Genomic DNA, 57671 nt, shown 5'->3' on the forward strand with positions numbered 1-57671 from the left:
ATGATCACGTTGTCGGGGCACAGATCCGACGGGCTGAACGCGCGATAGCGACCACCGGTGAACAGGCGGTTGCCGTGCACGATGCGCTCGGCGATCTCGCCGGGCACCTCGATGCCGAACTCGGCCTCGAGCAGTCCCGGCACCTCGGCGATGGCGGCCTGGGCCTGCTGGGCGATCCCGTCGACCCGGTGCGCGGAGTCGACCCGGCGCATCAGGGCGATGAAATCGGGTTCGCGCCCGACCGTCGCGGCGTGCATGCGGCCCAGCGCCTGCGCGAAGGCCATCAGCGCGTTGCGGGTGCCCGGCTCGACGCGCGCCTGCAACACCGAGGTGAGCAGGGCGTTGTCGCCCAGATCCGACAGCACCAGAAGGCGATCGGGAACGCTGGAGGCGATCAGGAACGCCCCGGGGCGCTGCTCGCGGCTCAGCGCGGTGGTGAACTGGTAGGACACCGCCTCGCGCAGGAACGCCGCGTCGACACTGGCGACTCCGGGCGCCATGCCACCGGTGCGGCGGTCCTGAGCGGCACCGCGCACCTGTTTCACGATCAGCGTGCGCGGCAACGAGAATGCGTTCTCCGCGACACGCACACGTAGGACTGTCGTCCTACCACTGCCGCTGAGTTCGATCGGATCGCTCAGCTTTACCGGAGCACCCATTCGCTTTGTGAGCAACTGTTGTGCTGCGGATACGACGTCGGCGGCGCGTTCGGCCAATAGTGCGGTCATCGCCTCTCACGCTACTCGTGCTCGGTCTCTTATAGCGAGCGGTTACACAACCTTTCCGCGTCGCTCGGCGTGTTGGCGCCGAGGTTGCGCGGATGTGCCTGTGCGCTTGACACATCACTCACGCGTCGGGTTTTCTCAACGTGAACTGCTGTGCGCCACACCGCAAACCGGTTGAGTCGAAAGGTCTACCACAGTGACCGACACACCGTACGCCGCATCGAGCGATTCGCCGGGCGGGTCGCCGGTTCCGGGCGGTGGCGGACCATTCTCCGGCCACCCGGGCAGGCACGAGAGCTCCGGGCCACCGCCCCCGGCCGGTCAGGGGCCGGGTCGGCACGGAATGGCCGGTGGCGCAGGTTATCCGCAATTCGAGGGCCCCGGCGCCGCCCAGTACGGGCAGGAGCCCGTCGAACCGCCGCCCCCGATCACCCAGGGCGGCCCGCAGTACGGGCCCGCGGGGACGGGTTCGGATTACGCGGTCCCGCAGACGAAGCCGGAGAACCTACGCCGCTCCACCACCCCCGCGTCCGGCGTGTCCAACGGCGGCGCCGGGCAGACGCCCGGTTACTACCATTCGGGAGCACAAGCCCTCGATGTGGGGCGGTCGCTGAGCTACGGCTGGGAGCGCTTCCGGTCGAACACGGGGCCGTGGCTGGGCGTCACCTCGGTGGGGGTGTTGATCTATCTCGGGTTCGTCGGCGTGGTCCAGCTTTTCAACCCCACCTCGCCGTTCAGCATCCTGCTGCTGTTCCTGGTGGTGATCGTCGCGCTGTGGCTGTTGCAGGCGGCGATGGTGCGCGGCGCCCTCTACGAAACCGACGGATACCCACCGGCTTTCGGGTCGTTCTTCCGATTCGTCAACGCGGGCAATGTCTTGCTGACCTCACTGTTGGCCTTCGCCGCGACCCTGCTGGCGTCGTCGCTGTGCCTGGCGCCGGGGTTGATCGTCGGGTTCCTGTGCATGTTCTCGATGCACTTCGTGATCGATCAGGACTACGGTCCGGTGGAGGCGATCAAGGCGAGCGCGCAGTTGGTGCTCGCCAATCTGTGGGCGGCACTGCTGCTGGCGCTCACCGTCGTCCTCGTCACCCTCGTCGGCGCGGCCCTGTGCGGGCTCGGCCTGTTCGTCGCCGGGCCGGTGTGCGTCATCGCGGTCACCTACGCCTACCGGATGCTCACCGCCGGACCGGTCGCCCGCGTCTGATCAGCGCTCGAGCACGGTCCGCATCCCGATGGCCCGCTTGAACCGACCGAGCGGGCCGGTCTCGTCACCGGATTTGGGTCGCAGCTCGAGCACAAGCACGCCGGCGATCACGATGCCGACCAGGTTCACCGCGAGCTGACCCACCGACTCGAACGCGCGATGCCACTGCCCGATCGTCGCGGCCACCACCGCGTACCCGGCCGCGGGCACGGTCGTGACCGAGATGAACACCCCGATCAGCGCCGCCGATTTCGCGGTGACCAACGACAGCATCCCCGCCGCCCCGGCCAGCAGCGCGACCACCAGCGAGAACGGGCCGACCTCGTAGATGAAGTCGACGCTGTGCGCGTCGATCACGCGCGCGGTGGTGATCCAGCCCAGCCGCTCCCACACGATCGTGGCGCCCAGGGTGATCAGCAGGGCGATCGGGAAGGCCACGGCCAGCGCGATCACCGACCGCCGCGCCAGGCGCCAGTTGCGCCGCACCAGCGCCACCGACAGCGCCGCCAGCGGACCGAACTCCGGCCCCACCACCATCGCCCCGACGATCGTGACCGGCGAATCCGTCGCCACCCCGATGGCGGCGAGCAGGCAGGCGATGGTCAGGAACGCGACGAAGGTGGCGTTGAGCGAGGACTCCTCGCGGGTCTCCTTGAGCAGTTGGTCCCAGACCACCGCGTCGCTGGGATCGCCGGGGGCGTTGCGGACCGCGCGGTCGGCGGCATCGGAGAGCACCGTGGTGACCGGGCCGAGAGTGATCCCGCCGTGCTCGACGACGCCGAGCGCCTTCACATCGGCGAGCACCTTGTTGGCCGCTTCCCTGGCCACGTCGGCCTGCACCAGATCCCCGGCGGGCATGAGCGCGACACCGCGCGCCACCGTGAGATGGGTGACCCCCGGGTCGGTTTCGAGGATCCGCACCAACTCGTCGGTGCGGTCGGGCGGGCTGATCACACGCAGGTGAAGCACCGGTACCTCCTGGTCGGCATCGCGTCAGCGATATGACCAGAAGGTACCGGGCTGTCCCGCGCTGTCGTTACTTCTCGGCCGCGGCGTCCTTCGGCGCGTCGGCGGCGGCCTTGACCTCCGGCTTGGCGTCGATCCCGGCTTCCTTACGCTGCTGCGGGGTGATCGGCGCGGGCGCGTCGGTGAGCGGGTCGACGCCGCCACCGGTCTTCGGGAACGCGATCACCTCGCGGATGGAATCCTCACCGGCCAGCAGCGCGGTGATGCGGTCCCAGCCGAAGGCGATGCCGCCGTGCGGCGGGGCGCCGAAGGCGAAGGCGTCGAGCAGGAAGCCGAACTTGTCCTGGGCCTCGTCGTTGTCGATGCCCATCACCGCGAACACGCGTTCCTGCACGTCACGACGGTGGATACGGATGGAACCGCCGCCGATCTCGTTGCCGTTGCAGACGATGTCGTAGGCGTAGGCCAGCGCCGAACCCGGATCGGTGTCGAAGGTGTCGAGCGACTCGGGCTTGGGCGAGGTGAACGCGTGGTGCACCGCGGTCCAGGCCGAGTGGCCCAGCGCCACGTCGCCGCTGGCGGTCGCCTCGGCGGCGGGCTCGAACATCGGGGCGTCGACGATCCAGACGAAAGCCCAGGCGTTCGGGTCGATGAGGTCGCACTTGCGGGCGATCTCGCCGCGGGCGGCGCCGAGCAGGGCCCGGCTCGACTTCACCGCACCGGCGGCGAAGAACACGCAGTCGCCCGGCTCGGCGCCGACCTGCTTGGCCAGCCCCTCACGCTCGGTGTCGGTCAGGTTCTTGGCGACCGGACCGCCGAGGGTGCCGTCCTCGTTGATCAGGATGTAGGCCAGGCCCTTGGCGCCGCGCTGCTTGGCCCATTCCTGCCAGGCGTCGAGCTGACGACGCGGCTGGCTCGCGCCACCGGGCATCACGACCGCGCCGACGTACTCGGACTGGAACACCCGGAAGGTGGTGTCCTTGAAGTAGTCGGTGAGTTCGGTGATCTCGACACCGAAGCGCAGGTCCGGCTTGTCCGACCCGAAGCGACGCATCGCCTCGGCGTAGGTCATGTGCGGGATCGGGGTGACGATGTCGTGGCCGATCAGCTTCCACAGCGCGGTCAGGATGTCCTCGGCCAGCAGGATCACGTCCTCCTGGCGCACGAAGCTCATCTCGATGTCGAGCTGGGTGAACTCGGGCTGACGGTCGGCGCGGAAGTCCTCGTCGCGGTAGCAGCGCGCGATCTGGAAGTAGCGCTCGATGCCGCCGACCATGAGCAGCTGCTTGAACAGCTGCGGGCTCTGCGGCAGGGCGTAGAAGCTGCCCGGCTGCAGGCGCGCGGGCACCAGGAAGTCGCGGGCGCCCTCGGGGGTGGAGCGGGTGAGCGTGGGGGTCTCGACCTCGACGAAGTCGTGTTCGGCCAGCACCGTGCGCGCGGCCGCGTTGACCTTCGAGCGCAGGCGGATGGCGTTGCCGGGGCCCTCGCGGCGCAGGTCGAGGTAGCGGTACTTGAGGCGGGCCTCGTCGCCGGGGGTCTCGTCGAGCTGGAACGGCAGCGGCGCGCTCTCGTTGAGCACCACCAGTTCCTTCGCGTCGACCTCGATCTGGCCCGTGGCCAGCTCCGGGTTCTCGTTGCCGTCGGGCCGCCGTTCCACCACACCGGTGACCTGCACACAGAATTCCGCGCGCAGCTTGTGGGCCTGCTCGGCCGCCTCGCCCTCGCGGAAGACCACCTGCGAGACGCCCGAGGCGTCGCGCAGATCGATGAAGGTCACGCCACCATGGTCACGACGCCTCGCCACCCAGCCGGTGAGGGTGACGGTCTGACCGGCGTGCTCGCTTCGCAGCGAACCAGCCAAGTGGGTGCGCAGCACGGTATTCCTTTCGACGAGGTTTCACGCCGACGCGAAGAACCGCACGGCACAACCATCGTAGTCACACCCCCACCCCCACCTCGAACCGATATCGACCCGCGCGCACCCCACACCGATCGAGACAATCCTGCGGGCGTGCGCAGGTGCCCGACACCTGCCACCGTTCCCGACCGGGTCGTCCACCGAGACCCGCAGGGACTCCCCACGAGTGACCCGCTCGCCTATTCGCCCCTCCGCCAACCGCTGCCCGACGGTCGACGCCACCTCGACTGCTGTGCCCACCGATGGATCCGACGACGGACCGCGGCAGCGGCGCATTCGGCGTCGGGGACCGGTATCCGCGCGGGGACGCTTCCCGGTGCCGTGAACTCCAACACCAGCACTTCCCGCCTCCTGGTGAAGATCGTCGGCATGGCAACAGACACGGAACGGTCATTTCGGGCAGTCGGATGGGCTGTCGGTGGGGTTCGTCGCGCTGGTGGGAACACGAGCGTGGAACGGAAAACCGGTAGCGCCGTGTGTGTGTCAAGCTGTTCTGCACAGAGCGCCTGCGTGAGCGACGAGACATAGAGAGTGACGGCGATGACCTTCAACGAAGGTATGCAGATCGATCCCAATCGGGCATCGTCGGGTGGTGGGCCCGGGATGGGTGGCAAGTTGGCCATCGGTGGTGGTGCGGGTGGTCTGATCCTGCTGGTGATCAGCCTGCTGCTCGGGGTGGACATCACCGGCGGGGACGGGGGCGGCGGTCAGGTCTCGCAGCCTGCCCAGGCGGGGAACACCGCGCACTGCAAGACCGGCGCCGACGCGAACAAGTATGTGGACTGCCGGGTGATCGCGACGGCGCTGAGCTTGGACTCGGTGTGGTCGGTGCAACTGCCCCAGCAGACGGGCAAGCAGTACGTGAAGCCCGAGGTGATGCTGTTCACCGGGGCGATCAACACCGGCTGCGGTAATGCCACCAGCGATGTCGGCCCGTTCTACTGCCCGGCCGACCAGACCGCCTACTTCGACACCGCCTTCTTCCAGGAGCTGACCGATCGCTTCGGGGCGAGCGGGGGCCCGCTGGCGCAGGAGTACGTGGTCGCGCACGAGATCGGCCACCACATCCAGAACCAGCTCGGCGATATCGGCAAGGCGCAGCGCGACCCGCAGGGCGCGACCTCGGGCGCGGTGCGCACCGAACTGCAGGCCGACTGCTACGCCGGGCTCTGGGCTCACTTCGCCGACAAGCAGCCCTCCCCCGGCGGCGGCGCGCCCTTCCTGAACCCGCTGTCGGACACCGACATCCGCGACGCGCTGTCGGCGGCCAATGCCGTGGGTGACGACCGGATCCAGCGGGCGGCCGGGCGCGGGGTCAACCCCGAGTCCTGGACGCACGGGTCCTCCCAGCAGCGCCAGAAGTGGTTCCTGGTCGGTTACCGCACCGGATCGGTCCAGTCCTGCGACACCTATTCCGCGCGTGACCTCGACAACCCGACCGGGCTACGCTGAGCGCCGAACGCGACACCGACGCATCGTCTTTCGACCGAGGGGAATCCATGCGCCCGACCATCACCGGCCTGCTCGTCTGCGCGCTCACGCTGACCGGCGCGAGCGCGCTGGCCCACGCCGAGCCCGCGCCACTGCCGTTGCTGAGCCTGACCACGATCCCCGACGGCTGGTCGCAGCGCACCGATCTGCGCCCGGTGCTGCAGGTGTTCGCCGACGGCAAGGCGGTGCACATGCCGGACGCGGCGAGCAAGGACCGCAAGCCCGAGAACCCGCCGAAGAAGGTGACCGGCAAGGTCGCCGAGGACGTGATCTCCGCCGCGCGCGACGAGATCAACGCACTGAAGGACATCGACTTCGGGCTGCCCGCGGGCGATAACCGTGGCACCCAGATCATCGACCTGATGCCCGACGATCCCACCGACGACGCCCACCTGGTGGTCTACTCCCCCGATGCCGCCGACGGTCTCAACGCGGAGCAGAAGGACGCGCGCAAGCGCTTCACCGATCTGTACAAGAAGCTGATCGACGCCTTCAAGAGCTGATCCGCTCGAAGCTCAGCTCCGACACCCAGTTCCGGGGCTGAGCTTCACCGGTCGGACCAGAAGCGAATCCGCGCACCCTGGATCGGCTTCGCGACCACCCGGCGACGACCGAGGACCGGGGTTCGACGACCGAGGACCGGGGTTCACCGAGCGCATCGGCGAACCCCGTTCGGTCAGAACCGATCCGCGGACGTTTCCTCGACATCGCGCTCGTCCGGGTGCACCGCGCCGATCACATCGGGCGTGGCCTCGCCCAGCGCACCGGTGAGATCGTCGTTGCCGGTGCGACTCTGGTACGGCTGCACGGTACGACCGTGTTCTTCGTCGTTGTTGCCGCCACGACCGGCGCCGGCACCCGCGCCGCCGCCCATCATCCCGGACGTTCCGCTGGAACCGGCGGCCATCGTATTGCCCATGCCGCCCATCGCCATCGCGCGACCGGCGGGCACTGCCGCTCCCGGCACGGCCGCGGTGACCTTCGGGGTCGCGGCGCTCGGGGTGCCGCCACCACCACCGCCACCGCCACTGCCGCCGCGCGCGGTACCCAGTGCGCCGAGCGCGGCACCGCCACCGCCGCCACCCGATCCGCCGGAGCCGAGGCCCGACGGGGTGGTGGTGCCGGGATTGGCCGTGGCGGCCGGATTCGCGCTGGCTGCGGCAGTATTGTCGCCGCCGCCGGAGATCGCGTCCTGCGCCTGGGTGAGCAGCGGTTCGCCGATGTTCTCCGACACCGCGCTGAGGACCTCGTCGGGCGAGGGCAGCCCGCTCGACCCGACCAGCTGCTGCACCACACCGCTGAGTTCGGCGGTGTGCCCGGCCAATTGGCCGCGGGTGATGTTGACGACGGTGACCGCCTCACCGAGATGCTGGGTGGCCAGTCCGATCAGCGCCGCCTGGGTGGGCGGCAGCATGATCGTGGGCGCCAGCGCGACCGCCTGGGCGGCGAACGTGCTGGCGATCGTGGACAGCTGGGTGTTGCCGGACTGGACGACGGCGGCGGCCTGCTGGGTGAGCGCGGCGATATCGAGTCCGCGCTGGCTGGTCTCGTCGCCCTGGACCTGGGCGGTCTGGCTGGCATTGGTGGCCGCGTCGGCGGCCTGGCCCTCCCACAGCTGCTGCACCGTCTTCACGCCGCCCTGGGCCAGACTCATCGCCTGGTCGATCACGGCGGAGGAGTTGCTCAGCAATGTGGTGGGGTCGAGCGAGCTGAATACGCCGGTGCCGAAGCTGCTCAGCAGTTGCAGCAGCGGCTCGAACAGCGACTCGATGCCGGGCAGCGCAGGGAGTGACAGCCCGTTGAGCAGCGCGGTGACCGGATCTTCGGTCAGCGTCGTCGCGGCGGCGGCCGGATTGGCGGCGGTGGCCGCGCCACCGCCGGAGGTGCCGCTCAGCGCCGACTTGGCCTGGTCGAACGCGGTCTGCGCGGTGAGCAGGGCGGGCGCGGCGGCGTCGGCGATCTGCGCCTGCACGCCGCCCAGCGCCGAGGAGGCGTCCTCGGAGATCCCGGCCAGGATGTCCTGCGGCAGTACCGATCCGTTGCCGAGGCCGCCCAACCCGCCGAGGCCGGCCGGGGCCATCGGGCTGCCGCCGACCTCGTCGGTGATCTTCTGCGCGAGCGTGAAGACCGCTTCCTCGCCGGCCGCCACATCCTCGGGCATCTGCATCAGCGACACGTCGGGGAACGCGGGCGCTTCGACCGGCACCGCACCCAGCGCCGAGGCCGTCGCGGCGTCGGCGGTGGCCATCGGGGACTCGGGGGCGATGACGCCACCGTCGGCGCTCAACGGCTTCATACCGCGCCGCCGATTCCGGCGGCCTGGCGCGCGATGTCGGCGGCATTGTCGATGTCGGTCGTCTCGAAGGTCACCGAGGACTTGAAGGCGGCGTCCGAGAGCGAGCTGAACCGGGCCGAGAGATCGTTGATGTCCTTGGCCTGCAACGCCTGCGCGGCGGCGAACATGGCCAGGTAGTCGGCGCCGATGAGCCCGAACACCGGGGTCATCGCGGCGACATTGCCCGCGGCGTCGGTGATGGCGCCCGAGGCGACCTGACTGGCGACCGCGGCATTCGTCGCGGCGAAGGCCGCGACGCCGTCTGTTTGCACCGAGAGATCGGTCATGCGAATCCCCCCAACTCGTTGTGAAAATGGCTGCCCTGACCCGCGATCGGCGATCGCGAAACTCCCGACGCGACCACCCGATGACGAGTGGGTCCGAATATAGCCGAACACCACGACAGTTTTCGAGTCGTCCCCGATTCCGCGGGCCCGATCCCCTGTCAAAACTAGAACATGTTCTATATCCTCGCCCCATGAAGGTCGCAGTGACCGGCGCAGCCGGCTATCTCGGTACCAATCTGATCCCGCTGCTCGTCGAGCGCGGCCACACCGTCGTGGCCATCGACCGAGCCGCCCCCACCCTCGACGATCCGGCCGTCACCTGGGTCGACGGCGACGTCCTCGACCCCGCGTCGATGCGCGCGGCGTTGGCCGAGACCGAGGTGGTCTACCACCTGGTCGCGCTGATCACCCTCGCCGAGCGCAACGATCTCGCGTGGCGGGTGAACACCGACGGCGTGCGGGTGACCGCCGAGGCCGCCCTGGACGCGGGCGTGCGCCGGTTCGTGCACACCAGCTCCATCCACGCCTTCGACCAGTACCGCGCGGGCGGACACATCGACGAGACCTCCGCGCGGTCCGACGAACCGGGACTGCCGGTGTACGACCGCTCCAAATGGGCCGGTGAGCTGGCCCTGCGACCGGTGATCGAGCGCGGACTCGACGCGGTGATCGTCAATCCCACCGGCGTCTTCGGCCCCGCCGACCACCCGGGACGCCTCTCGCGCCTCAACCGCACCGCCGCCGAGGCGATGCGCGGCCGGATTCCGGTGATGATCGGCGGCGGTTTCGACCTGGTCGACGTGCGCGACGTGGCCCAGGGCCTGATCCTGGCCGGGGAGAAGGGCCGCACGGGCGAGAACTACCTGCTCGGCGGCACGATGACGACCATGATCGACCTGTGCCGCCAGGCCGCGGCCCGCACCGGTGCCGCGGGCCCCCGGTTCGCCATCCCGGCCAAGCTGCTCGGCGCGCTACTGCCGGTGCTCGAGCCGATCGGCAAACGTCTCGGTTCCGACATCGTGTCCAAAGCCGCACTGGGCGCGCTGATCTCGGCGCCGATCGTCGATCACGGCAAGGCCGAACGCGAACTCGGCTACCACCCGCGCCCGACCCCGCAGACGATCGCCGATCTGGTCGACTTCCTGCAAACCGCGCGCCGCGCTTGACACGAACTCGAACACCTGTTCGACTAGGGGGGTGCGGTGGCAAGCCCAGACCCTCGACGCCGACGACGGCGCACTACCCGGCCTGACCAGGGCCGGGTTGGTCCGTTCGGTCCGCACCCCCGAGTTCGACGGCATCACCTTCCACGAGGTGCTGTGCAAGAGCGCGCTGAACAAGATGCCCGAGAGCTCCGCGCTGCCCTTCGCCTGGACGATCAACCCGATGCGCGGTTGCTCGCACGCCTGCCGCTACTGCTTCGCGCGCGGCAGCCACGAGTATCTCGGCCTCGACGCGGGCGAGGATTTCGATTCCGAGATCGTGGTGAAGACCAATATCGCGGCCGTGCTGCGCCGCGAGCTCGGCCGCCGGTCCTGGCAGCGCGAGCCGGTGGCGCTGGGCACCAACACCGACCCCTACCAGCGCGCGGAGGGTCGGTATCGCTTGATGCCCGGCATCATTCGCGCCCTGACCGACGCGGGTACGCCCTTCTCGATTCTCACCAAGGGTCCACTGCTGCGCCGCGATCTGCCGCTGCTGGTGGAGGCCGCCCGCACGGTCGAGGTGAGTGTCGCGGTGTCGATCGCCATCCTCGATCCCGACCTGCACCACAGCCTCGAACCCGGCACGCCCGAACCGCGCGCCCGCCTGGATCTGGTCCGCGCCCTGTCGGACGCGGGTTTCACCGTCCATGTCATGGCCGCCCCGATCATCCCCTGCCTCACCGACAGCCGGGCCCACCTCGAGGCCCTGTTCGCCGCGATCGCCGACGCGGGCGCCACCAGCGCGATGGCCTTCCCCATGCACCTGCGCGGGCCCACCAGGGACTGGTTCCTCACCTGGTTGGCCGCCGAGCACCCGGCCCTGATGCGCCGCTACCGCCAGCTCTATCCGCGCGGCGGCAATGTCACCACCCTGTACCGGGACTGGTTACGCGAACGCGTGAACCCACTGCTGACCCACCACGGCCTACGCCAGACCCAGGGCCCCACCACCCCCACGCCACCCCGACCCGCCCCGATCGACCCACAACTGGCCCTGTTCGCTTGAAGTCCACGCACCGCCCCCATCGACCCACAGCTCGAACCGACACGGCCAGCGTTGCCGGTGGTGGCGGCGATCCCACGCGCCCTTCGGACCGGTGTGGCACAGACGGACCGGTTCGATCACGGCAGACGCCGGGGACCTGCCGCCGATCGTCGCGGACCGAAGGGACGACGCGTCACCAGGGAGAACCCGGTCGACGCGGCGGCAGCACCCGGTCACCCCGCACGTCAGGAGCATCTCAGGACAGCGCGGCGACTTCGGAATCCGTCAGCGCGACCGGCGCCACCCCCGGTGTGGTCGGCGCCGACTGGACCGCGCGATACAGCGGACGTTCCCCGAGCGCGGCATCGCGGGCCTCGGCGCGCAGTTGCTGGACCAGCACCTCCGAGATCGCGATCGCGGCGACCAGTTCGCTGGCGGCGAGCGCGTCGGCGAGCTTGCGCAGCCCGAGCAGGTGCAGTTCGCGACCGCTGCCCGCGTCGGTGTACATGGCCAGCGGCACCAGCTGGGTGTCGGTGTCGGTGCTGAGCTTCAACACGATGCGCCGCAGCCGTCCCGGGTAGACCAGCAGTTGGACGCCGGTGGCGGTGGCGATGTCGAAGGTGCGCTCGCCGAGCAGCCGGTGCGCGCGGATCACCGTGCCGCTCAACCACATCCGTCGCCGCGCGAACGCGAAGACGTAGGCGATGGTCGGCACCGCGACGGCGAGACCGATCAGGATCGCGACCGGCCAGCTCAGCCACACCGCCGCCAGCAGGGTGGCGCCGACCCCGACGCCGAATGCGGCCAGCGCGAGCCTGCGCAACATCGGCGCGAACACCTCGGGTGCGACCAGGTCGATTCCGACCGGTTGGTTGGCCGCCGACTGCCCGTCCACGATGTCCCTCTCCACCTCCGCCGGCCCACCCGGCGTGCGGCGCGGTCAGATTACCGCGCCGCACCCGGCGGGGCAGCCGAGTGGCTAGCGCCCGAGCGCTTCGCCGAGCACGCCGACGACCTCGTCTAGCGCCACCGGCCGCTGCTCACCGCTGGCCATCTCCTTGACCACGACGGTGTTCTCGGCCAGGTCGCGATCGCCGAGCACGAGGGTGTACTTCGCCCCCGACCGGTCGGCGCCCTTCATCGCGCCCTTCATCCCACGGTCGCCGTAGGCCAGGTCGACACTGATGTCGGCGGCGCGCAACTGCCCCGCCAACGCCACCATCCGCGCCTTGGCCGCGTCGCCGAGCGCCACCCCGAAGACCTGGCAGCGCGCCGGATCGGCCGCGGACTTGCCCTCGGCCGCGAGTGCGAGCACTGTGCGGTCGACCCCGAGCCCGAAGCCGATGCCCGAGAGCGGTTGGCCGCCGAGTTCGGACATCAGCCCGTCGTAGCGTCCGCCGCCGCCGATGCCCGACTGGGCGCCGAGCTTGTCGTGCACGAATTCGAACGTGGTCTTGGTGTAGTAGTCCAGGCCGCGCACCATCCGCGGATTCACCACGTACGCCACGCCGAGCGCGTCGAGGTGGGCCAGGACCTGGTCGAAGTGGGCCTTGGCCGATTCGGACAGGTGGTCGATCATCAGCGGCGCGTTCGCGGTCAGCTCGCGCACCTCGGGTCGCTTGTCGTCGAGCACGCGCAGCGGGTTGATCCGCGCGCGACGGCGGGTCTCCTCGTCCAGCGGCAGGCCGAGCAGGAATTCCTGGAGCAGTTCGCGGTACTGCGGGCGGCAGGTCTCGTCACCGAGGGAGGTGATCTCGAGGCGGAAACCGTCCAGGCCCAGCGACCGGAAGCCGGCGTCGGCGATGGCGATGACCTCGGCGTCGAGCGCGGGATCGTCGACCCCGATGGCCTCGATGCCGACCTGCTGCAACTGGCGGTAGCGACCGGCCTGCGGGCGCTCGTATCGGAAGAACGGGCCCGCGTACACCAGTTTGACCGGCAGCTGGCCGCTCTTGTCCAGACCGTGCTGGATCACCGCGCGCATCACGCCCGCGGTGCCCTCGGGGCGCAGGGTGAAGCTCTCGCCGTTGCGGTCGGCGAAGGTCCACATCTCCTTGCTGACCACGTCGGTCGACTCGCCGACGCCGCGGGCGAACAGGGCGGTCTGCTCGAATACCGGCAGCTCGACGTGCCCGTACCCGGCGAGGCGGGCGGCGTGGATCAAGCCGTCGCGAACGGCGACGAACTCGGCCGAACCGGGCGGCAGGTAATCCGGGACCCCCTTCGGGGCGGTGAAGCTGCTGGTCTTGGTCACGATGGTCCAGTTTTCCCCACGGGCGCCCCTCGCGTCCAACCGGTTACCCTCTAACCGAACCTGACGAACACGGGAGGAACGCGGTAGTGCCGAGTAACGAACAGCGACGGGCGGCGGCCAAGCGCAAGCTGGAACGCCAGCTGGCACGACGAGCCGAGCAGGAGAAGAAGCGCAAGCGCTTGACGATCGCGGGCTCGGTACTGGGTGTGATCGTCGTCGCGGCCGCGGTGACCGGGGTGTATTTCCTCACCAAGGGCGGCGACGAGGCCGACACGAACGCCGAATCGTCCTCGGCGGTGCCGACGACCCAGTTCGTCAACACGCCCCTCGACATCCCCGGCCCGCCGCCGCCCGCGGCCAAGCCCGCCACGGTCGACTGCGGCTACCCGGCCGATCAGGAGCCCTCGGCCAAGCCGGTCACCGCGCCGACCACGACCTCGGTCGCCACCGACGGCCCCGAGGTGAAGGTGTCGATCGACTCCACCCAGGGCCCGATCGGCCTGTCGCTCAACAGCGCCGCGGCTCCCTGCACGGTCAACTCGCTGGTGAGCCTGGCGAGCCAGGGCTACTTCGACAAGACCAGCTGCCACCGCATCGTGGCCACCCCCGGCTTCGGCATCCTGCAGTGCGGTGACCCGACGGCCACCGGCAAGGGCGGTCCCGGCTACAGCTTCGACAACGAGTACCCGACCGACCTGTACCCGCTCAACGATCCGGCCCTGCAGCAGCCGGTGAACTACCAGCGCGGCGTGATCGCGATGGCCAACGCCGGGATCTCGCCGGAGGGCAAGGGCACCAACGGAAGCCAGTTCTTCCTGGTCTTCGGTGACACCCAGCTGCCGCCGAACTACACCATCTTCGGCACCATCGACGACGCCGGTCTGGCCACCCTGGACAAGGTCGCGGGCGGCGGCGTGAAGGGCGGCGCCCAGGACGGCGGCCCCGCCATTCCGATCTCGTTCAACTCCGTCAAGGTGGGCTGACACCGCTTTCTCGGCAAGGAAACGGCCCGGACACGCTCGTGTGTCCGGGCCGTTTTCCGCTTTTGGGCCCCCGACATGCGAAGAAGATCATCATCAGGCTAGGCAACCCTACGATTCGTCCGAATCCGACGCCGTCCGCCGAACGTTCTCCCCCACCGACGCGCCGCGCCCGACATCGCACCGTATCCTTCGCGCGGTAGGCTCAGATGTCCACTTCCACAGCAGCATCGGGGAGCAGTCATGGCGGAACTCGACGACATCGGCAGCGAAACGGCGTCCATGATGCGCACGATGCTGCAGATGGCCACCCTGGTCGCCCTCAAGTCGCGCGAACACGGCCAGAAAGAGGCCGAGTCCCGCGCGAAGGCGATCGAGGCCAAGATGAAGGAAGCGCGCGAGTTGCAGATTCGCGAGGCGCGCGATCTCAAGGCCAAGGATCCGCGCAATCTCGAACTCAAGGAGATGATGTCGCTGAGTCCGCGGACGATCGAGTCGCGCGGTCTCGAAGCGCGAGGGGTGGAAACGCGCGGAATCAGCCTCCACAAGGACGTCGGGTCCCCGTTCGCGACGAGCGGCGTCGCGCAGGCGGCGAACTACGACTCCACCGAGCGGCGTTCCGCGATCGCGGCCCATCTGCAGCGCGCGGGCGTCGCCCCGGAACTGAGCCAGGTGCGCATGCTGGTCGAAATGGGCCACGGCATCTCACCGGACGACGCGATCCGCCTGCGTGACGCGGCGGTGCGCACTCCCCAGGTGCGCGCGCGCGGCCCGGAGCTCGGGATCGAGCTGGGCATCGAGCGCGGGATCGACCCCCGGCGCTGAGCTCGGCGGCACGAGTCCGATACCGCCGAGCTCTCGGACGCACCGCTAGGCGGTGAACCGTCCACTCTTGTCCCAGAGTCCGTTCTCCGGTTCGTTCCACTGCTCGAGGTCCGGCGTCTTCAACGGCAACGAGGACAGCATCTCCTTGTGGCCGTTGCGCACACTGCAGTACTTGAACGGCCCGCGCGGGTCGAACAGCTTGCTCATGTGTGGGTCGGCGTGTTCGAGGAACCACACGCTGATTCCGGGACCGCCCTTCATCCGGTAGTACTCCCAGGCCTGCCACAGCGCGTCCAAACGCACGGCGGCCTCCGGGTGGCGCCACCACTCGGGGCACCACACGGTGTCGCTGATGTCGGTGACCTGCCGCTGGTACAGCTGGCTCAGGTACTCACCCACGAACTCGGTCACGCCGGTATAGACCGCCGACGGCCGGTCCGTACTCGAAATATCGTCGCTCACAGTGGCTTGACCTCCTCGATTTCACCGATCTCATCCGGCGGGGTGGATTTCACTAGGGCAGGCGACCCGAACAGATCATCGATCCGCGTCTTGCGGGTCGGATCGTTGTCCTCGATGGACGCCTTGACAACGGCTTCGTACTCGGACTCCCACCAGGGCACTGTGCGCACGAGCACCGCGGGCTGACCGGAGGTGAACACGACCGCGCGACCGCGCGGCAACGTGGCCAAGCCCTGCGGCGTGAACGTCACCGAGGAGCTCAACGAGCGCGAGTAGCTCTTGCTGTTGCCCGACTGCGACATCGACGACGAGATCGAGTCGTACTCACCGATCGCCTCGGAGCGGTCACGCAGGAAAGCCATGTCGTCGACACCGCTGCCGAGCACCTTGATGTTGGCGGCGGACCACAGGGCGTTCATCCCGTCCTCACCCCAGCAGCGCGCGCCCTGGGCCCATGACTGCAACACCGTCATCACCACGATGCCGCGCGAGCCGAAGTGGCTGTACTGCTTCGGCAGGTCCTTCCAGCGAACGACGTTCGCGGCTTCGTCCAGCACCGCGAGCAGCGGGATCGGCAAGCGACCGCCCGAGGATCGCGACGCTTTGCGCATGGCCACATCAATGACCGCTTCGGTCAGCGCGCTGACCAGCGGGGCCGCCGATCCGCGCCCTTCCAGTGACAGTGAGTACAGGGTGCCGTTCTTCTCGAGGAACTCGAGTTCGTCGAACTGACGGCGGGAGTCGCTGCCCGGCGTGATCCAGGCATGGATGTTCGACAGCTGCAGGCAGCGAATCATCTTCTTGGCGTAGGAGAAAGTGCCGCCCTTGGTGCGCGGTTCGGCGTTGTACTGCATGGCCAAACCGGAGGCGAGGTAGTGGTGGCCGACATCGCGCAGGATCTGGATCGCCTCGTTGTTCTGCGGGCTCGTCACCCATTCCCACACCTGCGTGATCGGCTTGCCCGCGACGGCGGCCGCGAGAAACAGTGCCGCCAGCAGATCCTCGGCTTCGGGTCCGAAGAAGCTGTCGCCGTCGTCGGTACCGCCGCCGATCTCCGCGTCGGCGAAGTGGCCCGCCAACCGTACGGCCCGCATTTCGCAGCCTTCGGCACGCGGGTTGACCCAGGCCAGCGGATCCCAGAACCAGGTCGCGCGTTCACCGGCGACGCCCTGTGGGTCGAAGACGAATGTGGGGCTGCCCTTGGCTTCTCGAACGTTACGGGTTGCGTCGACCACATCACGTTTGTTCGACGTCGCCAGCACCGGCCCGATCGCCGACAGGATCGCCGGGATCACCCGCGAGCTGGATTTGCCCTGCCGGGGTCCCCAGATATCGAGGTGCAGGTCCTCATAGGAACCGTAGAGCGGGGTTCCGTCAGCCACAGCGACCCCGATCGGCACACCGGGCGCGTCGTCGGCCAGCAGTTCGACACCGAGAATTCTCGCCTTCTCCCGCACCCCCGCCTCGGTGATCGAGGCGATCGCGCTCCCGCTGCCCATGTAATCGGCCTTGTCGTCGATCGCTAGACGGCCGATGACCGCGCGTTTGCGCAACTGCTTGCGCAGCACCACGTAGGCGATCACCGAGCCGACGACGAGCAGCACGATCACCGTGGACGACCGCGGCCAGACGAGCTTGCCCCTGGCCAGGTCGGCGATCACCGCGATCGGGTTGAGCGGGATGTCCTGGCGCACAACGGCCAGCGCGTTGCCCAGGTGTAGGGCCACCGCCAGGGTGGCCACCACCGCGAAGCCGAACACGATCATGATCAGTGTCGTGTCGGGTCCGACCGCGGCCGGGTCCGTCACTTTCTTCTTCGCCACGGCGTGCCTCCTTGGGACGTGGTGAGTGGGTGGTCAGCGGAAGGCGTCGAGGCGCCAGCCGAGCGGGGTCCGCACGACCGTGGCGATCACGGTGCTCGGTGGTAGTTCTTCGGTGCGGCCGTCGGGGTAGACGACCGTTTGTTCGATGCCGATCTTGTATTGCGCGACAGCGGGATCCGCGCTGGGCGGGGCGGGTTCCCCGGAGGCGAAGGCGAAGGCGCGCACCTGCGCTTTCGCCCGCGCCCAGTCGGCCCACCGCAGTGACGGTTTCGGGGTGTCGGTGGTGCCGACGGAACTGTCGAGCATACGTATCATGGTGGGCCCCAGCCATTCTCGCGCGCGTTGCACCGATGATCCCGGTTGTTCGGTGGTGGGGTTCCAGGTGTAGATCTCCCGCAGGGCCACCACCGCGACACCCTCGGGGGTGGCCGGGTCGACCGCGGCCTCGACCAGGCGGGTGGTGGTCGGGGCGGCCGGGGGGTTCGGCTCGGTGACCTCCCCGCCGCAGGCGGGTACCGCGAGCAGGACGGTCACTGCCATCACCGCCGGTGTCGTGCGGATTCGTGTTCTGTCCCACCAGGTTATCGCTGCTCGCGCGCTCACAACACCCTCCTCGCCCGTGCGTCGCCGGGCATGGGAGTCTCGGCGACCCCGCTGCCGCCGCGGGTGCTCGTCGGCGCCAGTGCGGTGATCACCTGTCCGTTGCCCGCGTAGATGCCGACCTGGGTGGGTCCCTTCGGCCCGAAGCCGCTGAACACCAGATCGCCGGCGGCCACCCTCGCGATCGGGACCTCCCGACCGGCCTCCCACTGCTGTTCGGCGGTGCGCGGCAGACTCACCGCGCCCGAGGACGCCGCGAACACCGCCGCCGAGGTCAGCCCCGGCCCGTCGAAACCGCCGCCGCTCGGCCCCTGCGGTCCGCCGCCGCCCCACACGTACGGGGTGCCGAGCCAGTCGTGGGCGGCTTCGACGATCTGTTCGCCGTCGCTGCCCTCGCCCGGGGTGAACCGGCCCTGCGCGCCGGGCGCCCGGTACTGCGGTTCCATCGACAAGATGTTGGTGACGTAGGGCCGGGTCTCGGAGAAGTGCGCCGCGTACTGGTTCGGCATGCCGCCCGAGGCCAGCACCGCGCCCTCACCGGCGTTGTACCCGGCCAGGGTGAGCGCGGCCAGGTCGCCCGAAACCCGCCCGGCGGCCAGCCAACCCGCGATCTTGTGGGCGATCGCGCACATGTACCTGGCCTGGCCGATGATCGCGTCGCCGTCGTCCCACACGCTCGCCTGGCCGTTGCCGTCGGCGTCGAGGACGTACGGTTTGCCGTCATCGGGATTGATGCTCACCGCCGTCCCCGGCAGGAACTGGGCCAGGCCCTGCGCGCCCGCGGGCGAGGTGAGCCCGCGCCGGAATCCGGACTCCTGCTTGGCCTGCGCGGCCAGCAGCGACGAGGAGATCTCCGGGCACACCGTGCCGGCGCGGCGGTACCAGATCTCGAGCTCGGCGGGCACTTTCCCGTCGGCCAGCATCCCGCCCGCACTGCCGAAGCCGCGCACACAGTTCGGGTCGCTCGAGAAGGCCCGCGCCCCACCGACATCCGGGGTGGGCGCGCCGTCGAGCCACGGCATCGGGTCGATCTGGCGGCCGCCGGTGAACCGGCCGCCGGGCACGATCTCGAAATGCAGGTGGGGGCCGCTGGATTCGCCCGCCGAACCGACCATCCCGATCGGCTGACCGGCGGTCACGGTCTGGCCCGTGCGCACTTTCACGCCGGAGTCCCACATGTGCCCGTACACCGCGGAGTAGGCGCGCCCGTTGGTGTCGACGGAATCGACGACGATCCAGTTGCCGAACCCCGAGGCGGCGCCGGCGGCCACGACCCGACCGTCGGACACCGAGTAGATCGTGGTGCCGTCGGTGGCGGCCATGTCGATGCCCTTGTGGTCGCCGCCGCGCGAACCGAACACATCGGAGATGGTGAAGGTGCCGACCTCGAGCGGCAGCGTGCGCCGCAGCGGGCCGACCCCGGCGGCCAGCGACGGCGTGCCGGTGACGGCCGGATTCGACGAGGGCGCCACGGATTCGGTGGCGTCGGCGCGATGGTCGGCGCCGAGTTCGGGCAGGGTCGGCACCGAGGAACCGACCAGCACGTCGCCGGTCTCGCAGGACTCGTCGGAGGAGGGCAGCACGATCACCAGCACCAGTGCCACCAGCCCGATCACCGCCCCCATCACCGTCAGCACGAGCGAGCGGACGTTCATCGCCGGTCTCCCCGCGTTCCGCGCCGGGCTCGACCGTCGCCGGACGCGGCGGGGGTCATGTGCGGCGCCGGGACTCGTTGAGCGTGTCGGCGAGCGTGCGGTTCATCTCCGCGGCGGCGGCCAGCTGTTGTTGCAGCAGGGCCACTTTGCGCCGCAGCGCGGTGACGTCGAGCCGGTCCAGGCTCGGGTCCTGGGTCGCGCGGACCCAGTTGCGCACCGAGTTGGCGTGCACGCCAATCTGCTCGGCGACCAGCCGACACGCCTGCGATTCGCTGCGCATCGTGTCGGTCAGCGCGCGGACCTGGGCGACGGCGGCCTTGCGGACCTCGGGCGAGACCCGGCGGTAGGACCGGTGCGGCATCATCGCTGCCCCCTCGGGTTGTCTCCGAATTCGCTGAACCGCTGATTCGTGTCGTGGATTCCGCTCTCCCGCTCCGACACCGTGAACTCCATGTGGAAGGGGATGCCGGGGCGACGATCCTCGCCGACCTTGAGCAGGAACTTGCCGGTGCCGGGCGGTGAGGGCCGCTGCTGGCCGGGCTTGAGCGCCTCGCCGGTGAGCGCTTGCGGCGCCGACCAGCCGGTCACCATCTCCTGTTCGGCGGAGGTGAACGGCACGGTGGAGTCGAGTCGGCTGATCTCCTCGGCGGGCAGCGCGCCGAAGATCTTGGCGCGTGCGCGTTCCAGGAAGCCGATGGCCTTGGCGATCGCGGCGTCGGAACCCAGCGCCTGCAGGTCCTTGATGGTGTGGCTGATCATGATCAGCGCGGTGGCCAGGCCGCGCTGCAGGCGGGTCAGTTCGTCGACCCGGTCGACCATGAAGTCACCGAGGCCGAGCACCTGCCACAGCTCGTCCATCACGACCTGGAAGTAGCGTTGCGGGCCCAGATCGGCGTCGGCCAGCACGTGCGCGGCCTCGACGGAGGCGAAACCGTCGGCCCAGCAGGCCAGCATGACCGCGGCCTTGAGTTTCTTGTCGCCGGTGGGGATGTGGGACACGTCGATGCACACCGCGACGGCGCTGGTGTCGATGGGCACGGTGGTCTGGCCGTTGAAGATCGCGCCGAACGGGCCCTGGGTGAGCGCGCGCAGCGAGCGCCGCAGGCCCTTGATGGCGTTCTGGTATTCGTCGGGGTTGTCCGCGCCCGCGTCGAGCATGAGTTCGGCGCCGCCGCCGACGATCACCTCGAGGAGGTTCTCCATGATCGGCGGTTTGTCGGGGGCGAAACCGCCGGGCTGGTAGAGGATTCGCAGCGCGGTCGCGATGAGCGTTTCCTCGAAGTCGGCCACGCGCGCGCCGCGCACCAGTTCCACCAGGCCGGCGATCAAGGTCACCTGGCGGGCGCGCAGATCCTGTAGCACCTGGCGTTGCAGGGCGGGCTTGTCCTCGAGCAGCGGCACGACCGAGCCGAGCACGCCTGCGGCGAGGGGGTTGAGTTTGCCGTGCCCGTAGCCCAGGTCGATGACCTGGCCGCCGACGAGTTCGACCATCTTGCGGTAGTCGGGTTTCACGTCGGCCAGGATCAGCGGGGTGATGCCCTGGGCGATACCGCCGAGCACGATCCGACGCACCAGCGAGGACTTGCCGAAACCGTTGAGTCCCAGCACGAACAGGCTGGGCGCGGTGATGAAACTGCCGCGCATGAACCAGTTCATCGGGTCGAAGCAGACCGGGGCGCCGGTGTGCAGGTGCGAGCCGAGCGGGGTGCCGATCAGCGGCGCGCCCGCGCCGACCGACCACGGCCACAGGCCCGCGACCTGGGCGGTGGTGGCCCGGTACTCGACCGGACGCCCCACCACGTTCATCTTGCCGCCGCCCGCGCCCGAGTACCCGCGGTCGGTCAATTCGGCGGTGGTGCGGTCGAATCCGTCCTTGACGACGGCTTCGTTGCGGGCCTGGGCGTTGTTGCGACGCAGGTCGTCGGTGTGGATGCGGAAGGTCGCCCAGGCCGCGCGCAGGCCCGACTGCTCGCGCGCGATCATCTCGTAGCGGGCGCGGGTGGCGTCGTCGAGCAGACGCGGTCCCGACTGCGCGCGCCGGTCGGGCTTGGACGATTTCGCCGAGCGCCCCGAGCCCATCGCCCGATCGGCGGCCTCGTCGGGTCGCAGCGCCTTGGTCGGCCGCGGCTTCTTCTTGGTCAGTCTCGGTTCGACCGGGCGCTGCCGCCGACGCGGATCACCCTGTCCCCGTTCGTCTTCGAGCCGAGGCCCGTGGTCCTGCGCACGCAGTCCCCGCTGTCGGGCCCCACGCTTGGGCGGCGCACCACGCTGACGTCCCTCCTCGCGGCGCACCTCACCCCGCCGCGAATCCGCACGCCGAGGATCCTCGCGCCGAGGCCGAACCGGCCCGACCTCGGCCGCCCGCGCCTCCTCGGCCCACGCCTCGTCCGCCCGTCGCCGCGCCTCCTCGACCCGCCGCTGTTCGGCCCGCGACCGACGCGGATCCGCGCCCCGCGAGCCCCGCCCGTCATCCTCGCGAGCCCGGCGCGACTCCTCGTCCGCCCGCGCCCGACGATCCTCGTCACCGCGTGACCGACGCTGCTCCTCGCCGCGCGGTGCCCGCCCCTGATCCGCGGGGACCCGCCCGCGCGGACCCGGCGGTCGACCCCGATCAGCGCGCAACTCCTCGCGCGAACGCTCACCGTCCGCGTGCTCCTCGGCCGTGCGTGCGTCCCGCGCCGCGTTCTCGCGCGCGTCGCGTTCGGTGCGCTCGTCGAGGCCGAGCACGTCCTCGCTCACGCGCGGCGCGCTCCCCGCGGGCCGTGGCTCGCGTTCGCCGCGGATGCGCGGCGGGCGGTGGACCGGGCGCAGCGCGATGTCGTCGCGGTCGCGCACCGGAGGTTCGTAGTCGCGTGCCATGGTCGCCTCACCCCGCCAATGCCTTCGGAATGGTCGCGTGTTCGGGCAGGATCACGCCGCATCCGAGCGAAGCCGCGAACGCCGCGGACTGGTAGCGGTAGCAGCGCCGGATCTTGAGCCGGGCCTGCGTGGACAGATCGCGGGTGATCGCCTCGATGCGGGGCAGGTCCCCGCGCAACGGTTCGGTGATGGTGACCAGCGCGCCGAAGCGGGTCACGCCGTGCCCGCGCGCCTGTTCCTCGCGCGCCTGCTGGGTGGCGCCCACACGCAGCGTCGCCGCCGCCGAGACCACACCGCGCTCACTCTGCTGGGCGACCAACGCGTTCTTGAAGTCGTCGTCGACGATCTCGGCGGCGTCGGCGGCCGAGTGCGGCCGGTAGACGATCGCGATGCGCTTGCGCGGCACCTCGGGATTGGGCGCGAGCAGTCGCTGCAGCACCCGCTCGTCCACCGCGCCCTCGGGGGCGGCGTCCATCTCCCAGGTCACCGAGCGCCCACCGTCGTGGATCAGGTGGTCCCACTTCTCGTCGTAGGACACCGGACCCGCGTCGTCCCAACCCAGCCCGTGCCCACCGGGATCGGCCGCGGCCACCTCGAGATCGGCCTGCGAGGCCGGGTCGTAGCTGCGCCGGATGAAGGAGATGACCTCCTCGGCCGACATCGGCTGGGCGCGCACCCCCGCCTCGGCCAGCGCCGCGCAGATCCCGGGCAGCCTGCGCCCGATCTCCACGGCCTCCTCGGCCGGGTTCTTGCGTCGTTCGGCGGTGGTGGCCTTGAACGTGATCGCCACCCGGGGCAGCAATTGCACCCGCTCCTGCGGCAATTCGGTGGCCAGCTCGTACATCACCTGCTGGGCCAGCTCCGGCGCCTCGGGCCGGGTGATGGTGGAAACCTCGTTGAGCAACCGGTTCCCGGTCTCGGGCACGGTGTCGATCACCGGCACCACCGCCACGATGTCGCTGGTCTGGCCGACCGAGGCGAGGAAGGTGCCCCAGGCCGCGACCCAGCGGTCGATCACCGGCTGGTCGACGGCCTCGTGGCCCTGCGGCCAGGCCCGCAACACCACCGTGTACTGCGCGAACGCGGGCAGATGGATCATCCCGAAGTGGTAGCCGCCCGCGTCGATGCCCTCGTAGAGCTTCGACGGCGCCAGCAGGCCGGGCAGTTTCGTGACGCCGCCGGGGATCCGGGAGAACCGGCCACCGCGGTACACGTGCTCGCCGTTGTTGCGCGAGCGCCTCCAGTTGAACATCATCAGTCCCGTCTCATAGCCCGAACGGCCCCCCGTCCGCCACACCAGCGGCAGCATCACCAGCACGCCGAGCCCGCCGACGATGAAGCCCCACTTGAATCCACCGACCATCGCACAGATCAGTGCCGTGATCACCACGACGAAACCGATCACGGTCTCTTCCCAGCGCAGCCCGAAAAGGCCCGCGCTGCGCGGTTTCTGCCACAGCCCGTACGAGCGGCGCTCGTAGGTGTCCGTCGGTGAGGTCGTCATCGCGGAATCGTGCTCCTGCCCAGGTCGGGTGAACGGTTGGACCAGCGGTCACCGGCGACATCGCCCATCGATTGATCCGAACGGGTGGCGCCGCCTGCCGCGGTGCGCGCGGCGACCACATTGCGCGCGCCCGCCGGTACCGAACTCGCGCTGCTCGCCGGGGGCGCCGCACCACCACCTCGCGGCGGCGGGGTCGGGCGCGGCCCGCCGCCACCGCCGCCGCCACTGCCACCGGCCGCCGAACCGCCACCGGCGAAGTATCCGGCCGAGCCGGGCGCGGCGACCGGACGCGAGGCCACGGCCTTGGTACCGATCGCGCCCAGCGCCATCGCGCCGAGCCCGACACCACCGGCCACCACCAGACCCGAACCACCCTGACCGACCGTGGCCACCGCGGGCGCGACCAGGCGCATCAGCGCCGGCAGCACGAACGCCACGCTGCACAGCAGCACCAGCGCGACCAGCATCCGCTGCGCGTCCTCACCGCTGGGCAGCCCGCCGGACTCGGTGGTCTCGTCGACGTGGCCCGCGGTGGTGAACGCGATCATGTACACGATCGCGGCCACGGGTTTGAACAGCATGAACGCGATGATCCAGCCGACCAGCTTCTGATACGACTGCTTGCCGGTCCCGGTCGCCGAGGCCGCCGCGGCCAACGGCAGCACGCCCGCCGCGACCACCAGCAGACCCTGGCGCACGATCGCCAACACGATCTGGGCCAGCGCCCCGAGCAGGCCGACGATCGCGATGATCAACACCAGACCGGGCGAGAACGCCTGCAGTTTCGAGGTTTTCACCATCAGCTCGGCCATGTTCTTGGCATTGCCGCCGGTGGCGTCCTGAATGATCCACTCGGAGAACTTGTCCGAGGCGCGCGTGCCCGCCACGACCACCGCGCCCAACATCCACGAACTGAACACCACCCGGGCGAACAGGCGGAACGACTCGGCCGCCTCGCTCACCGCGGCGCCGCGTCTGGCCTCGGCCAATCGCCCGCCGGTGATGATCACCGAGGCGATCAACAACAAGATCTGTATCTGATAGGTGTAATCGTTGATCTTGGTGAACAGTTCGCCCGAGTTGCTCACCGCCTCGTTGGGCACCTTCATCCAGAAGGTCAGGGCCAGGATCAGCGCCTCACCGAGACCCTTCATCAGCGAGTCGACCACCTTGCCGAAGGTGGACTCCCACGCCTTGTCCTTGACCGCGGTGGCGGCCTGGCCGGGATGCGACGCCGCGTTGCCCGCCTTGCAGACCGCCGAGGCCGCGTCACCGAGGGAGACGCCGGGAATCGCGACACTGTCGAGGGTGTCGTGCAGTTCGTTGCATGCCTCGTCGAAGCCGTAGGTCTGGCCGTAGGCCACCGTCGGCGTCGCGATCATCACGGTGAACATCACCGCGAGAATGGTGACGATCCGCCTCAGCATTGTTGGCACCCCTCGATGGTCCGCGCGGAATCGATCCGGGCTGTGCTTGTCCTCGATCGTCACCATGTCGTCCACCCCGCCAGCGATTCCACGTATTCGGTCTGGGTATTGGCTGTTGTCGACGGCTTGAGTCGCCAGTCACCGTCGTCCCACACCACGATCATCCGCATGGCGGCATAGAGCTGCTTGCCATCGATGACCGGGCCGCGGGAGGCCAGCCGCACGATCGCCAGATCGTCGGCGTAGTCGTCGATCTTGAACGCGTCGGAGGCCACGAAGTAGCGCGTGACCTTCTCCGGCTGCTGCTTCGGTAGTCGGTCCCCCGACAGCGCCGAGTCGTAGGCGGCCAATTGCGCGGTGCTGACCCGCAACTGGGTCACGTACAGGTCGCGGTCGGCCGGGCGCGCGTTGAGCCGGTAGGTGATCTGGGCGGCGGCCAGCGCGGCGCCCTGGGGGGTGCGCGCGTAGCCGACGGCCAGCCCGTCCTCGATCCGCGATGGCCCGTCGGAGGTGGAGAACGGCACCGACGCGCCGTAGACCCGCTGCCAGCCGTGCGGTTTCGTCGTGCCCGCGGGCGCGGCGGTGAGCCAGTCGGGGTCGCTCGCGCGCCGCTGGGTCCCCGGTTCCTGGGCCAGCGGTTGTCCGGCCGGATTGTTCGGGATGTCCACGCGGCGCCCGAGCAGATCGACCTCGGGCTGGGCGAAACCCGTTCCGCCCGCGGCCTGGGCGGGCGGTGGCCCACTGTCGATCTCGTCGGCGCCGCCGCGGCTGAAGTACACGACCGCGCCCGCGACCAGGATCAGGGCCAGCAGGGCACCGGAGGCGATCATGCCGAAGGTAGCGCGGTCGCGCGTGCCCGGCTCCTTCTCGCTCACTGCGGTGCCTCCGATATCACGATGTCGTGCCGACGATATTCGTTAATTTTGTAACCCAACAATCTCGACGCGGACCGCACCGCCCACCGACCATCCGGTGTCACCGATAACCGGAGGGGGTGGGGCCGTGCGGAGTTCATGCCGGCAGGAAGGCCAACGCGGTCGCCGACGCGGTACTGGCCACCGAGGCGCCGATCAGGCTCATCAGCACACCGTGTGAGGCGTCGTTGACCGCGAGGTCGCTGCGGAACGCGATCCACAGCCGACCCGCCGAGAGGATCATCCAGGCCAGGCACGACAGCAGCACGAACCACAGCAACCAGTTGAGCAACTGCATCAGCGGCGCGAGCACATCGGCCGGGATCTGTTTGTAGGCGAGCACGGTGATCACTAACCGATGACCGCGCTCATGATCGTGCCGGCGCTGGTGGCGACGACGCCGCCGATCATGGCGCCCGCCACCATCTTCGGCGATTCCAGCCCGCCGCCGGTCCAGCGCTCCCACGCGAACTTGCCGCCCGCGTAGGTGATGCCGCAGATGCCCGACAGCAGCACGAACCAGGTGAGGTATCGCACCAGCTGCAGGATCTTCTCCGAGCCGGGGGGAGCTTCCGGAGTCGGATTACCGACCTGGGCCAGCACGGTGCCGTACGTGTCCTGCACGGCGAGGAGGAGCATGCTCATCGGGTGCCTTTCTCCCACAGTAAAGGTGTTGTGCCACAAACACTTCGACGCCGACACACGTTTGTACACCACCGACCGTGGATACGCTCGGTGTTCATGGTCGATCCTGTGCGGACGCGGGCGGGCCGAGGCTCGCCCTGATCGCGGCCACCACATCGGTGCCCAGATCGCCGATCTCGACCGGTACTTCGTCGAGCGGGTCGGGGCGGCGTTTGCGCGCCGCCGCCTCGTCGCCCGGCGACCACACCGGCAGCACGTCGGACTCCACCAGGGTCCATTCCTCGAACCACGGCACCTGCCACATGTGCCCGGCCAGTGAGCCGACCACCTCGCGGTAGCGCCGGATCTCCGGCGCCATCCGACCCGGTCGCGCCGCGACCGTGATCAGGCCCAGCACCAGCGACGGACCGGCGAGCCCGGCGTGGTGCTGGCGCAGCAGGTCGTGGGCGCGGGTGAGCCCGGAGATGGTCTCCCTGGCCACCAGCACGACATAGGGGGATTCGCGATCGAACACCCCCGGCCAGCGCCCGCGCGCGTCCGCGGCGGGGGCGAGCACATGGGCCAGGGTGGTGGTGCCCGAGCCGCCGTGCGCGCCGAGCAGCCACACCAGCGGCGCCCGGCCCACCCCCGGCACGGGTCGCTCCCAGATCTTGGCGCGCAGCGATTCGGGCGGCGCGACTACACCGGCGGGGGCGTCCGGTTCTCGACGACGACGAAGATTCATAGCTGCCGTCATGATGCCACCCCCGCGAGCAAGCTCCCATATGCCGACCGCGTGGTCTGCGCCAGCTCGGCGTGGCGCACGAGTTCCCCGCGCGCCAGATGCGGATCGTAGGGAATCTCGACGACCTCGCGCACCCACCCGGACAGGTGTTCGCGCAAATGCTCGGCTACGCGCGAGTCGTCGTGCGAATACTGGTGCGAGACAACGATGGTGGTATCGGCCACCACGCCCGCGCCGTCGTCACCGTAGTGGTCGTCGAGCCATTCCAGGGTCACCCGCAGCCGGTTGGCGGCGTCGACGCGCGCGGGAATGGTGAGTACCAGCGCGATGTCGGAGTCGTCGAGCAGCGGCCGCAGTTGCCGTCCGGCAATCGGATTGCCGCCGTCGTATACCGCGGTGTACCCGCCGGTGTCGAGCGCACGCGCGACAGTGAGATATGTCGCGCGCCGACGCAGCGGGGTCGCGTCGCGCCAGAGCAGGCCGAAGCCGGAGGTGGAGCGCGACAGGCACTCTTCCAGCGGTGCCGGTTCGTCGTCGCCGCGGCCGTAGACCCACGACTGCAGGTTCACCGGGTGCAGGTGTTTGTCGGCCCCGCGCAAGGCGATATCGCTGCCCGCGGCGGTCGCGTCGACCGCCACCGTGGTCGCGCCGAGGGCGGCCAGTTCCGCGGCGAGGCCGAGCGCGGTCGTCGTGGTGCCCGCGCCGCCGCAGCCGCCGACCACCAGGATCGGCCTGCGGGTGCCGTCGCCGCGGGTGGTGTCGCGGCGCCGTAACCGCACCACGGGGGCCGGATCTCGGGTCGGGTCGTCCCCGTCGGGTGCCTCGTCGAGCCACCGGCTCCAGTCGTCTGTCATCGCCTCTCCTTACCCTGCCGCGATGCCCGTGATGAGCGTGCGATCGCCGACCAGCGCGGTCCGCACCGATTGCTTGGTGTAGGTGGCCGGTGCGCCCGCGGGCCGGAACTCGGTGACCTCCACGGTGAACCGCCCCGGGGCGACCGTGGTGATCCGCACGCAGTGGGTGGTCCCCACCGGGATGGAGTCGATACCGCGCTGGATCACGGCGGCCGGCGAGACGGTGGCGTCGGGAGCGACCACGGCGCGCGCCAGCTCCCCCGATCGGGTCACGTAGTAGGCGTGTTGGAAGGCGAGCACGGCGTCGGGCCCGGACTGGGTGCCGCCGGGTTCGGCGCTGCGCACCACGGTGGCGGTGCGCTCGGTGGGGCACGCGCCGGTGGTGTCGGCCATGACGTTGCCGACCGCGAAACGCAGTGCGGCGTCGTCGGGCTCGACGGTGTCACCGCCGCGCCCGAACAGCAGGAACAGCACCCCGGTGGCGACGAGCGCGAGCACCAGCACCGCGACCCCGAGCACCACCCACACCCGCTGCCCGGTCCGGGCGGGACGCAGACTCCCGGAGGGGGCCAGCACGTGCGCGTCGTCGTAGTCGTCGTCGACGGCCTCGGGCCAAGGGAATTGGACGAGCTCGGCGTCGTAGTCGTCATCGGGACCCGGCGCCGGCTCCGCGACCCAGTCCGACCACCCACCGGTGTAGTCACTGCGCCGACGTGCGGCCAGTTCTGCCGGAGGTGCGAGGGGAGGTTCGGGCTCGATGGGCGACGGGCGCTTGCTGTCGGTCGAGTGCGCGACGTCCGGTTCGGGCTCGACGGACGACGGGCGCTTGCCGTCGGTGGGGTGGGCGAAGGCCGGTTCGGGCTCGATGGGCGACGGCCGCTTGTCGTATTCGGTGGGGACCGCGTCCGGGCGTTCAGCCGTGAGTTCCTGCCCGACTGCGGGGAGTTCGATGCCTCGGCCGCGCGGGTCGGTGGTGGGGATCGGCTCGTAGTCGAGGGCGAGGCTGAACGGGTCGACCTTCTCCTCCGGTGCGGTGGGCTCACCCGCGCGCTCGGCGACTTCTCGGTCCGCCCACGGGATCACCGTCTCGGTCTGCCCGCCGTGCGACCCGGACGGCTCGACCACCTGCGCGGTCGATGCGACTACCTCACCGTCACCGTGCCCGGATACCGCGAATGCCTCGCTCGCGGGATCGGTTGCCGTGTCCGGCGGGGACTGCGACGAGTCGTCTGACGCGGTGTGCGCTGTGGAGGGTTCCTCGTCGCTCGCACCCTGCTCGGCGGTGTCGCGGCGCGCGGGGACGTCGGTGGTCTCGGGCTCCAGCGCCGAGTACCAGCGCGACAATTCGTTGTACGACTTCAACATTCCCCCCTTTCCACGGCGCCGGGCACAGTACGCATCGAAAACCTCTCGGTGATCAGTTCACAGAGAACGGACGGGTGGTGGGTGCGGTGGTTCGGGTGTCGCGGCAGGCGGAGTCGTCGCGCCGCCGGATGAGGCGCCATCGGCTCCTGTCCCGAACGGAAATTGTCCCCCACCCGAGGGTCCGGGTGTCGTAGACGCGCCGGTCGGGCTCGTGAATATTCCCGAACCACGCGAATCGGACCCATCAACGGCGCCGTTGCCGTCTTCCGTCACCCGCGCCGCGTCACGGCCCGCCGGGGCGAACCGCGCCCCCACGTACCGGGCCGGACTCGCCGCGTCGGCGCCGACTCCCCTGCGGGAGTGGGGATCACGCTGCGCGGTGTACCCGTAGCGTACCCACGCGCCGACACCGAGGAGTTCGACCTCGTCGATGACGGTCGTGCGCACCGCGCCGACCGGTCGCGTGGATGACACGAGTTCGGTCGGTTTCGACCGGCTCATGAGTCCGACGACAGTTCGGACAGTCGGCGCACCGAACACGAAATCTGGTGCGGCACAAGGACTTTGGACACAAACGCCCAGTGTACCGAAGCCGGGTGCGCCGGGCGCGGATTCGCCGGTTCCCCGAGTTCCGCACGCGGACAGTACCGGACACGCCGAGATCGGTACGTGCGCCGACGGCGCGGGGGGTGTAGCGTCTGGCGCGCCGGGTACCCCTGCCACAGGCGAGGGTGCAGCGACGGTGAACGCGCGAGGCGCCACCGTGAGCCGTGTCGTGCACCGAGCAGTATCGTTCCGCATCACAGTCCGTTTCCGCTGACCAGTGGAGCGTTGAAACGCACTAAACCGTAACAGATTCCGGCTATCCCAACCGCTGCCCTTGTCGGCCCTTTCACTGCCACCGGCAAATCCGCTGCGCGCGGCAAACTTTCGGCGACCCCGCGAACATACGTCGGCCCGGGGCACTCGCGCAAGGCGAGCGGCCCCGGGCCGAGTGTGGGTCAGGCGGCGGAGGTGACCCGGTACACGTCGTACACGCCTTCGACGTTGCGCACCACGTTGAGCAGGTGGCCCAGGTGCTTGGGGTCGCCCATCTCGAAGGTGAACTTGCTGATCGCGACCCGGTCGCCGTGGGTGGCCACCGAGGCGGACAGGATATTGACCTTCTCGTCGGCGAGCACCTTGGTGACGTCGGAGAGCAGGCGGGTGCGGTCCAGTGCCTCGATCTGGATGGCGACCAGGAACACCGAGGACGGCGAGGGTGCCCACTCGACCTCGATGATCCGTTCGGACTGTTCCTGCAACGACCCAGCGTTCGTGCAGTCGGTGCGGTGCACGCTCACCGCGCCGCCGCGGGTCACGAAGCCCATGATCTCGTCGCCGGGCACCGGGGTGCAGCACTTGGCCAGCTTCGCGACCGTGCCGGGGGCGCCGGGGATGAGCACGCCCGCGTCGCCGGTGACGCGCTGTCGGGCCGGCGTGGTCGACGGGGTGGACCGTTCGGCCAGCTCGTTCTCGACGTCGCCGATCCCGCCGAGCTGGGCCATGAGCCGCTGCACCACGTGGTGCGCCGAGACCTGGTGTTCGCCGACGGCGGTGTAGAGCGTGGTGATGTCGCTGTAGTGCAGTTCGTGCGCGACGGCGGTCATCGCCTCGACGCTCATCAACCGTTGCAGCGGCAGCCCGACCCGCTTGACCTCCTTGGAGATCTGCTCCTTGCCGCTCTCGAGGGCTTCCTCGCGGCGTTCCTTGGCGAACCACTGGCGGATCTTGGCCTTGGCGCGCGGGGACACCACGAACTTCTGCCAGTCGCGACTGGGGCCGGCGTTCTGGGCCTTGGAGGTGAATACCTCCACGACCTCGCCGTTCTCGAGCTGGCGTTCCAGCGCGACCAGGCGACCGTTGACCCTGGCCCCGATGCACTTGTGCCCGACCTCGGTGTGCACCGCGTAGGCGAAGTCGACCGGGGTGGATTTCTGCGGCAGCGTGATCACATCGCCCTTGGGCGTGAACACGAAGATCTCCGGCGACTTCAGGTCGAAGCGCAGCGATTCCAGGAACTCCGCCGGGTCGGCGGCTTCGCGCTGCCAGTCGAGCAGCTGCCGCATCCACGCCATGTCGTCGACCTCGGCGGCGTCACCGGAGTGCTTGCCCTTGGTCTCCTTGTAGCGCCAGTGCGCGGCGATGCCGAACTCGGCGGTGCGGTGCATGTCCTGGGTGCGGATCTGCACCTCGAGGGGCTTGCCGTCGGGCCCGACGACGGTGGTGTGCAGCGACTGGTAGACCCCGTAGCGGGGTTGGGCGATGTAGTCCTTGAACCGGCCCGCCATCGGCTGCCACAGCGAGTGCACCACGCCCACGGCCGCGTAGCAGTCGCGCACCTCCTCGCAGAGGATGCGCATGCCGACCAGGTCGTGGATGTCGTCGAAGTCCTTGCCCTTGACGATCATCTTCTGGTAGATCGACCAGTAGTGCTTGGGCCTGCCCTCGACCACCGCGTTGATCCGCGAGGCGGCCAGGGTGTTGGTGATCTCGGCGCGCACCTTCGCCAGGTAGGTGTCGCGCGAGGGAGCGCGGTCGGCGACCAGGCGCACGATCTCGTCGTACTTCTTGGGGTGCAGGATCGCGAAGGCGAGGTCCTCGAGCTCCCATTTGACCGTGGCCATGCCGAGGCGGTGCGCCAGCGGCGCGATCACCTCGAGGGTCTCCTTGGCCTTCTTGGCCTGCTTCTCCGGCGGCAGGAACCGCATGGTGCGCATGTTGTGCAGGCGGTCGGCGACCTTGATCACCAGCACGCGGGGATCGCGCGCCATGGCGATGATCATCTTGCGGATGGTCTCGGCCTCGGCGGCCGCGCCCAGGTTGACCTTGTCGAGCTTGGTGACGCCGTCGACGAGGTGGGCGACCTCGACCCCGAACTCGGCCTCTAGCTGTTGCAGCGAGTAGCCGGTGTCCTCGACCGTGTCGTGCAGCAGGGCCGCGACCAGGGTGGTGGTGTCCATGCCGAGTTCGGCGAGGATGTTGGCCACCGCGAGGGGGTGGGTGATGTAGGGGTCACCGGACTTGCGGAACTGCTTGGCGTGGCGTTCGTCGGCCACGTCGAAGGCCCGCTGGAGCAGCGCCAGGTTGGCCTTCGGGTACAGCTCGCGGTGGACCGTGGCCAGGGGTTCGAGGACGGGCTTGACCGCCGCGATCCCGCGCTGACCGGTCATCCGCCGGGCCAGCCGCGCACGGACCCGCCGCGACGCCGAACTCGGCACCGACGCGGTGGGTGAGGCCTTGGCGGGCTTGGTCGGTTCCGGGTTCACCTGGGCACCGTCGCTCGGCGTGGCGCCGGCGGATTCCTGCCCAACCTTCGCCTCGCCCAAGTTCCGAGTCATGCCACCACCTCTCACGCCGCAGTCGGGCCTCTCGGTCGACCGCGGCAACCGCCCAGGTCCCTAACTTTAGTCCCCGCACCGACCTGGTGTTCGAGTCACCGGGGTCACAGGCCTGCGACGGTAGTGCCTCGACCACGCCGCGGCACTCTTTCGCCGTAGAACGGGCGCCGTTTCCGCCCGAATCCCCGGTCACATCGCCCGCGCGCGTCAGGTCTCGTCGGCGAAGGCCCACACGACCGCCGGGCGCCCGGTCGCCTTGACCCGGCGCCGCTCACCGGTCCGCTCGAGGCCGGGGATGGCGGCCAGGGTGCGGTTGAGGTTGGCGGGGTCGGGGCGGGTGCCGTGCAGGGAGGTGCTCAGGTCGACGGCGCGGGTGGCGGGGAACTCGGTGCCCGCGAGGGCGCGGGTGAGAGTGGGGTCCTTCCAGAGCAGGCCGGCCAGCAGGGCGCGGCTGGTGTCGACGATGAGGTTGTGGTCGAAGGCCAGCGGGGGGACCTCGTCGAAGTCGACCCAGTCGGCGGGGCCCTCGTGTTCGGCGACGACCGCCCACATGGCGATGGCCAGGGTCGGGCCGCGCGGGTCGCGGTGGGGTTCGTCGAAGGTGACGAGCTGGCCGACCGCGCCGATGGCCTCGGTCGGCACGCCGAGTTTGGTGTGCACGGCGCGGCGGGCGGCCTCGGCGAGGCGTTCACCGCGGCCGAGCAGCACGCCCGGCAGGGCTAGTTCGCCGGTGAACGGTTCGAATTCGCGGGGGGCGATGCCGACGCGGACGCCGCCGTCGGTGTCCCAGCAGCGCAGGGTCACCACATCGATCGACACCACGGATTGCTCCACGACACTCCCTCCTGCCTCGCGCGGCTCTGGCGTGAGCCCGTCGCCTCGTCGATGCCGCGGTTCACGGCACCTGCGCCACGATTCTTCCCTGTGCGATCCGATCGTGGGATCGGCCCCGCCGGTCGACGCGGTCCCGCCGGTCCGGTCCGTGCCCGGTCAGCACCACCGGCACCCGCAGCCGTTCGGCCAACCACGCGGCCGGGTCGTCGCCGATCGGCGCGAGCACCGGTGTCGCGGTGAAGAGTTGCTCGGTGAGTCGAGTCTGGTGCTCGAGATCGCGCCAGGTTCCGGGAACCAGCTCGGTCACCTTACCGGCGGCCGTGTCGTATTCCGCTGCCGCATACAGCCTTCCGGGTACGTCGAGATGGTTGACGACCAACCCGTCGACACCTCCGCACACCGCCACGGCGTAGCGCAGCAGGATCGGATCGAGATGCCCCTGCCGGAATTCGCCCTGATAGTGCCCGGTGCCGTTGTGCGGTTCCGGAATGCCGAGGGGCGCTTCCGTCGGCAGCGGTCCCGCGCCGTGGCGGGTCATGTAGGTGCGGGTGACGCCGAGCACCGTGGCGGTGCCGCCGATCTCGCGGATCATGGCGCGCGCGTTGCGCGGTTCGACCGTGGACCAGGTGGTGTGCGGGTGCAGCCCCCGCCACTCGTCGAGCAGCACCCCCTGCGCCCCCTCGAACACCAGCCGCCCGCGCCCCGCCGAGCGCGCGAGTTCGTCGGCGTCGACGATGCGGACGGCCCGCGCGAAATCGCGGTACATCGCCACCAGGTCCTCGACCGCTTCGTACCCGTGCGCGCTGGGTCCGATCAGCGTCTCGTAGTGCGACGCCAGCCGATCCAGCTTGGCCCGCAGCACCGCCGGGTCCCGACAGTCGGCGACGGTGGGCGCGTCGTGTTCGAGTGCGTACCAGGCCGTTTCGCCGATGCCGCGTCCGCACGAACCGTGCCGCGAGGAACCCCTCGCGTCCTCGCGCGCACGGTTGGCCGCGATGTGGATCGGCGTGGTCAGCGGGGCGCGTCCGTCGACGGCGAGCAGGCCGAGCGGATCGCGGACGCCCAGCGCCGCCAGCTGCTCGGATTCGGCCGCGAGCGCGATCGGCTCGACCAGCATGTGCCGCGACAGCAGCGTCGGAACCCCGGCGAAGGTCCCGGACCCGAACTGGGCGAAGGTATGGTGGCGACCGTCGACCACGACATTGTGCGCGGCCTGCGCACCGCCGTTGAACCGCACGACCGCCGCCACCCCGAGATCGGCCTCGGGCGAGCACAACCAGTCGACTGTCGCGCCCTTGCCCGCGTCACCGAAGCCCAGATCGACGACGACGAGATGATCCGCGCCGAACATCACCGCACCCCTTCCTGTTTCGCGATCACCGACCGGGCGGCAGCGCGCGCGGGGCCCGTCCCGATGTCGTCCCGAACGCCCGTCCGACCGCGTCGGCCTCGGCGCTCGACCCGACATCACGCAGATCGGCCAGTCCGGTATCCAGATCCACCCGGTCCTCCCCCAATCCGATGGTGAGCGCGATCAATTCGCAGACCGCGGCCGGATCATCGAGTTTCAGGAAGTTCTGCCCGAGCAGTTCGCGCCAGTGCTCGGCGATCTCGGGATCGCGGTAGTACGAGGACTGGTCGGGCAGGATGTAGAACACGTGCCACCGCCGCTCGAGTTCGCGGTAGATCGACTCGACCGAAACATCCTGGCGCACATGGTCACCGATCACCGCGCGGATGTGCCGGGCGGCCAGGCGCGCCTTGTTCAGCTCGTCTCCGATCAGGAACAGGTACCCCTTCTTGCCGCGCTTGTCCCAGGCGTCAGTCGCCACGTGCTCGGCCATGAAATAGGCCGCCAGCTCGTAACTTTCGGACTTCTGTCCCCCGCCGCCGCCCTCGAGCAGGATCGACCGCAGCTGCTCGTCCATCCGGTTGTCGGACTCGAACTGCCCCACCTGCAGGGGAACTCGGTCCGTGTCGGCGTCACCGACCGCGCCGAACAGGATCTGCGGATCCTCGGCGTATCCCTTGTTCTTCAGCAGCCCGTGCAGTTTTCCGAGCTTGTCCTGCATGATCCGCGGCACCCGCCCCATCGACCCGGTGACGTCGAACAGCACCGCCACCGGCAGCGAGTTCCCGTGCTCGGCGGAGTCCCGACACTCCCGCTTGTCGACCCCGAACGGGTCGAGCAGCGGATGCGCGCACCAGGTGTCGTAGGGCTTGTCCCGCATCTGCGCGGTGTAGCCGAAGTCGTCCTCCCCTGCCCGCGCCCGGTAGGTCTTGCCCGCCCGATAGGCGGTGTCGTCCCAGTTCCCGTATCCCATCCGAACCACTTCCTCTCACGATCTTCGTTTTAGTCTAATCAACTAAAACTCGGATCGTCAAGGCTCGCCCGCGAACCCGCCCCCCGACGAGCCCGCTACTCGAGCAGGCCGTCGGGAGTGAGTTCGAGGCGACGGGTGACGCCGATCTCGGTGAGGAACCGATCGTCGTGGCTGACGACGATCAGGGCGCCCTCGAAACTCGCCAGCGCCTGGGTGAGGTGCGCCAGGCTGGGCAGATCGAGGTTGTTGGTGGGTTCGTCGAGCATCAGCAGCTTCGGCGCGGGGTCGGCCAGCAGCAGCGTCGCCAACGCGGCCCGCAGCCGCTCCCCGCCCGAGAGCGCCGAGGCCGGAATGTCGGCGTCGGTGCCACGGAACAGGAACCGCGCGAGCTGGCCCCTGATCTGCTCGGCCGAGGCGTGCGGCGCGGCCTCGGCGACATTGTCGAACACCGTGCGCGACTCGTCGAAGACGTCGAGCCGCTGCGGCAACAACCGCCACGCCACCCTCGGCTGCTCGGCCACGATCCGACGCAGCAGCGTGGTCTTGCCCGCCCCGTTGCGCCCGGTCAGCGCGATCCGCTCCGGCCCGCTCACCCGCAGATCCACCACCGGACCGTTGGCCAACTCCACCTGATCCAGCACGATCACGTCCTGGCCCGGGTAGAGCCGGGTGCCGGGCAGCTCGACCCGGATCTCGCGATCGGCCCGCACCAATTCCTCGGCCTGGTCGAGGTTCTCGCGCGCGGAGTCGAGCTTGTCGAGATGGGAGTTGCGCAGTTTGCCCGCCGAGACCTCGGCACTGCGCTTGCGCATTCCCATCACGATCTTGGGTTCGCGCTTGTTCTCGAACATCTTCTGCCCGTAGCGCTTTCGGCGATCCAGTTTGATCCGGGCCGCCTCCAACTCCCGCGCCTGCTTGCGCACATCGCTGCGCGCGTCGCGCACCGCCGCGGCCGCCGCCTGCTGTTCGGCCTCGATGATCCGCTCGTACTCGCTGTAGTTGCCCCCGAACAACCGCACCTCGCCGGCGCGCAGTTCGGCGATGCCGTCCATCCGGTCGAGCAGTTCGCGGTCGTGGCTGACCACAATCACGGTGCCGGTGAACTGCCGGATCACCGCGTAGAGCCGCCCGCGCGCCACGGTGTCGAGGTTGTTGGTCGGCTCGTCGAGCAGCAGCACGTCGGGTTCGCGCAGCAGTTCGGCGACCAGCCCGAGCAGGACCGTCTCGCCACCGGAGAGGGTGTCGAGCGTGCGATCCAGATCGGCGACGGACCCGGCCACGTAGTCGAGTCCGAGCTTGCCGAGCAGGGCGATCGCCTCGTCCTCGACCTGCCAGTGCGTGCCGACGGTGTCGAAGTCGGCGGGGTCGCCGGTGCCCGCCTCGATGCGATGCAGCGCGGCCCGCAACTCGGCGATGCCGAGCAGCGAATCGACCCGCTCCCCGGTGCGCATGCCCAGGTCCTGACGCAGGTACCCGAGCGTGCCCGGCCGGGTGATCGACCCGCGAACCGGGCCGAGCTCACCGGCGATCAGGCGCAGCAGCGTGGATTTGCCCGCGCCGTTGGCGCCGACCAGACCGATGTGGCCGGGACCGACCACCGCGTCGAGCCCGTCGAAAACAGGCGTGCCATCGGGCCAGTGAAAAGTGAGATCGGAAAAAGAAAGAGAGGTCATGCGGATCCCCTGGAGGTGCGACGGGTACACGGCGCGCGAATGCGGACCGCCCGGAAACGTCACCTCAAGAAATCAACGCACAGACTCCGATCGTCGGGAACAAGACTCTCTATTGATAGCACCGCCCCACCACGACGCGCCACCCCTTTTCGCATCCCGTGAGGCGCGTCATGCCAACCGCTAGCCTGGACTCCGGGTCGTCGACCCATGATCTAAGGAGTGCGATGTCGACCACGATTGTGGTACGTAAGGCCAGGTCCAGCGATATCGACGCCGCGGCGCACACGCTGGCCGCAGCGTTCCAGCACGACCCGGTGATGAGCTGGATCCTGCCCGAGGCGAACCGGCGCGCGCGGGGCCTGCCCCGGTTCTTCGCCACCGTGGCACGGCATATCTTCCTCCCGGCGGGCGTGTCCGACCTGGCCCTGCGCCCGGACGACACCGTCGGCGGGGTCGCGCTGTGGACCCCGCCCAACCACCCCGACCCGTCGCTGCTGACCGAGCTGCGCATGCTGCCGGGCATCCTGTGCGCGCTCGGCCGACGCGCCTCGGCGGGCAAACAGGTCGCCGACCTGCTCCAGAAACACCACCCGAGCGAACCGCACTGGTACCTGGGCATGTTCGGCACGGCACCCGATGTGCGCGGCGCCGGCTACGGCCACGCCCTGCTGCACAGCGCGCTCGATCGCGTGGACGCCGAACACGCCACGGCCTACCTGGAATCGAGCAACCCCGACAATGTGCCGTACTACGAGCGCTTCGGTTTCACGGTGACCGACGAACTGCGGCTGCCCGGCGGCCCACCGCTGTGGCCGATGCTGCGCGCGGCCCGCTGAGAACCGCTCAGAGCTTGACGATCGAGGTCACCGGGTAGTCGCCCTGGTGCTCGCGGCCTTTCAGGAATTCCAGTTCCAGCACCACGGCGGCGGCGACCACCTCGGCGCCGACCTCGGTGAACAGCGCGGCCGCGGCGGCCAGGGTGCCGCCGGTGGCCAGCACGTCGTCGAGGAGCAGGATCTTCTTGCCCGCCAACTCGACCCCGTCGGCGGGGATTTCCAGTGCGGCCGAACCGTATTCGAGTTCGTATTCGCGCGAGACGACCGGCGGCGGGAGCTTGCCGCCCTTGCGGATGGCGAGCACGCCGGTGCCCAGCGTCGCCGCGACACCCGCGCCGAGCAGGAAACCGCGCGCGTCGACCCCGGCCACCAGGTCCACGTCGGGGGCGAGCCCGGCGAAGCAGTCGACGACCGCGCGGAACCCGACGGCGTCGGCGAAGACCGGCGTGAGATCGGCGAAACGCACACCCGGCGTGGGGAAGTCGTCGTGCCAGCGGGTCAGCCGGGCGACCGCGTCGGCGGCTTGCGCGTGGCGCGCGCCGGTCTGCTCGTCGGACTCGGCCACCGCGTGCTTGCTCATCGACTCTCTTTCGTCACCGTTCATCGCTGCAACACCCAGCGATCCATGTTCCACCCGGTACCGGCCTGTGTCGGCCCGGCGATCCCGTTCTGCATCCCGTGGCCGAAGGCGATGGTGCGCGGCGTCGCGAACAACGGGATGCTCGGCACCTGTGCCCACAGCAGGTTCTCGGCCTCGGTCAACAGGTTCAGCGTGGTGGTCGAGTTGGCCTCGCCCGCAAGCTGATCGGTGATCGCATCGTAGCGACCGTTAGCGAAGCCACCGAAATCGAGGCCGCTGCCCGGCCGCAGCGCCGCGAACGCCGCCACCCCCGCGCTCGACCCCGCCGGGCCCGGCGCCGCGCCGGTTCCGGCCAGCACCGCGTCGACCGCGCCCTCGGGAAGTCGGACCGGGGAGAAGTCGGGGGCGCCCGCGTCGAGGACGGTGATGCCCGCGCCCCGGCAGGACTCGGCGATCATCGACACCGTCTGCGCGCGCCGCGCGTCCGGGGACCGGTACCCGATCCGCACTGTCGGCTGCGCGGTCCCCGAGGAGGCCAGCGTGGCGGTGGCCGCGGGGATATCGGCCCCGCGGTAGCGCTCGGCACCGCTCACCACCGCCGGGTAGTAGAGCGAATCCTGCTGCACCACACGGGAGTTCAGCACGCTGGCGCCGAGCCCGTGCGTCGGCGGCTCCCCCGCCTTGCCCAGGGTGTCGAACAGCGCCTGGCGGGGCACGCACTGGGCGAACGCGCGCCGCACCTCCACCCGCGAGAACACCCCGTCCGAGGCGAGCACGAGTTGTTCGGCGCCGCGACCGGCCACGGTTCGGGCGTCGAACCCGTCGAGCTTCAGGTCCGCGACCGACCCGGCCCCGAGATCGATCACGCCGAGCGCGTTCTCCTTGGACTTGGCCGCGTAGTCGGTACCACGGGGCCACACCACGATCCGCTTGGTCTCGGGCGCGTCACCCCACCACTTGTCGTTGGCGACCAACACCACACCGTCGCGCGCGCTGAACGATTCGAGCCGGTACGGGCCCGACGACGGGAACCGCGCGAGATCCAGCGCGCCGGGCGCGAGCGTCCAGCCGGTGTTCCAGAAGTCGGCGATGCGGGTGATCAGCGCGCCGTCACCGCCCTGCAGGGCATTGACCACATCGGGCACGCCGACCGCCTTGGCCACCACGTGCGCGGGCATCATCTCGGCCGCGGCGAACAGCGTGCGCCACGGCAGATAGTGCTTGCCCGGCCGGAACACCACGGTGGCGTCCTTGGATCCGGGCTGGCAGTCGATGCGCTCGATCTCGTCGTAGCCCAGCGTGCTCGCCGCGTCGAACATCGGCACCTGACCGCGCTCGCCGGTGCGGGTGTGCTTGCCCGAGCGCGCCATCCAGGCCAGCACCAGGTCGTCGCAGGAGGTCTGCACCCCGTCGGAGTACACCCCGTCCGGGTTGAGCCGGTACTGCACCGTCTGAGTCTCGCCCGGCACTTCCTTGGCCGTGCCGACATCGGTGTCGGCCACCTGCTGACCGTCGGGTCCGGTGTAGAAGAACCCGGTCAGCACGCGGCCGAACACCGCGCCGGTCCCACTACTGGCACCGAGCGTGCTCGCGCCGTTGTAGGTGGTGACCGCGGCGTCGACCGCGTACCCGATGGAGGGCACCTGGTTCTTGGTCGAACACCCGGCCACCACCGAGGTGGTCACCGCCGCCGTGGCCAGCACGGTGATCAGTCGAATCGTGCCGCGTCGCATGATGTGTGACCCCCTGCTGTCGTCGTCAGTTGCTTCGCTTGTGACGCTTTCCGCTGGGACGCGCACCCGGTCGCGGCGCACCGGAACCGGTACCACGCGAACCACGGGACGCGCCCGCACCCACCGGAACTCGCGCGGGCGCGCCGACTCCGGCGCGCTTGTCGAGCACCTTCTTGGTGTGCGCGGCCACCGGGCCCCAGCGTTCCTTGATCGACACCAGCACCGGCACGGCGAAGAAGATCGACGAGTAGGCGCCGACGATCATGCCGACCAGCTGCACCAGCGCGAGGTCCTTGAGCGTGCCGACGCCGAGCAGCCAGACCGCGATCACCAGCATGCCGATGATCGGCAGGATGCCGATCACGGTGGTGCTGATCGAGCGCATCAGGGTCTGGTTGGCGGCCAGGTTGGCCTGTTCGGCGTAGGTGCGTTTGTTCAGGTGCAGCACGCCGCGGGTGTTCTCCTCGACCTTGTCGAAGACCACGACGTTGTCGTAGAGCACGAAGCCCAGGATGGTGAGCAGACCGATCACCGCGGCCGGGGTCACCTCGAAGCCGACCAGCGAGTAGATGCCGGCGGTGACGACCAGGTTGAAGAACAGCGACACGATCGCCGCGATCGACATGTCACGCTCGAACCGGATGGCGATGTAGACCATGGTCAACAGCACGAACACCGCCAGCGCGATCAGCGCCTTCTGGGTGATCTGCCCGCCCCAGGTCTCGCTGATCTCGGCGAAACTGATGGCGTTGCGGCTGACCGTGCCGTCGGAGTCCTCGGGCTGGAACCGATCGAACAGCGCGGTCTGCACCTGCTCGGTCTGGGCGGCGTCGAGGGTTTCCGAGCGCACCTGGATGGTGGCGCTGGCCCCGGAGCCGACCTTCTGCACCGAGACGGGGCCGTGGCCCAGCGCCTGGGCGTAGACGTCCTCCACCTGCTGGGTGGTGATCTCGTCGGTCGCCGGGATCTGGATGCGCGAACCGCCGGTGAAGTCGATGCCGAGGGTGAATCCGCGCACCGCGATGCTCAGCAGCGAGATCAGCACCAGCACCGCGGCGATGGTGTAGAACATCTTGCGCTTGCTGACGATCGGGAAGCCACCGGTGCCGGTGTAGAGCCGTTCGAAGAACCCGTGCTTGGGGCCGGACTCGGCGGGATCCTTGTCCAGGTTCACCGATTCGTCGGTGGGGTTGGCGTTGGTCATCGTGACATCTCCTTCGGCCGAGCCTGGCCGCGTTCCCTGGCGATCTGCTGGACCGAGCCGAGTCCGTTCACCGACGGCTTCGCCCAGAACGGCGAACGCGCGGCGAGCATCATCAGCGGTGCGGTGACCAGGTAGAGCACGATCACGTCGAGAACGGTGGTGACGCCGAGAGTGAACGCGAAGCCCTTCACCTGACCGGCGGCGAGGATGTAGAGCACCACCGAGGCGATCAGGCTGACCGTCTTACCGGACAGGTTGGTGCGCTGGGCGCGCGCCCACCCGCGCGGCACGGCCGAGCGGAAGCTGCGGCCCTCGCGCATCTCGTCCTTGATGCGTTCGAAGAACACCACGAACGAGTCGGCGGTCAGACCGATACCGATGATCAGACCGGCGATGCCGGCCAGGTCGAGGGTGAACCCGATCCAGCGCCCGAGCAGCACGATGATGCCGTACACGGCGAAGCCGGCCGCGATCAGCGAGAACCCGGCGATCAGGCCGAGCATCCGGTAGATGAGCAGGCAGTAGATCAGCACCGCGATCAGACCGATGGCGCCGGCCAGCAGACCCGCCTTGAGCGAGGACAGGCCGAGCGTGGCCGAGACCGTCTCGGCCTCGGAGGTCTGGAACGACAGCGGCAGCGAACCGTACTTGAGGGTGTTGGCCAGCTCGGCGGCGCTGTCGGCGGTGAAGCTGCCGGAGATGGACGTGCGACCGCCCAGCTGCGGGCCCTGCTGCACCACGGGCGCGCTGACGACCTTGGAGTCGAGCACGAACGCGACCCGCTTGTTCACGTACTCACCGGTCAGCGTCGACCACGCGTCGGCACCGGCGGACTTGAACTCGAGGTTGACCTCGTGGCGGGCCTGCTGCGAGTTCAGGCCCGAGGTCGCGTCGGCGATCTCCTGGCCGTCGATGCGGCTGGGGGCGAGCAGCAACACCTCGGCGCCGTCCTGCGAGCAGGTGACCAGCGGCAGGGTCGGATCGTCGTTACCGGCCAGCGGGTCGGGCTTGGTGCAGTCCATGGTCGTCACGGCCAGCTGCTGTACCTGCTGATCGGTGCTCTGCCGCAGCGCCTTGGCGTCGGCGATCTCCTTGGCCTGCTGCTGCTGGAAGGTCAGCTCACCGGGCTCGTCGGCGCCGGGCGTCGGCGTCGGGGCCTGCGCGGGGAACACGCGCGGCTGACCGGCCGGGGTGGTCGGAGCGGCCTCGCCCGTGGTCGGGGTGGCCTCGCCGGGAGCCGGTGTCTCGGTCGCCGGGGGCGTGCCACCCGGCGGCGCGGTGTCGGTGGGCACGGTCGGCGCCGGACCGCCCGCCTGCGGCGTGGTGGCGCCGAGGACCGGGCGGATGTAGAGCTTGGCGGTGGTGGCCAGGGCGCGGGCCTGCTGGCTGTCGTCGCCGGGCACCGTGATGACCAGGTTGTCGCCGTCGATGACCACCTCGGAGCCGGAGACGCCGAGACCGTTGACACGGTTCTCGATGATCTCCTGCGCCTTCTTCAGGCTGTCCTGGCTGGGCTTGTTGCCGTCGGGGGTACGCGCGGTCAACGTGACGCGGGTACCGCCCTGCAGGTCGATGCCGAGCTTGGCCGACGGGGAATGGTCACCGGTGAAGAACACCAGCGCGTAGATCACGGCCAGCAGCGCGGCGTAGACGCCGAGCAACCGGAACGGATGCGCCGATCCTTGGGAAGGTGGCACAGCAGGTCATCTCCTAGGCGGAAGTCGAGGCTGGATCGGTGGGCACAGCGGTGCCCGGCCCGCGACGCGATCACGCGCCGCCGGGCGAAGGGTAGGACGTGTCAGTCCTTGGTCAGCCGGGTCTCGGTCTGTTCCACGGCTTCCTCGGCGGGAGCGTCGAGGATCGCGGCGGTCTCCTCGACCGTCGGCTCCTCGACCCGCACCTCACGGATCGCCTGGCGCAGCCAGGTGGTGACGACGTCCTCGGCGATCTCCAGGTCCACGGTGGTCTCGTCGAGATCGACGATGGTGCCGTACAGACCCGAGGTGGTCAGAACCGCGTCGCCCACCTTCAGGCTCTCCTGCATCGTCGAGACCTTCTCGGCCTCCCGCTTCTGTTTGCGGATACCGAAGAACATCGGCACGAGCAGGGCCAGGATCAGCAGCGGAAAGAGGAAGTCCATCGTCGAAGTCAGTCCCTAGTCAGTGGTGGACGTGCGAGTACGCCTGACAGTCTGCCAGTTCCCCGGCGCGGCGACACACCGGACACCTGCACACCTGTCGAAGGTCACCTTCCGGCGCCGCGTCCGTAGGTGTAATCGTCGAGCGGGAACGACACCGCTTCGCGGTGGGCGGCGGCGGTGCTGGTCGGGCGGAGCAGGGTGGCCTCCCCGTGCGGATCGAAGTAGTAGCTGCGCGAGGTGGCGCAGTCCCCGCCGTAGAACACCGAGGAACCCAACTTCTCGGTCATCCGGTCGAGGAACTCGGCGTTGGCCCGCTCGGTGACCTCGAAGGTCCGCTCCCCGCGCCGGAACAGTTCGGTGAACAGCCGGCCCATGTGCTTCATCTGGGCCTCGATGGTGGTGAAGTAGGACAGCCCGCTGTAGGAGTAGGGACTGTTGAGGCTCAAGAAGTTGGGGAACTTGGGCACGGTGATGCCCTCGTAGGCCTGGAATCGGTTGTCGCGCCAGAACTTTCCGAGGTTCACGCCCTCGCGGCCGACGATCTCGATGGCCGGGAAGTTCACGTCCCACAGGTTGAACCCGGTGGCCAGCAGCAGGGTGTCGATCTCGGTCTTGTGGCCGTCGGCGGTGACGATGCCGTCGGGTTCGACGTGGTCGATCGCGTGCGTCTCGAGCCGCACGTGCGGTTGGTTGAAGGTCGGGAAGTACTGGTTGGAGAACGTCGGGCGCTTGCACCCGAAGTCGTAGTGCGGGGTGAGCGCGGCCCTGGTCTCCCGGTCGCGCACCTGCGCGAACAGGTGCGCCTTGGCCAGCAGCGCGGCGGCGCTGTTCAACGGCTCGGCCTGGCGGTAGTGCAGCACGCCGATCACCATCAGCGCCTCGAGCATCCCGGTGTTGACCAGCCGCGCCGCCTTCTGGGCGAGCGGCACCCGCGCGAACAGTTCCTGCACCACCCCCGGGATCGGGGCGTCGACCTTGGGCACCACCCAGATCGGGGTGCGCTGGAACACCGTCAGCTCGGCCACCCGCGCGGCGACCTCGGGCACCAGCTGGACCGCGGTCGCGCCCGTGCCGATGACGGCGGCCTTGCGCCCGGTCAGGTCGTAGTCGGCGTCCCAGTCGGTGGTGTGGATGATCTTGCCCGCGAAGGACTCGATGCCGGGGAACGGCGGGGTGTAGGGCTGGGACAGGAATCCGGTCGCGGTGAGCAGGTAGCGCGCGGTCAGCGTCTCGCCGCCGGCGATCGAGACCACCCACAGCTGATCCTGCTCGTCCCAGCGCGCGCCGTCGACGACCGTGCCGAAGCGCATCCGCGTGCGCAGGCCGTACTTGTCGGCCACGTGCGCGGCGTAATCCTTGAGCTCCGCGCCCGGCGCGAACAGCCGCGACCAGTGCGGGTTGGGTTCGAAGGAGTACGAGTAGGTGACCGAGGCGATGTCGACCGCCAGCCCCGGGTACCGGTTCACATGCCAGGTGCCGCCCAGGTCGTCCTCGCGTTCGAGGATGACGAAGTCGCGCAGGCCGAGCCGGTCGAGTTCGATCGCGGCGCCGATCCCGCCGAAACCCGCACCGACGATGACGGCGTCGAACTGAGGTACCACGTCGAACCTCCCACCCACTGAGAATGACACGTCATTCCGCTTACATCGACTGTAACATCGTCAACTGTGACGAAGCCGCCCTCGCGACTGCATCAACGCAAAGAATTGCTGCGCCGCGAGATCATCGATACCGCGTTCGACTGCTTCGCCGAGAAGGGCTATCACGCCACCGGAATCGCCGATATCGCCACGCGATTGAGCATCGGGCACGGCACCTTCTACCGCTATTTCGCCAACAAGCGCGACATCGTCGATCATGTCATCGACGAGGTGAGCGCGCGCATCTTCGGCGCCCTCGATCGCGACCTGGAACCCGACAGCCCCGCCACCCTGGCCGAGTACGTCGCCATGGTCGACCGGGTGGCCGACTCGCTCGGGCGCGTCCTGCTCGCCGACCCGCGCACCGCGCGACTGCTGCTGTTCCACGCCACCGGGATCGACGACGAGCTCACCGAACGCGTCTACGGCCTGCTCGACGCCACCGAGATCCTGGTGCGGCAGTACCTCGAACACGGGGTGCGGGTGGGTTACCTGCGCGCCGATATCGACACCGCGGGCACCGCCAAAGCCACCCTCGGCATGGTCGTGGCGGGTCTGATCTCGGCGATCAGAACCCCTGATGCGGCCTCGATGGCGGTGTACAGTCACGCCGTGCGGCGACTGCTGATCGAGGGCGTGGCCGTCGCCGCCCGATGATGAAAAGCTATGGGATAGAAGGGCGATCCTGACACAATGACCGCTGTGACGCCCGACGATGTGAGCCGTACCCACTTCGCCATGCCGAACCTGGGCCATCGCGGCTACCACGCAGACGAAGTCGACGCCTTCCTCGAGAAGGTCTCGGCCACCCTGGACGGGCAGGGCGGGCTCACCGCCGACGACATCCGCCACGTGCACTTCGGCGCACCGCGATTCGGCGGGCGCGGGTACCAGGCCGACCAGGTCGACGATTTCCTCGACCGGGTCCGCACCGAACTCGAGCATCGCCAGAAGGGCGCCGCCCCGGTGCCCGCCGCGCGGGCGGGCGAGCAGGTCGCGGAGATGCTCACCCCCGACGACGTGCACCGGATGCGGTTCACCCAGTCCGCCGTGGGCCATCGCGGCTACCACGAGGAAGAGGTCGACGCCTTCCTCGACCTGGTCGCGGCCACCCTGGCCCACAACGGACCGGGCAGCCTCACCACCGCCGATGTGCGCGGCGTGCGCTTCAACGACACGCGCCTTGGCACCCGCGGCTACTCCCGCGACGAGGTCGACGCCTTCGTCGACCTGGTGGTCATGGCGTTGGAGCACGCCGAACGTCGGGGCTGAGCCCGGCTCAGCCCTGGATGCTGTGCATCTCCGCTTCGCGCAGGTCGTCGGGGAAGACGTAGCGGCGGAAGGCCCAGAAGCGGAACGCCATCGCCAGCAGCACGCCCAGGATCTGGCCGGAGACGAAGTTGGCGACCATCTGCACCGTCGGATCCACGTGCGGCACACGCAGATTCAACGCGTACAGCGACAGCGCCTGCGGGATCATGGTGACCACGATGCCCAGCGCGCTGACCGTGAAGAACAGCGCGGCCTCGTGGCTGCGCTGGCGGCCGCCGCGCGAGCGGAACGACCATTCACGGTTGAGGATGTAGGAGGCGATGGTCGCGATCAGCGCGCCGAGCAGACGCGCGGTGAGCGGCTTGTCGCCGAGCACGGTCAGTTTCACCGCGTAGACGACACCGGTGTCGATGAACCAGGTGATCGCGCCGACGACGGCGAATTTCAGGAGTTCCCGATGCTTGAGGAGCAGGGAACGCAACGGCTCGGGGAGCCGTTGCACCACCTCTAGGAGTGCCACCGAATCGACAGTAGACGACGCCACCGTGGTACGCCCGCCGGGTACCCGGTGTCTCAGTCGGACAGGTCGATGACCGGTTGCGGTTCGCGCCCACGCACTTCGATGGCGCCGATCACCAGATCAGGCGGCGGAACCAGGCCCAGATGCTCCCAGGCCCCCGCCGTCGCGACCCGCCCGCGGGGGGTGCGCGCGACCAGGCCGGCGCGCACCAGGAACGGCTCGCACACCTCCTCCACGGTCGCGGCTTCCTCGCCGACGGCCACCGCCAGGGTCGAGACCCCCACCGGTCCCCCGCCGAAGCCGCGCACCAGCGCGCCGAGCACGGCCCGGTCGAGGCGGTCCAGGCCGAGCGCGTCGACGTCGTAGACCTCGAGCGCGGCCATCGCGATGGGGTGGGTGATGATGCCGTCGGCTCTGACCTCGGCGTAGTCGCGGACCCGGCGCAGCAGCCGGTTGGCGATGCGGGGCGTGCCGCGCGAGCGTCCGGCGACCTCGGCGGCGGCGTCGGGGTCGATCCGCACGCCGAGGATCCGCGCGGAGCGGGTGAGGATCTCGAGCAGTTCGACCGGCTCGTAGAAGTCCATGTGCCCGGTGAAGCCGAAGCGGTCGCGCAGCGGGCCGGTGAGGGCGCCAGAGCGGGTGGTGGCGCCGACCAGGGTGAACGGGGCGATGTCGAGCGGGATGGAGGTGGCGCCGGGGCCCTTGCCGACCACCACGTCGACGCGGAAGTCCTCCATCGCCAGGTACAGCATCTCCTCGGCGGGGCGGGCCATGCGGTGGATCTCGTCGATGAACAGCACATCGCCCTCGACCAGGTTCGACAGCATGGCGGCGAGGTCGCCCGCGCGCTCCAGGGCCGGGCCGGAGGTGATGCGCAGGGCGGTGCCGAGTTCGCCCGCGATGATCATGGCCATGCTGGTCTTGCCCAGACCCGGTGGCCCCGAGAGCAGGACGTGGTCGGGGGTGGCGCCGCGTCGGCGGGCGCCGTGCAGGACCAGGGCGAGCTGTTCGCGCACCCGGGGTTGGCCGATGAAGGTGTCGAGCGAGGTGGGGCGCAGGCCGGTCTCGGCGTCGCCGTCGGTGCTCAGATACCGTGCGGTGAGGTCGGATTCGTCGTTGGGGAAGTCCTCGTCCACGGGTTACCTGTTCTTGCCGAGCAGGCTCAGGGCGGCGCGCAAGGCCACGGAGGTGTCGGCGGCGGGCTGGTCGGCCAGGACGGTGTCGACGGCCTGGTCGGCCTGTTTGACGGGGAAGCCGAGTCCGACGAGCGCTTCCGAAACCTGTTCGCGCACCGGGGTACTCGGCGTCTGCGCGCCGGGCGGGCCGGTGGGCACGGCCACCTGGTTCACCTTGTCGCGCAGTTCCACGACCATGCGTTCGGCCCCGCGCTTGCCGATGCCGGGGACGCGGGTCAGCGCGGCGACATTGCTCTCCGCCAAGGCTTTTCGCAGCGCTTCGGGTTCGAGCACGGCCAAGACCGCCATGGCCAGGCGCGGGCCGACGCCCGACACGGTTTGCAGCAGGCCGAACAGTTCGCGGGCTTCGGTGTCGGCGAAGCCGAACAGCGTCATCGAGTCCTCGCGCACGATCATGGCCGTGTAGAGGCGGGTCTGCTCGCCGCGGGTGAGTCCGGCCAGCGTGGCGGGGGTGGCGCTGAGGCGGTAGCCGAGGCCGGCGGCTTCGATCACCACGTGATCGAGCGCGATCTCGAGTACCTCGCCGCGTACCGACGCGATCACCCGCGCACCACCTTCCGTTGTTCGGCGAGCCGCTGTTCGTAGCGGCGGCGGACCTGTTCCGCCTGGGCCTGCGCGGCCGCCATCCGGTCCATCAGCGGCGCCCGCCAACAATGACAGATCGCCAGGGCGAGCGCGTCGGCGGCATCGGCCGGTTTGGGCGCCACCTGCAACCCGAGAATCCGCGTCACCATCGCGGTGACCTGAGCCTTGTCCGCCGAACCATTACCCGTGACCGCCGCTTTCACCTCACTGGGCGTATGAAACGCCACCCGGATCCCCCGCCGCGCCGCCGCCAGCGCGATCACTCCCCCGGCCTGCGCGGTCCCCATCGCGGTCCGCACATTGTGCTGCGCGAACACCCGCTCGATTGCCACCGCCTCGGGCTTGTGCGTATCCATCCACTCCTCGGCCGCGTCGGCGACCGCCATCAACCGCAACGCCAACTCGTCCTCCGGCGGCGTCCGCACCACCCCCACATCCAGCGCGACCACCTTCCGCCCCGGCCCACTCTCCACCACACTGAGCCCGCACCGAGTAAGCCCCGGATCGACGCCCATCACCCGCACCGGCCACCCCTTCAACGAAACGAACAGTTGTTCGAAAGTCTAGAGCATCCCCGCCTTCCCGCCGACCAACGACACAGTCGCGCATGCCACGGGTACGGTCGAGGGGCAGGCTTGGTGGACTCATTCGAGGCGAGGGAGAACCGCAGATGGCCATACCCACCGGGGAGATCGTGGTGACCGCGCGGGGGCGGGATCTGGTGATCGGGCGGGCGTTGGGGTTGCCGATCGAGGAGGTGTGGGCGCGGTTGACCGATCCGCATCTGACCTCGGCGTGGTACGGGACCTGGGAGGGGCAGCCGGGGGCGGGGCACACGATCAAGGTGCAGATGCGGTTCGAGGAGGGGGAACCGTGGACCGACATGCGGATCGACGAGTGCACCCCGCCGATCCACCTCGCGCTGTCCTCGACCGACCAGATCGGGCTGTGGCAGCTCGAGGTGACCCTGCTCGATGTCGGCGCGGCCACCGAGTTCCGGCTGGTCCACCACCTGACCTCGGAGTACCAGCTGGCCGAGATCCCGCAGATCGGGCCGGGCTGGGAGTACTACGCGGACATGTTCGTCGCCGCGTGCACCCACACCGAACGCCCCGATTTCGCCGACTACTTCCCGGCGATGTCGGGCTACTACGCCGCCCGCGCGTCCTGAAACACGAACCGCCCCGGCCGAATTCACGACCGGGGCGGTATCGGAACCGCGACTATTCGTCGTCGAGTTCGGCGGCGACCTCGTCGGAGATGTCGACGTTGGTGTACACGTTCTGCACGTCGTCGCTGTCCTCGAGCGCGTCGACCAGCTTGAACACCTTGCGCGCGCCCTCGGCGTCGACCGCGACCAGCACCGACGCCTGGAACCCGGACTCGGCCGAGTCGTAGTCGATGTCGGCGGCCTGCAGCGCCGAGCGCACCGCGATCAGATCGCCGGGCTCGGAGATGATCTCGAAGGCCTCACCGAGGTCGTTGACCTCTTCGGCGCCGACGTCGAGCACGTGCTCGAGCACGTCGTCCTCGGACAGCCCGTTCTTCTCGAGGGTCACCACACCCTTGCGGCCGAACAGGTACGACACCGAACCCGGGTCGGCCATGTTGCCGCCGTTGCGGGTCATCGCCAGCCGGACCTCGCCCGCGGCGCGGTTGCGGTTGTCGGTGAGGCACTCGATCAGCACGGCCACGCCGTTGGGCCCGTAGCCCTCGTACATGATCGTCTGCCAGTCGGCGCCGCCGGCCTCTTCACCGCCGCCGCGCTTGCGCGCGCGTTCGATGTTGTCGTTGGGGACCGAGGTCTTCTTCGCCTTCTGGATGGCGTCGAACAGCGTCGGGTTACCCGCAGGGTCACTACCACCGGTGCGGGCCGCCACCTCGATGTTCTTGATCAGCTTGGCGAAGAGTTTGCCGCGCTTGGCGTCGATTCCCGCCTTCTTGTGCTTGGTGGTGGCCCATTTGGAGTGGCCGCTCATGCCCTACTTCCTTCAAGTCGGTTGCGCGTCTGCCCGGGCGGACAAGCTCGATCCAGCCTACTCATCGACTGTGACGCACGCCGACGCGGGCTTTCACCGCGCCGCGCGCACCAGGTCGACGAACAGTTCGTGCACGCGCAGATCGCCGGTGACCTCGGGATGGAACGAGGTCGCCACCACATTGCCCTGCCGCGCGGCGACGATGCGCCCCTGCGCGGGACCGTGCGGCACGCGGGCGAGCACCTCGACGCCGTCGCCGACCCGTTCCACCCACGGCGCCCGGATGAACACCGCGCGCACGGGCGTGTCGAGCCCGGTGAAGTCCAGGTCGGTCTCGAACGAGTCGACCTGACGTCCGAAGGCGTTGCGCCGCACCGTCATATCGATCCCGGACAGGTGCTGGGCGTCGGCGCGGGTGTCGAGGACCTCCGAGGCGAGCAGGATCATGCCCGCGCACGAACCGAACGCGGGCAGCCCGTCGCGCAGTCGCGCCCGCAGCGGTTCGAGCAGGTCGAACGCTTGCAGCAGCTTCGAGATCGCGGTCGACTCGCCACCGGGCAGCACCAGCCCGTCCACGGCAGCCAGCTCCGACTCGCGCCGCACCAGCACCGGCGTGGCGCCGCAGTGTCGCAGCGCGGCAACGTGTTCGCGCACGTCGCCCTGCAGGGCGAGCACGCCGATGGTCGGCCGGGTCGGGGTGGAGGTCGCGTTCACAGTCGTCGAGCTTACGAGCGCGGTCGATGTGGGCCCGCTCACGCTCACTTCTTGCGCGGGGTGCGGATCAGGCCCTCCTGGACGACCGCGGCGACCAGGTTGCCCTCGCGGTCCCAGATCTTGCCGCCGGTGAGCGCGCGACCGTAGCCGGCCGAGGGCGAGGACTGGTCGTAGAGCAGCCATTCGTCGGCGCGGAACGGGCGGAGGAACCACATGGCGTGGTCGAGCGAGGCGTTCTGGGTGTCCTCGTCGGGGTGGATGACCTTCGACGAGCCGAGCAGGGTCATATCGCTCATGTAGGCCAGCGTGCACACGTGGAACAGCGGGTCGTTGGGCAGCGGGTGCCGGTAGCGGAACCACACCTGCTGCTGGGCCACGGCGCCGTCACGCTGGGAGATCTGTTCCGGCGGGACGGTGCGGATGTCCCAGTGCTCCCATTCGCGCATCGCCCACAGCCGCTCGGGGGTCATGGTCACGCTGGCGTCGGGCAGGTTCTCGGGCCCCTCGACCTCGGGCATCACGTCCTGGTGCTCGGGCCCTTCGTCACCGTGATGGAACGAGGCCGACATCATGAAGATCGCCTGCCCGTCCTGCACGCCGGTGACGCGGCGGGTGCAGAACGACCGCCCGTCCCGGATGCGCTCGACCAGGTAGACGGTGGGTTCTTCCGGGTTGCCCGGTCGCAGGAAGTAGCCGTGCAGCGAGTGCACCTGGAAACTGGGGTCCACCGTGCGCACCGCCGAGACCAGTGCCTGTCCCGCTACCTGACCACCGAAGGTGCGCGGTAGCTGGGACTCCGTGGACGCGCCGCGGAAGATGTCGCGCTCCAGCCGCTCGATCGCGAGCGCCTCTTCGATTGTCGCCATGCGCTCGAGATTATCGCCTTCCCGACCGGGCGGTATGTCCGGCTCTCCCGCAACGGCCCGAGATTTGCTGAGATGGACCGGTGCCGACCTTCACGCCCACCTCCCCCACGGCCGTGGCCCGCCTCGTCGCCGCGGAGTTCGCGACGCTGCCGGGGCGGCGGGTGCTCGCCGTCGACGGGGCCGACGCGGCGGCGCCGGTGGAGTTGGCCGAGCGGATCGTGGACGCGCTCGGCGCGGGCGGCCGCTCGGGCGCGGTGGTCTCGGCGCACGACTTCGTGCGGCCCGCGTCGTTGCGGATGGAGTACGGGCGCGACGACGAATGGTCTTATCGCACAGCGTGGTTCGACTACGAGGCGATGCGGCGCGAGCTGCTCGACGCACTGCGCGAGCACGGCCGGTGGTTGCCCGCGCTGTGGGACGAGGAGCGCGATCGCTCGGCGCGGGCGGCGATGCGACCGGCGCCCGCCGATCTGGTGCTGGTGGTGGCCGGGCCGATGCTGCTGGGGCGCGGCTTGGCTTTCGATCGCACGATCCGCCTGGAACTCAGCGCCTCGGCGGCCGCGCGCCGCACTCCCGCCGACCAGCACTGGACCCTGCCGCCGTTGCGCGAGCACGAGACGGACAATCCCGAGCGGGCGAATTGGACGCTGCGCTGGGACCATCCCGACCGGGCCGCGCTGCGCCACTGAATCCCGTGCGACACAACGACCGAGCCCCGCCCGGACCAGGTCCGAACGGGGCTCGCGCGTCGATGATCAGGCGCAGGCGGGCGAGGTCTGGCCCAGGTTGGTGAGCATGGTGCAGGCCCACGACTTCTGGACCTTCCACTTGCCGTCCTCGGCCACGAACGGCACGTCCACGACATTGGTCTGGCCGTTGACGGTGAAGTTCGCCTTGGCGGTGACGCTCTCACCGAAGGAGGTCACCTCGGTGACCTGCACCTGGACATTGGCCGCCGTCGCGGCCTCGGCCAGGCGGTTGGGCAGCTCGGGGTCGGCCTCGATGCCCTGGACGAAGTCCAGCTTCTGGTCGTTGGGGACCGTCGGGTCGAGCGCGGTGGTGAGCTGCTCGTTGAGCTGCTCCACGGTCGGCACGGCGGGCAGCTCCGCGGTGGGGGCGGCCGCGCTCGAGGCGCTCGCACTGGTGGTGGTCTTGGCAGCGGGCTTGTCGCCCTTGTCGTCGCTGCACGCGCTCAGCCCGAGGGCCGCGACCATTGCCAGACCCACGATCACGACTCGTCCGGTCCTACGAAACATCATCCACTGTCCTCACTTCGGATCGACTTCTCGCCCGGGGGCGACGGCCCCGAACCGGCGCCACACAGCGCAGGCCTCGATGCCACGGCCCCGGACGCTACCCAGCGAGTGTGAGGAAATTCTGAGACCCGGACAAAGTGGATCTGTGAGCTCGGTCAACGTAATCCGGTGACCGCCTCGACGAGTCGCGCGTGAGTGTCGGCGTCCGCCGCGGCGATCAAGCCGTGCGGCGCGGTGTGCAGCGGTTGCCCGGCGAGCCCGGTGACCACGCAGCCCGCCGCCTGACACAGCGCGATCGCGCTGGTGAAATGCACGCTGTCGCGCAGGTCGCCGCCGGTGACGTAGGCGGCGCGTCGACCCGCCGCGACCCAGGCCAGCGCCAGCGAGGTCGACAGCACGCGCGGATGGAACTCGCCCGCGAAGCCCGCGGCGTCGAAGAGGCGGGCCGGGGTCGACCAGGGGAACGGGTTGTCGAGGTCGATGTCCACCAGGCGGCTCGCGGCGTGGGGGCGCAGCGGTTCGTCGTGGCCGTCGACGCGCCGGAAAGCGCCCCGCCCGTCGGTCCAGAAGATCTCGTCGGCGAACGGGTCCGCGGTCGCGGCGGCGGTGACCATCGCGCCGTCGCGGAGGGCGACATTGACGGCGACGAGCGCGGTCTCGACCGCGAAATTCCTGGTCCCGCAGAGTGGATCGATGAACCAGGTCCGCGGACTGTCGGCCGCCCCGGTGATTCCGGATTCCTCGGCGACGTAGCGGTCCCCCGGACATGCTGTCGCGAGCACGTCGAGGATGGCCTGCTCGGCGGCGATATCGGCCTGGGTGGCGAAATCGTCGCCCACTTTGGCGTAGCGCGTGAGCGGGCCGTGGAACGCCGAGCGGATCGCCGCCGACGCGACTTGTGTTGCGCGGAGGGCTGTTTCGCTGTCTGACTGGTGCACGGGCCCAGGCTACGGACCGCGACGTGTCCTAGGTGGCGAGGTAGACCGCGAGGCCGATGCCGCCGACACCGACGCCGACGCGCAGGGCGTTCGGGGGGATCACCTTCACCACCGGGGGTCCGCACCAGGCGCCGACGAACGCGCCCGCGCCCAGTGCCAGGGCGGCGCCCCAGTGGACCGGGCCGAAGATCGCGAAGCCGATCGCGGCGACCAGATTGGAGATGCCGAGCAGGAAGCTCTTGAGGATCGAGGCGCTCCAGATCGACTCCGAGGTGCACAGCAGCATCATCGACAGGTAGATCACGCCCGCGCCCGCGCCGAAGTAGCCGCCGTAGATCCCGATGAGGAAGATGCCCAGCGGCACGATCCACGGCGCGTTCAGTTCGCCGACGTGGCGTCGGACCAGCGGTTGGACGAGCAGTGCCAGCGAGGCGACGGCCACCAGGAACGGCACCACGGTTTCGAAGGTGCCGTCGGGGGCGACCACCAGGGCCAGCGCGCCGAGCACCCCACCCACGGCCGAGAGGATCGCCCAGCGCACCAGGGTGGGTCCTCGGCCGACCAGTTCGCGCCCGGAGTTCGCGGTGGCGCCGACACCGACGGCCACCATCGCCACGGTGTTGGTCACATTGGCCGCCACGGGCGGCAAACCGACAGCCAGCAGCGCCGGATAGGAGACGATCGAGGCCATCCCGGTGACGAAACCGATCAAGCCGGTGAAGAATCCCGCGACGACCAGCAAGAAGAAGTCGAGCGCGGTCACGGACCGACTGTACGGTATGCCCAGATGGCAGCAACTGCGGGGCGTCCGCGCGCCCGGCGCCGGGATCACTCCGACACGCCGTGGGCCGTGTGAGGATGGTCGGGTGCAGATGACGACTTTCGAGCCGGGCGAACCACCCGTGGGACGTGACCGGCTGGATTCCAACACCGTTGCCCGCCTCGACGACGTCACCACCTTCGCGCAACTGCTCGACGCGGCCGAACTCGTCCGCATGGATCATCCCGATGCCAGGATCGTGTGCACGCTCGACGACCTCGGTCAGTGCGCGTACACGTCCATGCACGCCACCCTCGGCCTCGACCACGACGACGACATCGACCACGACGATCCGGTCGCCGCCCACCGCGCCGAGAACGCGACCGTGGCCCGGATCGCCGCCCTGCTCGACGACCCCGAGGCGCGGGTGCCGTGGGAGTCGTTGCGCGACACCCGATCCGCGAGCGAGGACGAACTCAGCGCCCTCGTCGCCGCCAACCGCTGTCCCGATCGGGTGGTCGACGACGTGGTCCTGATCCAGCGGGTCCCCGTCGACCGCGACGACCTCGCCATCGCCGGCATCCCCAACGGCTATTTCGCCGACGACTGGTCCACCTACGACAACCACACCGTCATCGTGCGCATGGCCGCCCACGGCTACCGCCACCTCGCCATCGGCGCCTCCCTGCTGGCCTTCGCCCGCCCCACCCCACCCACCGCCGAACAGGCCGCCGCCCTGATCACCGACCTCACCCACCTCTACGGCTCCCCCACCGCCATCGCCTGGCACGAACTGGCCCTCCAACTCCCCACCCACCGCCACCTGATCCTCGGCTACGCCGAAAACTTCGCCGACGCCCTCACCACCGACACCGAGGACGCGACGGGCCAGCCGTAGTCCCCTCCGCGCGGTCGCCGGCCCGTGCCGAACGGCTACTTCACCACCGACTGGAACATCTTCGCCGGCGCTCCAAGTCGCTGTTCTGCAATCTCGAAGTCGCCGATTCTGCAGGATATCGGTGACCTACATCACAACGAACAGCCGAGACCGGAGACGATGGTGGGCCCGTCCATATCGGACAGGCCCACCGGAATTACCTACTGCCCGAACACCTTCGGGCGGCAATTCACCAACCGCGCCCGGCGAGGCGGCGGGACGAGACGAGCGCAGTGCGTAGCGTCACGCTAGCCTCAATTCATCACGACCGGTTCCGCCTACCTCGGTAGGTCC

At 69.6% G+C, this 57671-nt stretch carries 54 protein-coding genes and 1 pseudogene; 13 read left to right on the forward strand and 42 right to left on the reverse strand.

All coding sequences use genetic code 11. From position 1 onward, the window contains the following. Positions 1–728, reverse strand: a pseudogene (locus tag ACFP3H_RS15405) (kinase); the annotation flags it as partial. A 193-nt stretch (positions 729–921) separates the two neighbouring features. Here ACFP3H_RS15405 and ACFP3H_RS15410 point away from each other — a divergent pair. Then, positions 922–1932 (forward strand): hypothetical protein, encoded by a 1011-nt coding sequence (locus ACFP3H_RS15410; RefSeq protein WP_378606011.1) that lies wholly within the window; start codon positions 922–924, stop codon positions 1930–1932. Here the strand turns inward: ACFP3H_RS15410 and ACFP3H_RS15415 are convergent, their stop codons facing one another. Both ACFP3H_RS15415 and aspS read right to left on the reverse strand, forming a co-directional pair. Next, positions 1933–2901 (reverse strand): DUF389 domain-containing protein, encoded by a 969-nt coding sequence (locus ACFP3H_RS15415; protein WP_378606013.1) that lies wholly within the window; start codon positions 2899–2901, stop codon positions 1933–1935. A 67-nt stretch (positions 2902–2968) separates the two neighbouring features. After that, positions 2969–4774, reverse strand: coding sequence for an aspartate--tRNA ligase (gene aspS / locus ACFP3H_RS15420; RefSeq protein ID WP_378606016.1), 1806 nt, complete (start codon positions 4772–4774; stop codon positions 2969–2971). A 582-nt stretch (positions 4775–5356) separates the two neighbouring features. On the opposite strand from aspS, the gene ypfJ reads away from it, so the two are divergent. Beyond that, the gene (ypfJ, locus tag ACFP3H_RS15425; RefSeq protein WP_378606019.1) at positions 5357–6268 is read left to right on the forward strand and encodes a KPN_02809 family neutral zinc metallopeptidase; all 912 of its coding nucleotides are present in this window, start codon (positions 5357–5359) and stop codon (positions 6266–6268) included. A 47-nt stretch (positions 6269–6315) separates the two neighbouring features. Further along, complete coding sequence (locus ACFP3H_RS15430) at positions 6316–6810, forward strand: hypothetical protein (RefSeq protein WP_378606022.1); 495 nt, start codon at positions 6316–6318, stop codon at positions 6808–6810. 173 nt (positions 6811–6983) lie between these two features. On the opposite strand, the gene ACFP3H_RS15435 is transcribed toward ACFP3H_RS15430, so the two are convergent. Both ACFP3H_RS15435 and ACFP3H_RS15440 read right to left on the reverse strand, forming a co-directional pair. Next, positions 6984–8603, reverse strand: coding sequence for a hypothetical protein (locus ACFP3H_RS15435; protein ID WP_378606025.1), 1620 nt, complete (start codon positions 8601–8603; stop codon positions 6984–6986). Further along, positions 8600–8929, reverse strand: a complete 330-nt coding sequence (locus tag ACFP3H_RS15440; RefSeq protein WP_378606028.1) for a type VII secretion target — start codon at positions 8927–8929, stop codon at positions 8600–8602. The genes ACFP3H_RS15435 and ACFP3H_RS15440 overlap by 4 nt, the downstream gene beginning before the upstream one ends. A 191-nt stretch (positions 8930–9120) precedes the next feature. On the opposite strand from ACFP3H_RS15440, the gene ACFP3H_RS15445 reads away from it, so the two are divergent. Then, entirely contained in the window at positions 9121–10095 is a 975-nt protein-coding gene (locus ACFP3H_RS15445) for an NAD-dependent epimerase/dehydratase family protein (protein ID WP_378606031.1), read from the forward strand. A gap of 31 nt (positions 10096–10126) precedes the next feature. Continuing rightward, a complete protein-coding gene (locus ACFP3H_RS15450) occupies positions 10127–11140 on the forward strand; it encodes an Rv2578c family radical SAM protein (RefSeq protein ID WP_378606033.1) in 1014 nt (337 codons plus the stop codon). A gap of 235 nt (positions 11141–11375) precedes the next feature. On the opposite strand, the gene ACFP3H_RS15455 is transcribed toward ACFP3H_RS15450, so the two are convergent. Further along, on the reverse strand, positions 11376–12029 hold the full coding sequence (locus tag ACFP3H_RS15455; protein ID WP_378606036.1) for a hypothetical protein: 654 nt from the start codon (positions 12027–12029) through the stop codon (positions 11376–11378). 69 nt (positions 12030–12098) lie between these two features. Then, positions 12099–13373, reverse strand: coding sequence for a histidine--tRNA ligase (gene hisS / locus ACFP3H_RS15460; RefSeq protein WP_378606039.1), 1275 nt, complete (start codon positions 13371–13373; stop codon positions 12099–12101). A gap of 86 nt (positions 13374–13459) precedes the next feature. Between hisS and ACFP3H_RS15465 the strand changes: the two genes are divergently transcribed. Next, complete coding sequence (locus ACFP3H_RS15465) at positions 13460–14356, forward strand: peptidylprolyl isomerase (protein WP_378606042.1); 897 nt, start codon at positions 13460–13462, stop codon at positions 14354–14356. Between the two features lie 240 nt (positions 14357–14596). Then, positions 14597–15178 carry a hypothetical protein gene (locus tag ACFP3H_RS15470; protein WP_378606045.1) on the forward strand — a complete coding sequence of 194 codons (582 nt, stop codon included), beginning with the start codon at positions 14597–14599 and terminating at the stop codon, positions 15176–15178. Positions 15179–15223: 45 nt separating this feature from the next. Here ACFP3H_RS15470 and ACFP3H_RS15475 read toward each other — a convergent pair whose 3' ends face one another. The 19 genes from ACFP3H_RS15475 to ACFP3H_RS15565 form a co-directional block, all read right to left on the reverse strand. Then, a complete protein-coding gene (locus tag ACFP3H_RS15475; RefSeq protein ID WP_378606048.1) occupies positions 15224–15640 on the reverse strand; it encodes a DUF4913 domain-containing protein in 417 nt (138 codons plus the stop codon). Beyond that, positions 15637–17463 carry a type IV secretory system conjugative DNA transfer family protein gene (locus ACFP3H_RS15480; protein ID WP_378606051.1) on the reverse strand — a complete coding sequence of 609 codons (1827 nt, stop codon included), beginning with the start codon at positions 17461–17463 and terminating at the stop codon, positions 15637–15639. The genes ACFP3H_RS15475 and ACFP3H_RS15480 overlap by 4 nt, the downstream gene beginning before the upstream one ends. A gap of 33 nt (positions 17464–17496) precedes the next feature. Continuing rightward, positions 17497–18003, reverse strand: coding sequence for a hypothetical protein (locus tag ACFP3H_RS15485; RefSeq protein ID WP_378606054.1), 507 nt, complete (start codon positions 18001–18003; stop codon positions 17497–17499). A gap of 59 nt (positions 18004–18062) precedes the next feature. Further along, positions 18063–19718: a peptidoglycan DD-metalloendopeptidase family protein gene (locus tag ACFP3H_RS15490; protein WP_378606057.1), complete on the reverse strand. Its 1656-nt coding sequence runs from the start codon at positions 19716–19718 to the stop codon at positions 18063–18065. Positions 19719–19773: 55 nt separating this feature from the next. Further along, positions 19774–20082, reverse strand: coding sequence for a transposase (locus tag ACFP3H_RS15495; RefSeq protein WP_378606059.1), 309 nt, complete (start codon positions 20080–20082; stop codon positions 19774–19776). Beyond that, positions 20079–22577: a hypothetical protein gene (locus ACFP3H_RS15500; RefSeq protein WP_378606061.1), complete on the reverse strand. Its 2499-nt coding sequence runs from the start codon at positions 22575–22577 to the stop codon at positions 20079–20081. The genes ACFP3H_RS15495 and ACFP3H_RS15500 overlap by 4 nt, the downstream gene beginning before the upstream one ends. Before the next feature lie 7 nt (positions 22578–22584). Then, a complete protein-coding gene (locus tag ACFP3H_RS15505) occupies positions 22585–24081 on the reverse strand; it encodes an SCO6880 family protein (protein ID WP_378606064.1) in 1497 nt (498 codons plus the stop codon). Continuing rightward, positions 24078–25508, reverse strand: a complete 1431-nt coding sequence (locus ACFP3H_RS15510) for a hypothetical protein (RefSeq protein WP_378606067.1) — start codon at positions 25506–25508, stop codon at positions 24078–24080. Before ACFP3H_RS15510 ends, ACFP3H_RS15505 begins: the two co-directional genes overlap by 4 nt. A 59-nt stretch (positions 25509–25567) precedes the next feature. Further along, the gene (locus tag ACFP3H_RS15515; protein ID WP_378606070.1) at positions 25568–26383 is read right to left on the reverse strand and encodes a DUF8175 domain-containg protein; all 816 of its coding nucleotides are present in this window, start codon (positions 26381–26383) and stop codon (positions 25568–25570) included. Positions 26384–26519: 136 nt separating this feature from the next. Next, the gene (locus ACFP3H_RS15520; RefSeq protein ID WP_378606073.1) at positions 26520–26774 is read right to left on the reverse strand and encodes a hypothetical protein; all 255 of its coding nucleotides are present in this window, start codon (positions 26772–26774) and stop codon (positions 26520–26522) included. After that, complete coding sequence (locus ACFP3H_RS15525) at positions 26774–27067, reverse strand: hypothetical protein (RefSeq protein ID WP_056815437.1); 294 nt, start codon at positions 27065–27067, stop codon at positions 26774–26776. The genes ACFP3H_RS15520 and ACFP3H_RS15525 overlap by 1 nt, the downstream gene beginning before the upstream one ends. A 94-nt stretch (positions 27068–27161) precedes the next feature. Then, positions 27162–27803, reverse strand: coding sequence for a hypothetical protein (locus ACFP3H_RS15530; protein ID WP_378606076.1), 642 nt, complete (start codon positions 27801–27803; stop codon positions 27162–27164). Then, the gene (locus tag ACFP3H_RS15535) at positions 27800–28645 is read right to left on the reverse strand and encodes a MinD/ParA family ATP-binding protein (RefSeq protein ID WP_378606078.1); all 846 of its coding nucleotides are present in this window, start codon (positions 28643–28645) and stop codon (positions 27800–27802) included. The genes ACFP3H_RS15530 and ACFP3H_RS15535 overlap by 4 nt, the downstream gene beginning before the upstream one ends. Before the next feature lie 9 nt (positions 28646–28654). Next, positions 28655–30010, reverse strand: a complete 1356-nt coding sequence (locus ACFP3H_RS15540) for a DUF8176 domain-containing protein (RefSeq protein ID WP_378606080.1) — start codon at positions 30008–30010, stop codon at positions 28655–28657. Positions 30011–31011: 1001 nt separating this feature from the next. Continuing rightward, positions 31012–33390, reverse strand: coding sequence for a RelA/SpoT family protein (locus tag ACFP3H_RS15545; RefSeq protein WP_378606083.1), 2379 nt, complete (start codon positions 33388–33390; stop codon positions 31012–31014). Positions 33391–33597: 207 nt separating this feature from the next. Continuing rightward, a complete protein-coding gene (locus tag ACFP3H_RS15550; protein WP_378606086.1) occupies positions 33598–34224 on the reverse strand; it encodes an NUDIX domain-containing protein in 627 nt (208 codons plus the stop codon). Between the two features lie 61 nt (positions 34225–34285). Further along, complete coding sequence (locus ACFP3H_RS15555) at positions 34286–35575, reverse strand: adenylosuccinate synthetase (protein ID WP_378606089.1); 1290 nt, start codon at positions 35573–35575, stop codon at positions 34286–34288. 25 nt (positions 35576–35600) lie between these two features. Beyond that, on the reverse strand, positions 35601–36548 hold the full coding sequence (locus ACFP3H_RS15560) for a hypothetical protein (protein ID WP_378606092.1): 948 nt from the start codon (positions 36546–36548) through the stop codon (positions 35601–35603). A 95-nt stretch (positions 36549–36643) separates the two neighbouring features. After that, the gene (locus ACFP3H_RS15565; RefSeq protein WP_378606095.1) at positions 36644–38221 is read right to left on the reverse strand and encodes an ABC-F family ATP-binding cassette domain-containing protein; all 1578 of its coding nucleotides are present in this window, start codon (positions 38219–38221) and stop codon (positions 36644–36646) included. A gap of 224 nt (positions 38222–38445) precedes the next feature. On the opposite strand from ACFP3H_RS15565, the gene ACFP3H_RS15570 reads away from it, so the two are divergent. After that, positions 38446–39057 carry a GNAT family N-acetyltransferase gene (locus ACFP3H_RS15570; protein WP_378606098.1) on the forward strand — a complete coding sequence of 204 codons (612 nt, stop codon included), beginning with the start codon at positions 38446–38448 and terminating at the stop codon, positions 39055–39057. Positions 39058–39064: 7 nt separating this feature from the next. Here the strand turns inward: ACFP3H_RS15570 and ACFP3H_RS15575 are convergent, their stop codons facing one another. The 6 genes from ACFP3H_RS15575 to ACFP3H_RS15600 form a co-directional block, all read right to left on the reverse strand. Continuing rightward, positions 39065–39637 (reverse strand): adenine phosphoribosyltransferase, encoded by a 573-nt coding sequence (locus ACFP3H_RS15575; RefSeq protein WP_378606101.1) that lies wholly within the window; start codon positions 39635–39637, stop codon positions 39065–39067. 20 nt (positions 39638–39657) lie between these two features. Further along, positions 39658–41370: an ABC transporter substrate-binding protein gene (locus tag ACFP3H_RS15580; protein WP_378606104.1), complete on the reverse strand. Its 1713-nt coding sequence runs from the start codon at positions 41368–41370 to the stop codon at positions 39658–39660. 25 nt (positions 41371–41395) lie between these two features. Next, positions 41396–42574, reverse strand: coding sequence for a protein translocase subunit SecF (gene secF, locus ACFP3H_RS15585; RefSeq protein WP_378606107.1), 1179 nt, complete (start codon positions 42572–42574; stop codon positions 41396–41398). Continuing rightward, the gene (gene secD, locus ACFP3H_RS15590) at positions 42571–44271 is read right to left on the reverse strand and encodes a protein translocase subunit SecD (protein ID WP_378606110.1); all 1701 of its coding nucleotides are present in this window, start codon (positions 44269–44271) and stop codon (positions 42571–42573) included. The genes secF and secD overlap by 4 nt, the downstream gene beginning before the upstream one ends. Positions 44272–44372: 101 nt before the next feature. Beyond that, entirely contained in the window at positions 44373–44714 is a 342-nt protein-coding gene (gene yajC, locus ACFP3H_RS15595; RefSeq protein ID WP_378606113.1) for a preprotein translocase subunit YajC, read from the reverse strand. 104 nt (positions 44715–44818) lie between these two features. After that, positions 44819–46315: a flavin-containing monooxygenase gene (locus tag ACFP3H_RS15600; protein ID WP_378606116.1), complete on the reverse strand. Its 1497-nt coding sequence runs from the start codon at positions 46313–46315 to the stop codon at positions 44819–44821. Positions 46316–46381: 66 nt separating this feature from the next. Here ACFP3H_RS15600 and ACFP3H_RS15605 point away from each other — a divergent pair, with 66 nt between their 5' ends. Together ACFP3H_RS15605 and ACFP3H_RS15610 are read left to right on the forward strand one after the other, a co-directional pair. Next, positions 46382–47011, forward strand: a complete 630-nt coding sequence (locus ACFP3H_RS15605; RefSeq protein WP_378606119.1) for a TetR/AcrR family transcriptional regulator — start codon at positions 46382–46384, stop codon at positions 47009–47011. Positions 47012–47047: 36 nt separating this feature from the next. Beyond that, the gene (locus tag ACFP3H_RS15610) at positions 47048–47626 is read left to right on the forward strand and encodes a DivIVA domain-containing protein (protein ID WP_378606122.1); all 579 of its coding nucleotides are present in this window, start codon (positions 47048–47050) and stop codon (positions 47624–47626) included. A gap of 7 nt (positions 47627–47633) precedes the next feature. Here the strand turns inward: ACFP3H_RS15610 and ACFP3H_RS15615 are convergent, their stop codons facing one another. Genes ACFP3H_RS15615 through ruvC form a run of 4 tightly spaced genes read right to left on the reverse strand, consistent with a single transcriptional unit; the run spans position 47634 to position 50451 of the window. Next, entirely contained in the window at positions 47634–48146 is a 513-nt protein-coding gene (locus ACFP3H_RS15615; RefSeq protein ID WP_378606125.1) for a GtrA family protein, read from the reverse strand. A 53-nt stretch (positions 48147–48199) separates the two neighbouring features. Continuing rightward, positions 48200–49282, reverse strand: coding sequence for a Holliday junction branch migration DNA helicase RuvB (gene ruvB, locus ACFP3H_RS15620; RefSeq protein ID WP_378606128.1), 1083 nt, complete (start codon positions 49280–49282; stop codon positions 48200–48202). Positions 49283–49285: 3 nt separating this feature from the next. After that, positions 49286–49885, reverse strand: a complete 600-nt coding sequence (gene ruvA, locus ACFP3H_RS15625; protein WP_378606131.1) for a Holliday junction branch migration protein RuvA — start codon at positions 49883–49885, stop codon at positions 49286–49288. Beyond that, a complete protein-coding gene (ruvC, locus tag ACFP3H_RS15630; RefSeq protein ID WP_378606134.1) occupies positions 49882–50451 on the reverse strand; it encodes a crossover junction endodeoxyribonuclease RuvC in 570 nt (189 codons plus the stop codon). The genes ruvA and ruvC overlap by 4 nt, the downstream gene beginning before the upstream one ends. Positions 50452–50597: 146 nt before the next feature. Here ruvC and ACFP3H_RS15635 point away from each other — a divergent pair, with 146 nt between their 5' ends. Further along, entirely contained in the window at positions 50598–51098 is a 501-nt protein-coding gene (locus tag ACFP3H_RS15635) for an SRPBCC domain-containing protein (protein WP_378606137.1), read from the forward strand. Between the two features lie 52 nt (positions 51099–51150). On the opposite strand, the gene ACFP3H_RS15640 is transcribed toward ACFP3H_RS15635, so the two are convergent. The 3 genes from ACFP3H_RS15640 to ACFP3H_RS15650 form a co-directional block, all read right to left on the reverse strand. Then, positions 51151–51906 carry a YebC/PmpR family DNA-binding transcriptional regulator gene (locus ACFP3H_RS15640; RefSeq protein ID WP_378606140.1) on the reverse strand — a complete coding sequence of 252 codons (756 nt, stop codon included), beginning with the start codon at positions 51904–51906 and terminating at the stop codon, positions 51151–51153. 93 nt (positions 51907–51999) lie between these two features. After that, the gene (gene pdxT / locus ACFP3H_RS15645; protein ID WP_378606143.1) at positions 52000–52620 is read right to left on the reverse strand and encodes a pyridoxal 5'-phosphate synthase glutaminase subunit PdxT; all 621 of its coding nucleotides are present in this window, start codon (positions 52618–52620) and stop codon (positions 52000–52002) included. A 44-nt stretch (positions 52621–52664) separates the two neighbouring features. After that, positions 52665–53486: an acyl-CoA thioesterase gene (locus ACFP3H_RS15650; protein ID WP_378606146.1), complete on the reverse strand. Its 822-nt coding sequence runs from the start codon at positions 53484–53486 to the stop codon at positions 52665–52667. Positions 53487–53566: 80 nt separating this feature from the next. Between ACFP3H_RS15650 and ACFP3H_RS15655 the strand changes: the two genes are divergently transcribed. Beyond that, positions 53567–54175 (forward strand): nucleoside/nucleotide kinase family protein, encoded by a 609-nt coding sequence (locus ACFP3H_RS15655; RefSeq protein WP_378606149.1) that lies wholly within the window; start codon positions 53567–53569, stop codon positions 54173–54175. Between the two features lie 66 nt (positions 54176–54241). On the opposite strand, the gene ACFP3H_RS15660 is transcribed toward ACFP3H_RS15655, so the two are convergent. The 3 genes from ACFP3H_RS15660 to ACFP3H_RS15670 all read right to left on the reverse strand — a co-directional run bounded on the left by ACFP3H_RS15660 (position 54242) and on the right by ACFP3H_RS15670 (position 56443). Further along, complete coding sequence (locus ACFP3H_RS15660) at positions 54242–54745, reverse strand: WKL family lipoprotein (protein ID WP_378606151.1); 504 nt, start codon at positions 54743–54745, stop codon at positions 54242–54244. Between the two features lie 152 nt (positions 54746–54897). Further along, on the reverse strand, positions 54898–55680 hold the full coding sequence (locus ACFP3H_RS15665; RefSeq protein WP_378606154.1) for an inositol monophosphatase family protein: 783 nt from the start codon (positions 55678–55680) through the stop codon (positions 54898–54900). A 28-nt stretch (positions 55681–55708) separates the two neighbouring features. After that, a complete protein-coding gene (locus ACFP3H_RS15670) occupies positions 55709–56443 on the reverse strand; it encodes a sulfite exporter TauE/SafE family protein (RefSeq protein ID WP_378606157.1) in 735 nt (244 codons plus the stop codon). Between the two features lie 109 nt (positions 56444–56552). On the opposite strand from ACFP3H_RS15670, the gene ACFP3H_RS15675 reads away from it, so the two are divergent. After that, positions 56553–57338: a hypothetical protein gene (locus tag ACFP3H_RS15675; RefSeq protein WP_378606160.1), complete on the forward strand. Its 786-nt coding sequence runs from the start codon at positions 56553–56555 to the stop codon at positions 57336–57338. The last annotated feature ends 333 nt before the right edge of the window (positions 57339–57671 follow it).

Origin of the sequence: Nocardia lasii (assembly GCF_042658545.1) — a bacterium.
GTDB lineage: Bacteria > Actinomycetota > Actinomycetes > Mycobacteriales > Mycobacteriaceae > Nocardia > Nocardia lasii.

Bases quoted from the DNA above. Each gene is read 5' to 3' on its own strand.
- ypfJ (WP_378606019.1), top strand. From the start codon at position 5,357: ATGACCTTCAACGAAGGTATGCAGATCGATCCCAATCGGGCATCGTCG.
- ACFP3H_RS15635 (WP_378606137.1), top strand. From the start codon at position 50,598: ATGGCCATACCCACCGGGGAGATCGTGGTGACCGCGCGGGGGCGGGAT.
- ACFP3H_RS15430 (WP_378606022.1), top strand. From the start codon at position 6,316: ATGCGCCCGACCATCACCGGCCTGCTCGTCTGCGCGCTCACGCTGACC.
- ACFP3H_RS15570 (WP_378606098.1), top strand. From the start codon at position 38,446: ATGTCGACCACGATTGTGGTACGTAAGGCCAGGTCCAGCGATATCGAC.
- ACFP3H_RS15505 (WP_378606064.1), bottom strand. From the start codon at position 24,081: ATGACGACCTCACCGACGGACACCTACGAGCGCCGCTCGTACGGGCTG.
- ACFP3H_RS15485 (WP_378606054.1), bottom strand. From the start codon at position 18,003: ATGGCAGTGACCGTCCTGCTCGCGGTACCCGCCTGCGGCGGGGAGGTC.
- ACFP3H_RS15525 (WP_056815437.1), bottom strand. From the start codon at position 27,067: ATGAGCATGCTCCTCCTCGCCGTGCAGGACACGTACGGCACCGTGCTG.
- yajC (WP_378606113.1), bottom strand. From the start codon at position 44,714: ATGGACTTCCTCTTTCCGCTGCTGATCCTGGCCCTGCTCGTGCCGATG.
- ACFP3H_RS15660 (WP_378606151.1), bottom strand. From the start codon at position 54,745: ATGATGTTTCGTAGGACCGGACGAGTCGTGATCGTGGGTCTGGCAATG.
- ACFP3H_RS15580 (WP_378606104.1), bottom strand. From the start codon at position 41,370: ATGCGACGCGGCACGATTCGACTGATCACCGTGCTGGCCACGGCGGCG.
- ACFP3H_RS15500 (WP_378606061.1), bottom strand. From the start codon at position 22,577: ATGGCACGCGACTACGAACCTCCGGTGCGCGACCGCGACGACATCGCG.
- ACFP3H_RS15540 (WP_378606080.1), bottom strand. From the start codon at position 30,010: ATGTTGAAGTCGTACAACGAATTGTCGCGCTGGTACTCGGCGCTGGAG.
- ACFP3H_RS15575 (WP_378606101.1), bottom strand. From the start codon at position 39,637: ATGAGCAAGCACGCGGTGGCCGAGTCCGACGAGCAGACCGGCGCGCGC.
- secF (WP_378606107.1), bottom strand. From the start codon at position 42,574: ATGACCAACGCCAACCCCACCGACGAATCGGTGAACCTGGACAAGGAT.
- ACFP3H_RS15530 (WP_378606076.1), bottom strand. From the start codon at position 27,803: ATGACGGCAGCTATGAATCTTCGTCGTCGTCGAGAACCGGACGCCCCC.
- ACFP3H_RS15440 (WP_378606028.1), bottom strand. From the start codon at position 8,929: ATGACCGATCTCTCGGTGCAAACAGACGGCGTCGCGGCCTTCGCCGCG.
- ACFP3H_RS15675 (WP_378606160.1), top strand. From the start codon at position 56,553: ATGACGACTTTCGAGCCGGGCGAACCACCCGTGGGACGTGACCGGCTG.
- ACFP3H_RS15610 (WP_378606122.1), top strand. From the start codon at position 47,048: ATGACCGCTGTGACGCCCGACGATGTGAGCCGTACCCACTTCGCCATG.
- ACFP3H_RS15490 (WP_378606057.1), bottom strand. From the start codon at position 19,718: ATGAACGTCCGCTCGCTCGTGCTGACGGTGATGGGGGCGGTGATCGGG.
- ACFP3H_RS15560 (WP_378606092.1), bottom strand. From the start codon at position 36,548: ATGGGATACGGGAACTGGGACGACACCGCCTATCGGGCGGGCAAGACC.
- ACFP3H_RS15510 (WP_378606067.1), bottom strand. From the start codon at position 25,508: ATGCTGAGGCGGATCGTCACCATTCTCGCGGTGATGTTCACCGTGATG.
- ACFP3H_RS15470 (WP_378606045.1), top strand. From the start codon at position 14,597: ATGGCGGAACTCGACGACATCGGCAGCGAAACGGCGTCCATGATGCGC.
- ACFP3H_RS15545 (WP_378606083.1), bottom strand. From the start codon at position 33,390: ATGACTCGGAACTTGGGCGAGGCGAAGGTTGGGCAGGAATCCGCCGGC.
- ACFP3H_RS15640 (WP_378606140.1), bottom strand. From the start codon at position 51,906: ATGAGCGGCCACTCCAAATGGGCCACCACCAAGCACAAGAAGGCGGGA.
- ACFP3H_RS15445 (WP_378606031.1), top strand. From the start codon at position 9,121: ATGAAGGTCGCAGTGACCGGCGCAGCCGGCTATCTCGGTACCAATCTG.
- ACFP3H_RS15565 (WP_378606095.1), bottom strand. From the start codon at position 38,221: ATGACCTCTCTTTCTTTTTCCGATCTCACTTTTCACTGGCCCGATGGC.
- ACFP3H_RS15495 (WP_378606059.1), bottom strand. From the start codon at position 20,082: ATGATGCCGCACCGGTCCTACCGCCGGGTCTCGCCCGAGGTCCGCAAG.
- ACFP3H_RS15555 (WP_378606089.1), bottom strand. From the start codon at position 35,575: ATGTTCGGCGCGGATCATCTCGTCGTCGTCGATCTGGGCTTCGGTGAC.
- ACFP3H_RS15435 (WP_378606025.1), bottom strand. From the start codon at position 8,603: ATGAAGCCGTTGAGCGCCGACGGTGGCGTCATCGCCCCCGAGTCCCCG.
- ACFP3H_RS15650 (WP_378606146.1), bottom strand. From the start codon at position 53,486: ATGGCGACAATCGAAGAGGCGCTCGCGATCGAGCGGCTGGAGCGCGAC.
- ACFP3H_RS15535 (WP_378606078.1), bottom strand. From the start codon at position 28,645: ATGACAGACGACTGGAGCCGGTGGCTCGACGAGGCACCCGACGGGGAC.